We start from the raw sequence: 57143 nt of genomic DNA on the forward strand, positions 1-57143 counted from the left end.
CTATCAGTTTCAGGAAGAAAAAATGCACTTTGCCTAAACGGAACGAATGCTGCTCTAATAGAAGGAGGCAAGTCAACCAACCCCTCAAACCCCTTTGTCTCTTCATGTATTGTCAAAGTCGCCATGTTAAATCCAAATTTGGATGACGTTCAACTCAATAAAGATGAATACGAACGCTATTCTCGCCATCTCATCCTGCCGGAAGTTGGGTTAGATGGGCAGAAGAAGCTGAAAGCTGCCAGCGTTTTATGTGTGGGAACGGGGGGACTGGGTTCGCCCCTGTTGCTGTATCTGGCTGCCGCTGGAATTGGCCGGATTGGCATCGTGGATTTTGATATCGTTGATAGTTCCAACCTGCAACGGCAAGTGATCCACGGTACTTCCTGGGTAGGAAAGCCCAAAATTCACTCTGCCAAAGATCGGATTCTAGAAATCAACCCCCACTGTCAGGTGGATCTATATGAAACCCGCCTTTCCTCCGAGAATGCGCTGGAAATCTTTGAGCCGTATGACATTGTGGTGGACGGAACCGATAATTTTCCCACCCGCTATCTGGTCAATGATGCCTGTGTTCTGCTGAACAAACCGAATGTGTATGGTTCCATCTTCCGCTTTGAAGGACAGGCGACTGTCTTTAACTACGAAGGTGGCCCCAACTACCGCGATCTCTACCCTGAACCGCCCCCACCCGGACTGGTGCCCTCCTGTGCTGAAGGTGGCGTGTTAGGAATTTTGCCGGGTATCATTGGCGTGATCCAGGCGACGGAAACCGTCAAAATTATCCTGGGCACGGGGCAAACCTTGAGCGGTCGTCTGTTGCTTTACAACGCTCTCAATATGACCTTCCGCGAACTGAAACTGCGCCCGAATCCGGTTCGCCCGGTGATCGAAAAACTGGTTGATTACGAAGAATTCTGCGGAATTCCTCAAGCCAAAGCCGCCGAAGCTCAACAGCAAGCGAGTATGGAAGAAATCACAGTTCAACAACTCAAAGAACTCCTCGACAGTGGCGCAGATGACTATGTGCTGCTGGACGTTCGCAACCCTAACGAATACGCGATCGCCCAAATTCCCGGTTCTGTCCTGGTTCCCCTCCCCGACATCGAAAACGGAGACGGTGTATCCAGGGTGAAGGAATTGGCGAATGGGCACAAGCTGGTGGTTCACTGCAAAATGGGTGGGCGATCGGCAAAAGCCATCTCCATTTTGAAAGAGTCAGGAATTGACGGCATTAACGTTAAGGGCGGAATCAACGCTTGGAGTCAGGAGATCGATTCATCTGTGCCGCAGTATTAGGACTGAGGACTGAGGACTGAGGACTGAGGTAGGACTGAGGACTGAGGACTGAGGGCTGAGGACTGTTCGTGGAGCGTGGGCGGTAGCCCGGAAGATCAAGGACTGTTCGCGGAGCGTGGACGAAGCCCTTGGACTGAGGATTACCCTAAGGCTCTTGTGGGGTGGGCAGCGTTTCGACTGAGCTCAAGCCGAAGTCTTGCCCGCCCAGTCCTCTTGTTTCTGAACGCACCGCAGTTTCTGATTCACCAAACCCGATCGCCCTTTCTGATTCTGGAGAGGGCGATTTTGGCATACTGGTAAAAATCCTATGGCTGCTGGAAATCCTACGGAGATACGACCCGTCAAGCTCAACGATCGCGCTGAATGGTTTCGGTTACGCTGTTTGCTATGGCCGAAGGCGATTGAGGAGCATGAGGGAGAAATTGCTGCATTTTTTGATGAAAGTAACCCCAAAGCTGCGGTGTTTGTCCTGGATCGAGGAGAGGGTCGGTTGGGCGGTTTTGTGGAAGCCAGCGTCAGAACCTATGCCGAAGACTGTGCCAGCGATGAAATTGCCTATGTTGAAGGGTGGTACGTTGAATCGGATCTGCGTCAGCAAGGGTATGGACGACAGTTGGTGCAGCAGGTGGAAGCCTGGGGTCGATCGCTGGGACTGACGGAAATGGCCAGCGATTGCTTGCTTGATAATACGGTGAGCTATCAGGCCCATCTCGCGCTGGGATTTGAAGAAGTCGATCGAATTATTTGCTTCCGTAAGGATTTAATCTGAAGGGTCAGTCTCCCTGGGGGAGTTCCTGCCATAACGTCGTAGTCTGGCGCAGGCTGCGGAAGTCGCCATGACCCAGAATCAAATGATCCAGCAGAGGAATTCCCAGAATTTGTCCTCCCGTCAGCAATTGCCGCGTCAGGTGAATATCTTCAGGACTGGGTTCCACATTCCCCGATGGATGATTATGAGCCACGATCACACGAACGGCTCCCTGGCGAATCACTTCTCGAAACACATCACGTGGATGGGCCAGGGTTTCAGTGGCGGTTCCAACGCTGATCACCTGTGCGCCAATTAACCGATGCTTGACATCCAACAGCAAAACCGCAAATCGTTCCTGCGCCTGCCACATTAAGTCACCACTCAGAGCTGCCGCTGCCACCGCTGGATCATCAATCACCGTGCGATCGGGAGGACGAGAATACAACACCCGCTTCCCTAATTCGATCGCCGCCACGATCGTCGAAGCCTTCGCCATTCCCACTCCCGGAATTTGAGTCAATTCCTGCACCGAAACCTCCCGCAGCGCCGACAAAGAATCCCGCTGGTTTTCTCCCAACTTTTGTAGAATATGCTGTCCCAATCCAACGGCCGACAATTTTCCGGGCCCCTGCCCCGTTCCCAACAAAATCGCAATTAACTCTGCTGTAGACAAACTTTTCGCCCCATGAGACACCAATCGCTCACGCGGACGTTCAGCAGCAGGGAGATCGGCAACTCGTAGGTTGTAGGTCATTGAGGGAGTGAGGAGTGAGGAGTGAGGAGTGGAAAGTAGGGGCGCATTGCGATGCGTCCACGTCGGGAGTCGGGAGTCAGGAGTCAGGAGTCAGAAGATACTAGTAGAAGCGAGCGTGAATTGAGCAACCGTAGAGCGGGCATCTTGCCCGCGCAGGCTGGAAGCCTGCACTACGAAAGGTGGGCGTATTGCTGCCGAGGTCTACTAGTCTGGCTGATTCATTCCCACAGCAGTAGAGTGGGTACTGCCCGCCTGATGCAAGTCCTGTCTTATTTATTCCCACAGGGCAGCGAAAATTGACGATCGGTGGAGAGAACCGGCCAAGTTGGGTCTGGATTTGTTACCCGATCGCCCCTAGATCAATCGCGGGCTACCTAAAAACGTCTGATTAATCAACTGGAAGAGAGATTGAGTCCATTTGAGTGGACTTGATTTGACAGTCCACCATTCATTCGCGGGTGATGCAGCGGGTAAGCTGGCACAGGGAAGCCTACAGTTCCAAGCCCCACCCCCCATCACCTCAATACAACCCCCAACTCCCAACTCCCGACTCCCGACATGGACGCATTGCAATGCGCCCCTACTTTCCACTCCTCACTCCTCACTCCTCACTCCTCACTCCCCAACTCAATCCCCAACTGCTCCTGCAAAACCGATCGCACGATCTGCGAAAATTCCTCTCGTTGCTGAAATCGCTCTGTGCGGGAGGGCTTGCGATCGGCATCTAGCGTCCAGCCATAATCACTGCTGAGGCGGAGTTTGTTCTGCCAGTCGGAAATGGAGAGAATAAGTTGAGGGGCAGGGCTGTTATCGTAGTCCTGAACTCGAAAGACGTAATTAAAGGTATTTTGCTTGCCTGGGGCGATCGTCGAAGGCTGACCAAACTTTTCCTGTAGACGCGATCGAACCTGTTCTACCAGTGCTTCATCCTGATATTCTTCCAGCAACTTCACCGCCAGGGTCAGGGCAAAATAAAATTCTTCAACTGAAACAAATTCTAACTGCATACGCGCTGATTCTCTTGCACAGAAGAGTTTATCACTCATAGGGAGTGAGGAGTGAGGAGTGAGGAGTGAGGAGTCGGGAGTTGGGAGCGGGAGTTGGGAGTAGAGAGTGGGGAGTAGGGAGTCAGAATGAATTGAGGACTGTGAATTTAATTATCTAGAATTCTTGTGGGGTAGGCATCTTTCCCGCCCAGTCAGCAAAGTAAAAGGAAAATGGGAATACTTGGAACTAGAGCCGAACGGTATCAAAAATCGATCGCCCCATCTCATCTAACTCATCCAACGGGTCAAGCCAAATAGATTAAGATTAATGAAGAATAGAGAGTCGTAAATCATCATGGCTGCAAACGTCGAGATCTACACCTGGAGTATGTGTCCCTTCTGCATTCGAGCGAAGGCATTGCTAGACAAGAAAGGCGTTGAATACACTGAGTATTGCATTGACGGAGATGAAGCCGCGCGGGCAGAAATGGCCGATCGGGCCAATGGACGACGGAGCTTGCCTCAGATTTTTATCAACGACCAGCACATTGGTGGTTGCGATGATCTCCATGCCCTCAATAGCCGGGGTAAACTCGATCCACTGCTGCAAAACTAATTGCTTCATTCGTGAACCGCTGCAAATTGCTTCAAGGTGAGTAGAAGCCGATCGCCCCATCATTAATTACTGTTCGGGGAAAACCAGAGAACCGCTCCCTGCCCCCTGCCCCAGCCTCTTGATTTCCCTCAAACCATCAAGGAGATTTCGTGAAGTTTGCATTCATTATTGATCCGATCCAAAAGCTTGATCCGGGTCACGATACCAGTGTGGCTCTAATGGAAGCAGCCCAGGCATTAGGGCACGAAGTCTGGATCACAGAAGCTCATTCCTTGAGCGTGGCAGAAGGAAAGGCCTGGGCAGAGTTGCAGTCGGTACGGTTAAAAGCAGTTCAACTGGTGGATGGGCTATGGTCGGCGGAACTGGAATGGTTTCAGTTGAGCGATCGCCATCTTCGCTGTTTGGACGAAATGGATGCGGTGTTCATGCGAACCGATCCGCCCGTAACGATTCCCTATCTCTATGCCACCTATATACTGGACTATGTTGATCCAGCTAAAACGCTAGTCGTCAACTCACCTCATGGACTGCGAACAGCGAACGAAAAAATGTATGCTCTGCAATTCAGTGAGGTGATTCCTAAAACGATCGTCAGCCAGGATAAGCAGGTGATTCGCAAGTTTGTCGATCAGCAGGGATCGGCAGTAATTAAACCCCTGGGCGGTAAGGCTGGCGAGGGAATTTTGTTGATTGAACCGGGCGATCGCAACTTTAACTCCTTGATTGAAATCAGTACCTTTCAGGGCAAAGTTCCGGTGATGGTGCAGGAGTTTCTGCCAGCGGCGAAGGATGGCGATAAGCGGGTGATTTTGCTCAACGGAGAACCGATCGGCGCAGTCAACCGGATTCCGACGGGCAGCGAATTTCGGGGCAACATGGCCGTAGGTGGACGGATTGCCGCAGCGGAGGTTACTGAGCGCGATCGGCAAATTTGTGAAGTGCTGGCTCCCACCTTGCAGCGGGATGGCTTAGTGTTTGTGGGAATTGATGTAATTGGCGGCTACTTAACCGAAGTCAATGTCACCAGTCCCACTGGAATTCGAGAAATCGATCGCCTCAATCAGGTTCGCCTGGGTGAGCAGGTAATCGAATGGGTGGTCAAACATCGAAAATCGTGAAGGTCTTCTACCATGAACGTCTCAGAAGCCGTATCTGAAAATACAATTCAGTATATGAGGTTCTAGTAGCGTCAGTAAATGAAAGGCTGTAACTCGCAAAAAACCGGGGTAAACCAATTTCAGCGTGTCATAAGGAGCATTCCATGAGTTTATTACGCTATCCACCACAGGGAATTTACGGAGTCACTCGTCGTAAGTTGCTTCAGTATGGTGCGCTTGCAGCAGGGAGTGGTTTGGTTGCGGCCTGTGCCTCCAATCGCAACACGGCGACCACAACCAATTCGGCTACCTCTGGCGAACTCACCCCGATCACCTATGGCACCAACTGGTATGCTCAGGCGGAACATGGCGGCTTTTATCAGGCGGTTGCCACTGGGATTTATGAAGAATATGGATTAGATGTAACGATCGAAATGGGTGGTCCTCAGGTCAACGGCACTCAGCTTTTGATGGGGGGAGCGATCGATTTCTTCATGGGCTATGCGTCTGATGCGATTAAAGCAGTGGAAGAAGGCATTCCTAAAGTCACCGTTGCAGCAATTTTCCAAAAAGATCCCCAGGTTTTGCTCGCCCATCCTGGCCAGGCGGAAACCCTCGAAGATCTTATAGGCAAACCCATCTTCATCTCTTCAGCGGCTAATGTCACCTACTGGCCCTTCCTGGAGGCAAGGTTTGGTTTCACCGAAGATCAGAAGCGCACCTACAACTTTAACGCTGGCCCCTTCCTGGCAGACGAAAACTCGGCCCAGCAGGGCTATCTCAGCTCTGAGCCATTAACAATTCAAAAAGAAGGCGGCTTTGAACCCGTGGTCTTCCTGCTAGCTGACTTTGGCTACGATCCCTATTCGACGACGATCGAATGCCGTCGGCAACTGGTGGAGCAAGATCCGGATTTAGTCCAGCGGTTTGTTGATGCTTCCATTAAGGGCTGGTATAGCTATCTGGAGGGTGATCCGTCGCCTGGGAATGAATTGATCAAACAAGCCAATCCCGAAATGACCGATGAACAGATTGCCTATGGCATTGAAAAAATGCAGGAGTACGGCATTGTGGTGTCGGGCGAGGCTGAAACGCTGGGCATCGGAGCCATGACGGATGAACGCTGGCAGTCTTTCTTTGAAACGATGGCAGAACAAGGGGTGTTTAATTCGGAGACTGACTATACCCAGGCCTATACGCTGGACTTTGTGAATAAAGGGGTTGATGCGTATCAGGTCTAAGGCAAGAACGGGCGGTTGGGAGTGGGGAGTTCGCGCAGCATGGGCGAGAGCCTGTAGGATTGAGGAAGATTCTGAGGAAAATCTCTGTGGTGCAGCTTGGTTGTCTGCGATCGCCTCCTCCAATTGCCCATTCCCTAGTCCCCTCAACCCTTTTCTCAACCAGCCATTTCCCCCACATCCATGACCCCGTGGGTACTATTTGCCCACAGCTATAGAAAGAAATAGGACAAAATGATGACCCCTCCCGCGATTACGCTTAACAATGTCAGTAAGGTTTATTCCAATGGGACAGTTGCCCTCAAGGATTTAAACCTGACGATCGCGGAGGGGGAGTTTGTCAGTTTACTGGGTCCCTCTGGCTGTGGGAAAAGCACCGTTCTGCGGTTGATGGCGGGTTTGGGAAAGATGACTTCCGGGCATTTGTCCCTGGAAGGACATAGCGATCGAAAGCTGGCGTTTGTCTTCCAGGAAGCTGCCCTCATGCCCTGGGCGACTGTACAGGAAAATATTTACCTGCCCTTAAAGCTGTCGGGACTAACGAAACGAGCTGCTGCTGCCGCTGTGGCAGAGGCGATCGAACTGGTGGATCTCCAAGGATTTGAACAGTGCCATTCCCGCGAACTGTCAGGCGGAATGAAAATGCGAGTGTCGATCGCCCGGGCCCTGGTGACGCATCCTGAGATTTTATTGATGGATGAACCGTTTGGCGCGCTAGATGAAATGACGCGGAGTAAGCTCAACAGCGACTTGCTGGAGTTATGGAACCGGATGAAGTGGACGGTGGTGTTTGTCACCCATAACATCTACGAAGCGGTTTATTTATCGAATCGCGTCGTCGTTATGGCTGCCCGTCCGGGTCGAGTCGTATCAGAAGTGACGATCGATGAACCCTATCCCCGCACAAGTGACTTTCGCACCTCGCCCACCTTCAACCAATACTGTCGGCAAATCTCGGATGACCTGTCTCGTGCTGTCAGCAGTTCTGAGGATACAAAGCTTGATCGATCGCAATCCGAATTTTTTAATTCAGTGGCCTAGTTTCTTGGGAAGTAGCTGACAATCCACTCACGTATTGCCAAAGCGTGAACTTCTGTTGTTTGGAGCTGAGGCTTTTTGCTTGAATCAGGGAATCAAGACTGATCCCGTTGACAAGAGCCAGCAAAACATTGGCTTCCATTGCAGGATCTAAGTCCGATCGAAGGAATTGATCAGCTTGTAAGGCTTTTAACTCTTGAATAATCAGTTCACGCAGGCAGTTCGCGTACTTTTGGTGTTCAACCAACAGCGATTCTCGCCCGATCGCATAACCTAAAAATGCTAACCAAACTTTGAGGAGATCTTGTCGTTCTGCATCTAAAGGCAAAAAAGCAGACAGCATAGCCACGAGTCGATCAACACCCAAGGGTTGACTAGCTTCAGCCTGCATAATTGTGAGTAAACGTTGCGTCACCTGATTGAGCGCAAACAGAATCAACTCCTGCTTGTCTCGAAAATGGTGAGTCACAACTCCAGTGGTGCAGCCCAACTCCTGAGCGATCGCCCGTATACTAGTGTGATCTAACCCTTCGCGGACGATGACTCGCCAGGCAGCTTCGGCAACTTCAAAACGGCGGTCGGATTGGGACATAGGGACGCAATAGCAATGGCTGCAAAACTTAAAGCAAAAGCTTAAGGCAGAAGAGGAAAAACTCATTGACTGATTGACAGTTTATCATAACAGTTGTTATCTTATGCGTGACAACTGTTATGATGCGTACTGTGAGGTGTTGTCATGAATGCTAATGTCATGAACGCTAATTGGACTACTCCATCTCCTCGGACAGGTTTGAAGGGGTTGCTCGATCGCTTCACTGGACCAGGCGCAACCCCAGCGGAGTTAATCATCCAATTCGTACCACCGTTCATTGCGGCTCTGACTGCTCCACTCTATGCAATCATGGCTCATCTGCACTGGACCCCATCGCAACTTGTCGTTGCTGCGGTGTTGGCGTTGGATCTGGTCGGCGGCATCATCACCAATGCGACTGCCTCTGCGAAGCGGTGGTATCACCGTCCTGGGCAAGGATTTTGGCAACATATGAGTTTTATCTCCCTGCACGTACTCCACGTTTTATTGGTGGTACTGCTGTTTCGCAGCGAAGATAGACTATTTTTTGTTGTAGTATCTGCCTACCTGCTGAGTGCCGCATTCCTGATTTTGCAGGCTCCTCTCTATTTGCAGCGTCCGATCGCCCTGGGACTGTATACCCTCGCCTTACTGGGCGATCGTTATCTATTCGCTCCAACTTTGGGTCTGGAATGGTTCTTACCTTGCTTTTTCTTAAAGGTTTTGGTCAGTCACCTGCTCAAAGAACAGCCCTATCGTCCTTAGATCGCCCAGCAAATCAACACCATACCAGACCAAAGTGTAAAAGGTGATGTCGCTGCTGCTACTTCTATTCTCGCCGGATTAGTATTGGAAAAAGCAGTGATTCAGCAAATCTTACGGGAGGAAATTGTGAAAGAATCGGTCATTTATCAAGATATTCTCCAACAAGGTCTCCAACAAGGTCTCCAACGGGAGGCATCCTTCGTACTACGCCTCCTAAAGCGTCAATTGGGGGAGTTGGATTCAGCAGTAGAATTCCGCATTCGATCGCTCTCCGTTGATCAGCTAGAAGCCTTGGGAGAAGCATCGTTAGACTTTACGCAACCAGAAGAGTTGATGACCTGGTTAGAACGCAATTCGGAATGAAGGGGCGCATCTGGATTTAGGATTGTGAGTTAAACAATGCAGTTTGAAGCGATCGCCCAGATAGATTAATCCTTAAAATTTTCCCTAAAAAAGAGAAACATTAAGCGATCGTATCAATTGTGACTTGATTTGCCCGATCGATTAATGCTACGCTCTTCAGCTATAGCTATCTTTTGGGTTGCACAGACCTGGGGGTAGCTGGATCACCTAGAGACGAAATTCTCTAGCGGAGGTCAGGCGTGCCGTGACAAAGAACGCCCAACCTCCTCACCACAGACTAAACCAGCTAGTCCGGGCTAGGGTGCATGATAGCACTCTTAGTCCTTGGCTCGCACCGTCTGAGGCTGGGAGCCAGTCTCTAGGGTTTCCTCAAACCCTGGAACATAAGGAGATTCACCAATCATGTCCGACAAACGATTCGGTCTGCCTCCAGAGGGCGATCGGCTGATTTCCCCTGCCCGTCGTTCGGTGAAAATACTGATGATCGGTCAACCCGATGATGTGGAATTGACCATTGCCCGACTGTACCAATGTGAGTTCTGTCGAGTGGAAGATTGGTCACGCCCCCTTCCCTTCTCGCAAATTCAGCAGGCTACCACGAAAGAACCCGGTGAAATTATGCGGATCTATGTGCGATCGATGATCCTCTAAGTCAAGGCACGCAGTCAGGGCGCACAGCTGTGCGCCCTGACAAACCACCCTCTTGGGAAGTGGGCATCTTGCCCGCCCAGTCAACAAAGCAGAACGATCGCGCAGTGATTCGATCTACAATCCTGAAGTTATCCTGTTTGCATTCTCAAAGACGATCGGATTTAGGGAGAATGGACAATGAAGTTTAACCAGCCAAAGGACTGCGATCGCTCTTCCCGGCTCAGTTCAGAATACGGGTATCCATAATGGTTGTTATCCCATCTTTGTCACTCCGCAATTCTTGTACCATACGGCGCAACCTCACCCATTGCATAGGAGAAGTGCAAGCACTGTGGGAGAATAGGACTTTATACGAGATGAACTTATGCCTGCAGCTTACATTCAAAATGAAGCCGAATTTGATGCCCTGCTTGGGGCAGAGTCATTGTTTGTGGTGGATTGTACTGCATCCTGGTGTGGCCCCTGCAAACTCATCGCCCCATTGATCGATCAACTGGCTGATGAATACGGCGATCGGGTCAAAGTCTTAAAATTAGACCTGGATGCCAACAGGGAAGTAGCCAAGCGATATAGCATCCGCAGTATTCCTGCCGTCATGTTCTTTAATCAGGGTGAAGTTGCAGAAACCCTGGTTGGCGCGAAAAAATACGAAGAATACACCGCTGCCCTAGATAAGCATCTGGCTTGACGCAACTGGAATTGAACCAACAGCAGGCTGGCGACCTTCTGAACCCACTTTAACCTGGAAAATTACTGCCTTTATAGGGATTTGACAGCACCAAATCCCTACGCTTGATCAACCCCAAGCAACTTCACACAGTTTGAATCACCCCATCCTCTGGGTTTACCAATCGAAACAGCTTTTGCTTGATTTGAGCATCAAACACTTCCCACTTCAAGCGCGTGTACTCTGCATTTTCATTGGAGCCAGAGAGGAATCCTAGCGGAATCTCAAAGCCGCCTGCCATCGATCGCCCACCGCCAAAGAAACGGCCTTGTGGGTCTTGCCCGAAGGCTTCCTTGATAAACTCATCTGGGTCGAGGGTGATTTTGCTGGTACGGAGGGAACCAATCACCACCTCCAGATCTTCATCCTCGTCATGAACAATGCCATATACAACAGCAGTATGGACGTTCTCCTCGGACACCAGAAAATCGGCGGCCTGAGGAATCGCGTCCCGCGCGTCGTAGCGCAAGTACCCCACCCCTGCGATCGTGAAGCTGTTCTGCACCACCCGATTCCGCAGCGATCGTTCGATCACATCCATTACCCGCTTCGAGCGAGAGGCTTGCAGCACCGAATTCAGCAGTTGGGCATCATAGAAGCGACTGAGATATCCGGCGGCAATGAAGTCCTCTTCCTGAGCTTGCATCAACCGATTGGTGTCCGATCGCAGCCCATGCATCAGCGCAGTTGCACACTTCACATGCTCCCCATTACTATTGTCTAACTTCAACAGTCCCACCTGGAGATATTGAGTCAGAATCGTAGCTGTAGCACGGGTTTGAGGGCGCAAGTCGGTAAATTCAGCGTTGAGATCCCCCTGGCTGGTATGGTGGTCAATCACCGCAGCGATCGGCAGTTCGGCTTGCTGAATCAACGGCCAGAGTTGGGTCGTAGTTCCCTGGTTATCGATCAACACACAGCCTTGATAACTGTGCAAATCCTTATCCTTGGCAGCCTGAGCCGTCCATCGCTGGGCCGGTAAACTCGCCAACTTCACCAGAGCAATATTCTCCTGATGACTCAAAGTTCCACCGTAGACGATATCACACTGAATCTCAAACTGTTGAGCAATCAGCTTGTATGTCCAGGCACTCGACAGCGCATCAGGATCGGGGAAATCTTGTAGTAACACCAACTGCCGATCGCCCCGATGAAGTTCGAGCATGTGGCGCAGTTCATCAGCTTTCTGCTCCGCAGTGTTCAGGGCTTGGGGCGTAAACAGCTTTTCATAACTAACGTTCCGCTCATCGTTACGGTGCTCTGGAGCGGTGGGTCGGTTCGCCCGATCGGCCGAGCGATCGTTGTCTCGCTGACTGGAGCGATGGTTCGCCCGATCGATAGAACTAGGCATTAACGTGTCTAAACTGGAACCTGCCGGAGATTCTGCCATCAACAGTGAACTATTGCTAGGTGAACGGTTATTTTGAGGCTTTTGCGAGTTAGATTTCATATTACAGCTTTCAGGCTTTGGAGTGACTCCCCTTTGTCCTGATGGTTAAGATACAGGTTGACAATTGTCGAACGAAATCCCCTCACCCAACCCAGTTTGGTGAACCTGCCCCCCGCTCAACGAGCTTGTCAAGCACCGGGGATTCGGTATCTCAACCTGGATCTACTCCGATCTTCGCAAAAAACTCGCTAAACTGCACTGTCCCTGAGGGAGATTTTGCCTTGCGGCCGTTTTTGGCCAACCGTTTTATCGTTCAATCGACTGAACCGATCGCCCTTAAAAACCCCACCTAAAAACCCCCAGCCGCACAATGCCGCCAGGGGTCAACTTCCGATTACATATTTTTGCCATTCTTGATGCACACCGCTCTTTATATGCTTGGTCACTTCAAAGTAAAGTCCGCTGTACGGTCGGTGGGGTTTTTGCCGCAGCAGTAAATTCGCTTCCTTAGGCGTGCGGTTTCCCTTCTTGACGTTGCACCGGACGCAGGCTGTGACGATGTTTTCCCAACTGTCGCCGCCGCCCCGCGATCGGGGGATCACATGATCCAGCGTCAGGTCATCTCCCGAATAGCCGCAGTATTGACAAGAGTGCCCATCTCGGTGGAGGATATTTCGGCGCGTCAGAGGAATTTCCTTGTAGGGAACCCGCACATAGTGACGCAGCCGGATGACCGTCGGCAGGGGCATCTCCGCGTAAATGACTTTGCCGTTGTGTTCGATTTGTTCTGCCTTTCCCTTAATCAGCAAAACAACCGCCCGCCTCCAGCTTGTAATATTAAGCGGCTCGTAGGAGGCATTGAGTACCAGAACCTTGCCCATTGATGTTGCTGAGAAGTGGTTTTACAGATAGTAACATAGGTGGCACATAGATGAGGAGTGAAAAGGAGTGAACGATGCTGAGTTGGGATGTTTCTCCAAATTTGTCATCGATGCGGCAGGAGCGGGCCTGGGTGGAAATTAACCTGGCGGCTCTGGCTCAGAATGTCCAGCAGCTCAAGGGTTTGCTGAATCCCAAGACGGAACTGATGGCGGTGGTGAAGGCGGATGCCTATGGTCATGGGGCAGTGACAGTGGCGCAAACGGCTCTACAGCATGGAGCCACCTGGCTGGGGGTGGCCACTATCCCGGAGGGGATTGAACTGCGGGAGGCAGGGATTCAGGCTCCGATCCTGCTATTGGGCGCGACGAACACACCAGAGCAGGTCAGGGCGATCGTCCAGTGGCAACTCCAGCCCACCCTGGGAACCCCAAAGCAGGCACTCGTCTTTTCGGAAACGATTTCCACCCTGGGCCATCGGCGATCGCTGCCGGTTCACCTCAAGATTGATACGGGAATGTCCCGTCTGGGAATGCCCTACCCGGAAGCAGCGGAGTTTACTCGCTTGGTGGCTCGACTGCCCCACCTGAAGATTGCCAGCGTCTATTCCCACCTGGCCACGGCAGATAGCCCTGATCCGACGATCATGCGAACCCAGCACGATCGGTTTCAGCAGGCGATTCACTCAATCCGAGAAACTGGATTCACCCCTCCCCGGCTCCATTTTGCCAATTCAGCCGCCACCTTGGTGGATGCTTCGCTGCACTATGACCTGGTGCGGGTGGGACTGGCGACCTATGGACTCTATCCTGCGCCCCATCTGCGAGACATGATTTCCTTGAAACCCGTGCTTCAGGTTAAGGCGCGCGTGACCCAGGTGAAGCCGATCGCCGCAGGAACGGGGGTCAGCTATGGCCATCAATACATTGCCGATCGCCCCATTCTGATGGCGGTGGTGGGAATTGGTTACGCAGACGGGATTCCTCGCAATCTCTCGAACCAGATGTCGGTACTGATCCGGGGGCAGCGGGTGCCGCAAATTGGGGCAATCACAATGGATCAATTGATGCTGGATGTGAGTGCAATTCCAGATTTGCGGGAGGGGGAGGTAGTGACGATTTTGGGACAGGATGGCAACCAATCGATTTCGGCGGACGATTGGGCCAATACTCTGGGCACGATCTCCTGGGAAATTCTTTGCAGCTTCAAACATCGGCTTCCGCGAGTGGCGATCGGCCAGCCCTTAGAGACGCACCCACAGACGATCATGGGATGATTTAAACTTCCGCTGCATACTTCCGACGAATCTCTGCCAGGGCTTGTCTCAACTCCTCCGAGTGCAACCAGCCAACGAAACCAGCATACAAACATTGCCCCTGGGAAGAGGCAACAAAAACATGGTGAATGCCTAGAAAATTAACCCAGGTGCGGATAGAACCGCCATTCTGGAGGAACATGATCACCTGTGCCCGATCGAAGTCTCGCCAGTGGCCATCGGTCATGCCTGGCACCTGATGCAGTCGTCGAATCACCTCGTCATAGTTCACCGCTTCCCCGACGGGGGTTCCTAACCAGAACTCCCGAATCAGCGACGCGACCAGGGGATGATCCCGCAGGGCTGGATGGGAAAGCTGCGGCAACCGGACAAACTCAGCGTTGGGAACCTTGGTACATTCCACGGGAACCGTACCATCACTCCCCCGATCGATGTCTCCCGCAATCACCAGGGTCGGAATCTCGGCTGCAATGGCTTCAGCGATCGGCTTTCGGTTCACCCCCAGATCTGCCGCAATCCCCACGCCCAAATTAAACGGATCAATCAATCGCCCCAGATCTGCACCCCCCACCGGAGAAGCCACCAGCACCAGGGAATGAACTCTCGCCCACCAGCGGGGATGCCGATTCAATATTTCCAACCAGATCAACCCCCCCATTGAGTGTCCCACAATTCGCATTGGCACATTGGGATAATCTGCCATCGTAATGGCGGCAGCGGCTTCCACAGTTTGGATCAAAGGCGCAATCCGCATCCAGGTTTGGATGTAGTCCAGATGGGGAGCCACAACCACAACCTGATCATTGTCGTTGACCAAATCCTTCGCCAGACGAGTCATGGCTTGATTATCATCCGCCCATCCATGCTGGGCAAACAAGAGAAATTCAGGGTCGATCGGGGTCATAGGGGAAAATGTTGAGACAAATTGATTTTATCTTTTGATGAGGAGTGAGGAGTGAGGAGTGAGGAGTGAGGAGTGAGGAGTGAGGAGTGGGGAGTGAGGAGTGAGGAGTGAGGAGTGAGGAAAAGAATAATCCGTAGCGCAGGCATCTTGCCTGCGTGAATGAAACCTGTCAGGAGAATGAGCCGATCGCATAATTGTCATGATGAACTGAATTTTAGGAGCGTGAATCCAATAATTTGTGCAGTGTTCTGCTCTGTTGGCTGGGCGGGCAGGATGCCCACCCCACAAGAATTCTGGTTTGTTCAATTTACGTTCCTTTTTAATTCCTACTGAGCTGGATCAGGTTCGTAGGCTTGATAGAGTTTGCAAACTTCTTTTCGGAATCGATCGCGCACGGAATCTGGAGATACAATTACACAGTCTGCCCCATAGGGAAAGACTTCGCGGAAGAACCAAAAGGTACTGCTAATAGTCCGGATAATCCGCCGAGTTTGATGGCGATCGGGAATCCATTCGTTGACCATATCTAGATTCTTTTTGGTGCGATAGGCGAAGGCAAGTTGATTCAATACATGAAACTCAACCGGAATAAAATCTAACCCCGATCGCCATGATCCAGAGATCGGAGTGATGGCAGCATCGGGAATCCGATCGAGCCGTAAACTGCGATTGTGGATCAGTTCGGGTAAGTCCTGGCTGCCGTCTGTCTCTTCACACCAACAGTCGAGATACTGTCGCTCTTCCCGATTCGCCACTTTGGCATAGCGAATCGTGAAATTCCAGATCCGATCGGCGGCATCCTGGTAGGAAAGTTGGAAGGGTTGCTCGCGCCGAATCAGGCGATCGATTTCCTGTCGCCAGGGGATGACGGGAGCAGCAATAAACTGTTCAATTTCATTACGCAGGGGCAAACTCAACTCGTTGCGTTCTAATAATAAATGCGCCAGCACGATCGCACTTTGAATCTGTCCCATATCGATCAACACCCGTCGCGCTTGATCGAGGGCGTGCAGGCGATCGGCTGTCCAATCATGGTTGGCGGCAACCCGCAGCTTGTTATCGGCAATGTCTTTGACCAGTTTAGAAATATTGGCTTTCTCCCCCCAGGTGGCTCCCAACTCCAGGGCAAGCTGCTCGAGCTGGGCTTTCTGGCGATCGTTGATGGAAAGGGTAATGGCACGTCCTTTACGGGTCACAGGATCTCCTTCAAGTGTCCGTACATTTTATCAATATTTGCCCTTGACTATCTCCATTCTCGCTGTCAAGATGGAGCAAAGCAAGACGAAACGAAGCGATATGGGTACTTTACCAATAAATTTTGTTTCAAGTTGCCTGATGGAGATGCAGGAAACAGAATATGGCTTTCAGTTGGATGCATCTCTTTTGTAGCGACTGAGCAAGACGCATGACCAAATCTGATCTACTGTCTCGGACTGCGATCGATCCGGAGGTCTGTTTTGGGAAACCTTAACATTTGGGGGCATCGGATCTGGGTGTTGTTAGTTCTGGATCTGCTAGCGACTGGGGAAAGCATTGAAACGATTTTGAAGGCGTACCCCAGTATTGAACGAGAGGATATGTTGGATTGCATTGCTTATGGTGCTGAGTTGGTGAGGAGAGGATGGGAACAACCTTTTGATTTGAATGAGGAAACAGCAACAGCATGATTTTTCCGGGAGAAATGTAAAATGCTGAAACGTCGGCGGTTGTTAAACCGTGAGCTAGAAAGTCTAGATGAGCGATATTTCAAAGAGATTCGCCCAAAGCTTTACGAACTGCATGCAGCACATGGGCAGTATGGAACTCGTAAGGGACGATCGCTGGCTGAACACCTCGATTCTGCCTGTCAATTCGTTCTTACGGTTAGCAAAATTGCTGAAGTCCCTGAAGATAAACGTGCGCTGATTCTGGCTGCAACTGCTGTCCATGATTTGAACAAATTAGATCAAGAGCAACGTAAGGTCAAAACCTTGGCACGCGATCGCCCCTTTCTCAGGGAACAACTGAGCCATGCAGGAGTGAACGAGTTAGTCACAACAGATGAAGACCTGGAACTGGTTCGTCGCTTAATCGAGAGTCACTCTGGTCATAACAACACAGACGGCACTCGGTTTGTCGCAGAAGATCCTCAACGCCAAGGGCAAATTAAGCGTTGGGCAGCGATGCTGATTGGTGGTGATTTGTTTGATTTGGGTATTGACGAGAATAAACGGATTCGCAAAGTTGAAAATGAGTTAACCGTTGCTTTGGGTCGTCCCAGTCGGCTGTTCAAGGTAACACTGTCGGAGGATCGGGGCTATTTGACTTCTCTACTGTTGTCTGCCTGTGAAGTCATATTACATCAGCAAGGCTTGCATACCCTTGCAATTGCCCCCAACGGACAACTCTTTGAAGGCGCAGCATTTCCTGAAGAAGATTTAACCGTTGAGATTGCAAAGCAATGGCAAAAGCGGATCGATTGTGTCTTTAGCAGTAATGTTGAGCAACTGGTTAAAGCAACCAAAGATGGAATAAAAGTCGATCCTCAAGCTGTGCAACAAAATCCAGAGGCAGCCCTTGAGCAAGTTGAGATTGAGCTAACCAAGAAATTGAGCACCTATAAAGCTGACAAAGTTGCAAAGGATATTGAAAAGTACGGAAATGATGCTGGAGATGATGCTGTTGCGGCAGCTCAGTCTGTTGGATTAATTCCAGTGACAACTGCGGATGAGTTTGCTTTATCTGAAGGGATGAAAGCAGCGTACCTCAGCTATCGAGAAGCGGATCTGAGTCCAAAAGAGACTTGGGATCGCATTGCTAACCATCTTAAGCTTTCTCCTGAACAGCGGGATGCGCTAGAACCATTCAATGCTCAATATGGACGTGGTTTATTTACTGCAAAGGCTGTTTTAGGTGGAATGGACAGCATTCGAGCCGCGCTACAAGACTCGTTTCAACTCCGGCAAACCGAAGATGTCGGTGTATCTGAGGATTTAGTAACGGGTGTCCGTCGGTTGTTGAATTTTTCAAGTTCAACGGAATGGAAAGGATTCGCAGAGCTAACCGCTTACATTGAGGCTAATCCTCGGCAGCGCTGTTCCTTGGGCGCGATGTCTGCTCAGGTGGATGAGCTAATTTCTAGCAAAATGCCTCCAGAAACCAAAGTGCAAGCCTTTTCAAATCGCTTGCCAGGGGGAATGAGTGCAGAACCCAAACGTCGAGGAGATGCCTTAGCAGCTTTGTCCTATCAATTACTCACAGTAGGATCAAGCTTTCCAAAGGCAAGTAAGCAGGCCCCGCTTTATTTACACTTTGCTTTACCTCAAGGATCGAGTCCTGAGCTACAAAATATTTGGCGAAAATGGTTGCACGATACGGCAGCCACTAATGCAGAAGGTGGAACAGTCACCGTTGATGAATTGCAATTATATCGAGATAACTTAATTGCTTTTAAATCGAACAAAGTTGTTGGATTTGCGCTACCAAAGCGTCCAGAATTCACCTACTCAACTGTGACAATTCCAGTAATTTGGGGAGATGTGAATAATTCAGTCGCGTTGCTCAAATCGCTAAGGTTAGCGTTAGAGCTATCGTTAGCCCCAGATTTTGGATTTCCGTTTATTCTGAGTGCCAATTTAGAAGTGGAATCAACCTGGGATGTGTTCGGCAGGGTTGAGGGAATTCCTTCTGTATTACAGCCTCTATTGGGGACAGGACTTTATCAACGATATGGACATTTGACGGCTCAGGAACAACGGACTGCTACGACGGCTGAAGAAGTACTAGAGCGATTGCAGTGCATCGGACGACTGACCATTAGTGTTTCCAGTCTTCAAAAGAAAGATGACTGTCTTTATGATTTGGCGCGTACTGCTCAACGTCCTCTTGAGCTTTACCACGTCTTGCTGCGCTGGATTTTGCGAGAACAGGATGATCCAAATCTGGAAGCAGTTTGGATTCGGATTTGTGAACCTTTGAATCGTTTACTGAGGAGTCTGATGTCAGAAGAACACGATCGCATCTCTAGTTATCTCAAGCAAGCTGCCCACATCGCTGAAGTCGGCAAACTTCGAGGGAGTTCATTCCGACGTACTGCCCAAGCAGAACCATTTTCTGAGTTTATTAAAGCCATCCGTTCACGGAAGGCCCACATGGATTGGGAAACAATCTTTGCTGCTCTGGTGCAGGATTACCATACTCGGCTCGATCGTATTCGAGAATACGGGGTCGGCGCAACTAAGTATGAACAAGTGAAACAGTTTTATCAGGTGCTGCAAAAGCTATTTGAAGAGGTTTATCACTCTCGCCCAGAAAGGCTTCTGACCGACAGTAAAACCCTGGAAGCTGCCTACCTTTTCTTTCTACAACAAGCTCGTCAAGAACTAAAATCCCCAACTAAACAGGAAGTTGAAGCCAAATAGGAGAAATTAACAATGACAATTGAAAAACTACAGCCGTTTCTTGCCGCTAGTTACGAAAACTTTCCAAAAGGGCGGACGATCGGGATTGTTGTTTTACGCACAACACAATCAGAAACAATCTTTCGGACTGAAGGCACAGGAGAACCCATGTGCAGCGAGTATGTTCAAGCTGGGATAGAACATACTGAATCAATTCCTCGACTGGTAATGACCGAACGCAAACAGGTTGCCCCAGAACGGCGTAAGGGACGGGAATTTCTCCGATCGCATGAATTGCTCTACAAAGCTCCAAAGGGTGATTCGATTTGCGCTCTCAATACTAATGCTCCGTGCGAAATGTGTATTGACTGCTTTCTCTATGGATTTGCGGCTGGGGGTGAAGGTGCCCAGAAAAGTCGAGTTTGGACTGAAGATGCATTCAGTGTTTTGCCTTCAACTGAGCTAGTGGCCGATCGCACTATTAACGCCATCTTTGAGAATGGAACAATGCGAGATGAAAAGGGTAATGCTTCAACTGCGCTCAATACCAGTGAATACATCAAACCAGGAGTTCATTTTCTAGATATCGTCACTTTCAAGGATGTAACGGTTGATGAATTGCGTTATGCCCTTGGTAATACTTTGCTCACAACACGCTATGGAGCTGTTTCCAGCCGTATTGGGCGCATGGAAAATCAGATTCTTGGTGTTTTTGGGGGAATTGCAGAATTGCCCAGTTCTTTGGAATTAGTGCAGGGAATATACGACAAACTTATTGCCGACGGAAAGGAGCTTGAACATCCCTTTAACACTGAAGCTCTGGCTTCAGTTGCTCGATCTATTATCGCCAGTTGGACAAGTAAGCGAGGAATTTCTATGCAATTGTCTGAAGATGAACTCAATGAATTAATTGTGGATATCGATCGCCATTGGTCATTAGACGAGCAAGCTACCTTTCTCAAGCGTCTGAATCAGTCCTACGAACCTTTTCGCAAAATCAAGAGCGAAGGTAAGAAAAAAGGACGTGACAAGCAGTCGGAGGAATAAACTATGCCCCAGTTGAAGCTTTCACCACCTTCCTCTGTTGGTGCCTTACCGTTTCAATCCGCTCGACTTGTGGAGCTGTGGTGCGCTGAACCTATCTTCTTTGCATCACGGGAATTGTCAGATACTTACTACACTGAAGGGGCGATCGGTAATTATGCCCTTGCCTATGCATTGGGATGGGCGCGATCGCCCTACCGCTTAATCGGAAAAGATACCGGACGACCTAGATATATTGAAGACCTGTCTCCGTTGGCAGAGCAGTGCTATGTTCTTCCTGCTTTTCCGCTCACGGATAGTGTGTCCTTCCGGTTTGAGCGATTTAATGCTCTATCTGACTCTTACTGGTATGCCATGACCAACAATCGAGTGGCAACAGCACGGGAAAATTTACCGCTAAAACGAACTGGCAAGAAACCAAATACCTTCCGACCAAGCAATTTCCCTCAGACTGGTAGACTACGAGTGATTGAGCGGGGCAGTCGATTTCAGACTCTGGCATTCGGCGATCGGGAACTACCTGATTACATCCGTGTAGGTAAGTTTATGAGCAAAGTGAGAGTTGATGTTGCTCAAGAACTTGTAGTAACCGCACTTCCAGAAGGTGAATATCAATGTGATGCTTATCTTAGTGCTGCCGATTTGCCCAGCAACCTGCAACTACTCGCTTTTAACTTGATTTCTATGCCGCCTGTCTCGCTGTTGAAGAATTTACGATTTTATGGAGCAGCTTGGAGAGTTGGCGATTTCACTTTGCCCGCGAATCTAAAATTTTGTGGTGGACGCAATGATGAGTAATCTCAGAATTAACCTTGAACCTCGCAGCATTGAAACCTGTCCTGAGCCTTCACTACCCACTGATATCATCAAAGCCTTTCCTCAAGGGATGTTGAAGCATCAGGTTGAGGTCTATGAGGTTGCAAAAACACACGACATTATCCTTGATCTTGCTCCAACAGGCACGGGGAAAACTAAAGCCGGATTGAGTGTACTGAATCATAATCGCGATCGCAATGCGGCGGTTTACATTGCACCGACTAATGCGCTCATTGAGCAACAAGCTGAAGCCGCAGCAGAATTTGTGCGTGATGCAGGTTTGCCTCATGTGGTCAGGGCTGCCTCGGCAAGGCATATTAAAAGTTGGCGAGATGATCTGGTTGGCAAACGTTCAGGCGAAAAGCTTTATAACGTGCTGCGTGAACCTGCAACAATTTTTCCAGAATGTGGAGGTGGCAGACCACTCCTGCTTGTGACCAATCCAGATATTTTCTACTACGCTGCTTTTTTTCAATACGATCCAAAAGATCGGAGTAATCTTGCTTATGTCTTTTACAGCAGTTTCGCAACGATCATTTTTGATGAATTTCATTTGTATGATGCCAAACAGCTTGTCAGCTTATTCTTTTACCTGACACTTTCTCAAGTCTTTAATTACTTTCAGTACGATCGCAAAATAGTTCTATTGACCGCAACCCCTGATCCAGCCTGCGAAGCGGCTTTGGCTACACTGGCTCAAGCTGGGGTGAAAATTGCCAAGGTTGATGGAGAATCGCAATCTGAGTACCCTACTCCCTCGCAAACCGCAGTCACTCTGGAGATTCGGCAGCAACCAGATAGAAGTAAGCTAATTGGCGACATCACAGATGAAGTTGTTCAAAGACTGCAAAATAACCCCGCTCATTACGGTGCAGTTATTCTTGATTCCAAAGATATGCTCAACCGTGTGTCTGATGAATTGAGGATACGAGGGCTAGAAAAAAGCTATGGGCGGATCACAGGCAGTACACCAATAGAACAGCGTCAGCAAGCAGCACAGAAACAAGTCATCCTGGCTACCAGTACGGTAGATGTTGGATTTAACTTTGAGCGTAGGAATGCACCACCGCGCCAAAATTTAGACTGGCTGATCTTCTCGACCCGCGATCGCTTTGCTTTTTGGCAACGTATTGGGCGGGTGGGGCGAGTACTGGGAAAGTCACAAACAGATGTTCCGTCTGAAGCAATTGCATATCTACCGGAACAAGCCTGGGAGCAAGGAATTATGGAGCTAGATTGCTCAAGTGGTCGAGCTGCGCTCAAGCAAATGCTGGCGAGTCTGGATTGCATGAAACGTCCATTTCTGGAGATTTATTGGCGTTCGGAAGCCTTCTTGGAAATTGCAAAACCACTACTTGAGCTTGAATCTTCTCTAGAAAACCTACCTGAGGAGTCTCTGGTAACGCAGCTCTATCAAACCCTGCAAGCCGTCTTTAATGGCAAACGAGACTGGAGCTTTTACCGAAAACGCATGAACATATTGAACGGTGCAGAGAGTATTTCCAGAAAGTCGATTAAGGAGATTCAAAGGGAGTGGAAGTACATTAAAGGTGGGCAGAGTTGCGCTATGAGTTATTTGAGGGCGTGCTGTCCTGAAGACTACGAAGAGATAAAAACCGGAAGAGAGTCGTTTAGCAAAATTGAATCATTAATTGAGAAAAATCAGGACATCGCTGAAGATTTACAGACCTATGCCACCATCCTCAAGGAAAGCTATGCTCCTTTATTTCGCTTTCGAGATAGTCTTTTTGAAAATGTAAAGATCTACGATCCACGCAATCTTTTGCTAGACGAAGTAGGAGAAACTAACCTCGATCCGATTCATCTGTTACGCTTTTATGAGTTTGAATATGAGTTTGAAATTGATGGCGATCGAGTTGAAGTGATAGCAAGAGCTGAGGAACCGTATAGTTTAGCCTTCTCACTATACGTTGAAGATCTAGAAGAATTCAAAAATACACTTCTGTGCAAGCTATATGCCTTTGAGAATTGCAGCATTAAGCGAACCTATGGGGATGTTGTACGACCTACACCATCAATCATTGAGAAACAGATGATTCCAGGCGTAATTGTTTCTGAAACTGCTAAGAACCGTTGGGCGATCGTGCGGTTAAGGAAACAAGGGTTGGAGTCTTATCCGATTTACGTTTCTTCCTACACCTTTCCAACGCCTAAGCAATATACATTTTTCCCCAGCTTATCTGGAATTCTGGCGATCGCTTCTGCGGGTGTTGCATTAAAATGCCCCGATGAGGAAGAATTCTACATTGTTTAGCATAGTTGTGTAGATAGCTTGAATTTCACCATGTATGAAATCGATGCTCTTAAGTCTGCATCTGAGCGATTCAGCAGAGTTCATCCCTCCCTCAAGCTAATCGTCCTTTTTGGATCTAGAGCTAGAGGTGACGACGATCGTAGCAGTGATTGGGACTTTGCTTTCCTCTCTGAATCCACTCTGAATCACAAATCTAAATCGTTTTGGTTTTCTGGTGCAGCTCTAATGGATACATTGAGCCATTTGGCAGGAATTTCCTATGACGACATTGATTTGGTTGATCTATCTCGGTGTTCAGAGGTTTTAGCCCACTTCATCGCCCGTGATGGACTGCTCATCTACGAAAAAACGCCAGGTGAATTTGCCCAATTTCAGCGACGCGCCCTCAAAACTCAGGCTGAACTTGAAGAGTTTCGCCACTCGCAACGAGAACAGGTGCTTCAGGCGTTACAAAGGTGGGGAGTATGAGCAGGTTAGATCCAGAAGTCATCATCAGCAAGTTGAGCCGCATGGTCGATCGCATCGATCAGTTGAAGTCGCTGGAATTTTTAACTTTGGAAGAGTATCTTCAAGATGAACTCAGGCAGAGGGCGATCGAACGGTTACTGGAAGTCATCATTCAAGCTGCCCTGGAAATTAACAAAACCCTGTTAAAGCGAGTTGCTGGCATCACTCCCTCTACTCCCTCAGGAGCATTTGAGAACTTTGAGTCCTTTATCTTAATTGGTGAACACGGGTTCATCTCCCAAAATCTAGCAAAGCAACTTGCCCCCTCCGGAAGCCTGAGAAACATATTGGCCCATGAGTATGACAATCTTGACCCCACACGAGTCTATGAATCTTTTCAAGCAGCCCTGACCCAATACCCCCAGTACGTTCAAGCCATCCAAGCCTACCTCGATCGCCTAAACAACTACCCATAAAACCTCTACCCACGCCCAACCGTGCCCTACCACCACACCCACCCCAACGCCTTCCCGAGCGCCTACCTCAACGACCTGCGCGGTGAGATTCAGGCTTGTCCGTACTTTGCAGTGAATAACTTGAATCGAGATTTTGTTGGAACGAAGGGATTTTCTGTGGTGTTTCAGCGATCGGGGATTCCGGAAGTCGAACGTCAGTTTCCTTTCTTTAAGCCCTACCTCGATCGCGCGTTGGAGTCAGGCTGTAATGCATTTTATCTGAATCCGCTGATGTTGCAGGCGGGTTCTCGCGTTGATCCGCATATCGATCGTTCCCTGCGATCGTACTGTAAAACGATTGAGCCACCACTGGTGGTGAGTGTGCTGTACGTTGAAGTTCCAGAGCCATTGCGAGGGGGAGAGCTGGTGTTGCGGAATCATCGGCAGCAGGTGGGGCAGATTAAGCCGCAGGTGAATACGTTGCTGTATTTTCAGGGGGATTTGACCCATTCAGTGAATGCCGTGCAAACGCCAGGAACGCGGTTGAGTCTGGTATGTGAGCAGTATGGGTTGGGCGATCGAGAGTTGCGGGAGATTCCAGAATTTACGATCGAATCAAGGGCGAAGGCGGCAAAGCGTCGCAGGTGATCGGATAGGAAAATAGGATGAAGAGATTCGTTCAACTCGATATAGGAGTAAGGGATGGCAACATCAGATACTTTGAAGCAAAATAGTCCCGATGTGCAGCGGATCACGAGCTTATGCAAGCAACATTTGGCAGCACATTACGGAAAGCAATTTGCAGGACTCATTCTTTATGGTTCCTTTGCAGAAGGGAAAGCTGAACCAGATAGCGATATCGATCTGCTGCTGCTTTTGATTGAACCATTCAACTACTTTCAGGAACTACAAACTATTGTTGATTTGCTTCAACCCATTCAACTGGAGGCGAACCAACTCATTTCTGCTAAACCTGCATCGGTTGAGGAGTTTAAGGCAGGTTCTTTACAACTGTATCGAAATATTCAACGAAAAGGTATTCAGTTGTGACTTCGCCATATCGCAAAGAAATTCAAGCAAATCTTGATCGTTCTAATGAGTCGATCGAAGCTGCAAGACTATTATAGTCAGGTTTTCCAGATTTTGCTGCATCACGAGCCTATTATGCAATTTTCTATGCAGCGACTGCTCTTTTACTTCAAGAAGGGCAAGAATTTTCAAAACATAGCGGTGTCATTGCCGCAATTCATCGACAATTTATTCGATCGAATAAATTACCGAAAGAAATGGGAAAAACACTGAACTGGTTATTTGAATTGCGAAGTATTGCTGACTATGGCGAAACTCGGCGAGTCCCGACCGAGGATGCTGAACTTGCAATTCAGTCTGCCATTTCTTTTGTGCAAGCAGTTAGGAAATTAATAGAACCGTAATATGCCCCATAGTTTAATTCTCAATCTCCATCCCCGATCGCCGATTTCTCCGGGTTATTTGTCTGGCAAACATCTGCATGCGCTGTTTCTGACGTTGGTTAGTTCGGTAGATCAGGAGTTGGGCGATCGGTTGCATGGACAGCAGACGAATAAAGCGTTTACCCTGAGTCCGTTACAGCGGGATTCCCGAAAGCCTGTCTCAGGTTCCCAGATTTTGCAGTATGAACAGACTCAACCGATTCCGGCGGGAATGCCCTGCTGGTGGCGGGTGTCGTTGCTGGATGATGCCTTGTTTGGGCACTTGTCTCGATTGTGGCTGAATCTGAACCCGGCCCAGCCGTGGCATTTGGGATCGGCGGATTTACAGATTGCCAGCATTCTGGGGACTGCCCAATCGACTCAACCCTGGGCTGGTTTTGCGACCTATGCCCAACTGTATGAGCAAGCTTCGGAGCAGGAACGTCAGATGAATTTGCGGTTTTTTACGCCGACTGCGTTTCGGCAGGGTCAGTTTGATTCGGCTTTGCCGACGCGAGAGAGTGTGTTTGGTAGTCTGCTGCGTCGCTGGAATCAATACAGTGAGATTGAGTTTCTGGATTCGATTCTGGAGTGTGTTTTTCCCAGCTTTTTTGACATTCGGACGGAGATAGTCAGAGATGCTCGCAGTAAGTTTATTGGCTGTGTGGGAAGTATGTCGTTTCGGATTCTGGGGGATGTCTCGCCGTTGGTAATTCAGCAGGTGAATACGCTGGCGGATTTTGCCCTGTATGCGGGGGTGGGGCGGAAAACACCGATGGGCATGGGCATGGTCAGGCGAGTTTGAGGTGGGTTAAATGCTGGACTATATTCCGATCGCTGCTTTGAATCAGTATAGCTATTGCCCCCATCGCTGCTGGCGGATGTTTTGTGCGGGGGAGTTTGTGGAGAATCAGTACACGATCGAGGGGACGAGTTTACACGATCGGGTGCATACGGTGGGGGAGGGGCATCGGGAGGAGACGTGGCAGATTCGGGCGGTATGGCTGCGATCGGAGCAGTACGGGCTGATTGGCAAGGCGGATTTGCTGGAGGAGAGGGATGGACGGTGGTATCCGGTGGAGTATAAGCGTAGCCGTCGGGGGGAGTTTGATAATGATGAGTTGCAGGTGTGTGCCCAGGCACTCTGTCTGGAGGAGATGACGGGTCAGACGATCGCCCAGGGGTATGTGTATTATGCTCAATCCCATCAACGTCAGACGGTGGATCTGGATGAGGCTTTACGGCAGGAGACGATCGAAACGCTGAAGTCCGTGCGATCGCTATTGGAAACGGGGAAGATGCCACCCGCCATTTATACGCCTCGCTGTCGGGGCTGTAGTTTGTTTGAGGCTTGCTTACCGCAGGCAATGGTGAAGGTAAAGCGATACAAAGAGGAAGGCTGATGGGAACGATTTATATCACACAGGATGACAGCTTTATTGGTAAAACCGATGAACGAATTCAGGTACGATCGCAGAAGCAGACGCTGCTGGATGTGCCGATGATTAAGGTGGATGGGATTGTGGTGCTGGGACGGGCAACGGTTTCTCCAGCGGCGTTGATGGAGCTATTGGAGCGTAAGATTCCGTTGAGTTTTTTGACGGGGACGGGGCGGTATCTGGGTCGGTTGGAGCCACCGTTAACCAAGAATATTTTTGTGCGATCGGCGCAGTGGGCAGCTTCTGGGATAACTGCTGGAACGAATTCTGGAACTGATTCTGGAACGCCTTCTGAGAAGGCAGTGCATCTGGTGCGGGGTTTTGTGCGGGGAAAGCTGAAGAATTATCGGAATGCGTTGATGCGATCGCAACGGGAGTATGATTTGCCTCTGCAAACGGCGATTACGCGGATTGAGCAGGTGCTTGAACCGATTTCTAGAACAGCGGCGATCGATTCGTTGCGAGGCTTGGAGGGAGCGGGAAGTGCAGCGTATTTTGGTAGCTTTGGGCAGTTGATTCGGGCGGAGGGGTTTTCTTTTGAAGCACGTCGTCGTCGTCCCCCGACGGATCCGGTGAATGCGTTGCTGAGTTTTGGCTATGCGCTGTTGCTCCATGATGTCCAAAGTGCAATCAACATTGTGGGGTTTGATCCCTATTTGGGTTATCTGCATACGGCGCAGTATGGTCGTCCGTCGCTGGCGTTGGATTTGATGGAGGAGTTTCGGCCGCTGGTGGTGGATGCGATGGTGCTGGCGGCGTTGAATCGTCGGGTTTTAACTCCGGCGGATTTCGGGTTGGAGCCGTTGAGTGGAGCGGTTTCGTTGTCGGAGGAGGGAAGACGAACGTTTTTACGGTTGTATGAACAGAAGAAGCAGTCGAAGTTTAAGCATCCGGTGTTGCAGAAGCAGTGTACGTATCAGGAGGCGTTTGAGCTTCAGGCCCGGTTGATGGCGAAGTTTTTGCTAGCTGAGACGGAGCAGTATCCACCGTTAATCTTGAGGTAATTGATGTCAAGGTAATTGATCATGAGGTGAAGGATGTATGTGGTGATTAGTTATGATATTCCGGAGGATAAGCGGCGATCGAAGGTGCATAAGGTGCTAAAGTCGTACGGGCAGTGGATGCAGTTTAGTGTGTTTGAATGCCATTTGACAGATACGCAGTATGCGAAACTTCGATCGCGTCTCAGCCGTTTGATTAAGCCGGAATCTGATAGTATTCGCTTCTATTTTCTGTGTGCCTGTTGTCAGGGGAAGGTGGAGCGGATTGGGGGTGAGCCAGTGCGGGATGAGTCGATTTTTTTGGTTTAGGCTTAGAGGTTTGAGTTGCGCGAGGGGGTGGGTGTTTTTGGGAGGATGCTTACTGAATGAGGCTCGATCGCCTGCCTGGCAATGGTTTGAGGGTTTAGAACTGTTGATGGGGTTCGCGCAGGGGCTAGAAGTGTTGGTGAGTGGGAAGTTGGGGCGATCGATGGGAATAAATGCGGATGACGTTGAATTGAAGAATTGTTATGATGGGCTAGTTTCACGCGATCGAACCTTGAAAACTGCATATAACAAGGCTTCTGGGCGACCGCTGATCGAATGAACCTTAATCCCTCTCAGGGATTGAAACCACAACTTAGTCCCGATCGCCACCTTATTCAAAAGCGATCGAATGAACCTTAATCCCTCTCAGGGATTGAAACTGATGTTAGACTTCGCTCAATCTGCTATGTTTACTCCTGGATCGAATGAACCTTAATCCCTCTCAGGGATTGAAACAGCAAATCGAAGCGGAAACCACAATATTCCGATCGTGATCGAATGAACCTTAATCCCTCTCAGGGATTGAAACCCCGAACAGGGCTTCGCAAGCCTGTTTTGGGGAACGATCGAATGAACCTTAATCCCTCTCAGGGATTGAAACCTGGTAATGCACAACCTCCTGCCGCTGAACGACGGAAGCCGATCGAATGAACCTTAATCCCTCTCAGGGATTGAAACCTATTTGTGCCCCTGAATCCTTGGGCAACCAGATGATCGAATGAACCTTAATCCCTCTCAGGGATTGAAACCAGATTCTTGCCTAGCCAACTTAATTCCTCTGCCGATCGAATGAACCTTAATCCCTCTCAGGGATTGAAACATTTTTCGGTATATCGAACTATACGAAAAGTGGCGGATCGAATGAACCTTAATCCCTCTCAGGGATTGAAACCAGGTTGATCAGTCTGCCGCAACACTGGATATTATGATCGAATGAACCTTAATCCCTCTCAGGGATTGAAACAGCAAATCGAAGCGGAAACCACAATATTCCGATCGATCGAATGAACCTTAATCCCTCTCAGGGATTGAAACGAAGTGGCGTTGATGCCTACCGACCTTCAAGAGCGATCGAATGAACCTTAATCCCTCTCAGGGATTGAAACTTCTGTCTCAGGCAAGGATGGTGGCAGGCATTGCCCCGATCGAATGAACCTTAATCCCTCTCAGGGATTGAAACGACCAATCAGGTTTCTATTACTGGTGCGGGGTCTGATCGAATGAACCTTAATCCCTCTCAGGGATTGAAACAGCATTTCATCGAATGCCGGGGGTATACAAAGGAATGATCGAATGAACCTTAATCCCTCTCAGGGATTGAAACCGACCCTTGAGGAGTTAGATTTGCTTATCGATGATTGATCGAATGAACCTTAATCCCTCTCAGGGATTGAAACGGTTTCATGAATTCAAGCCATCAAAGTATCATCGCGATCGAATGAACCTTAATCCCTCTCAGGGATTGAAACATTGTTTGTGCCCCGCTCTACCATATCGCCGTTTTCGATCGAATGAACCTTAATCCCTCTCAGGGATTGAAACCGATGCGGAGCGATAGGAGCTTTACCGTGTCGCTCGATCGAATGAACCTTAATCCCTCTCAGGGATTGAAACACCCCATTTTGCAACTCAGCAACATCTGCCCGTGCGATCGAATGAACCTTAATCCCTCTCAGGGATTGAAACTAGCACTCCTCACAAGTTCTCCGTCAGGCAATCTCGATCGAATGAACCTTAATCCCTCTCAGGGATTGAAACCTTCCTGAATTTGATTGATTTCTTTGTAACAGTAGGATCGAATGAACCTTAATCCCTCTCAGGGATTGAAACAGCAAATCAATAATCGTCGTCTCGCTGCTGCACATCGATCGAATGAACCTTAATCCCTCTCAGGGATTGAAACTCAAGAATGATGCTGGCGAACAAATTTCAGGCTGTGATCGAATGAACCTTAATCCCTCTCAGGGATTGAAACGAAAAATCAGTATCCGCTTACCTTTCAAAGTATCTGATCGAATGAACCTTAATCCCTCTCAGGGATTGAAACTAGTTCCTCCTGATGGCAAGTATTTTGTATGATTCGATCGAATGAACCTTAATCCCTCTCAGGGATTGAAACAGTAGAAGAAGGCTCCTTAACCGGAAGAGGAATTGATCGAATGAACCTTAATCCCTCTCAGGGATTGAAACCAACTGGTCTTGAGTCTAGCCATACTTTAGGTCGTGATCGAATGAACCTTAATCCCTCTCAGGGATTGAAACCCAAAGTGTTGGCAAGTGTGCTGAATCGCTTCTAAGGATCGAATGAACCTTAATCCCTCTCAGGGATTGAAACATGAAAGAATGCTGCATCTTCGTTCTTCTTCTGCTCGATCGAATGAACCTTAATCCCTCTCAGGGATTGAAACGATTTTAGCACATAGCGCAAGCCGCTACGGGATTCCGATCGAATGAACCTTAATCCCTCTCAGGGATTGAAACTTTGCAGCCATACCAGGAGTCGATCGATGATATTTATGATCGAATGAACCTTAATCCCTCTCAGGGATTGAAACGTATGGACGATCGTTCCTCGATAGAGCGGATGCAGCGATCGAATGAACCTTAATCCCTCTCAGGGATTGAAACAAGATGATCCACTTTGGACACAGTGGCTATGGGCGATCGAATGAACCTTAATCCCTCTCAGGGATTGAAACATCTCTTTCACGCCCCTCCAGGACACGATGAGTTAGATCGAATGAACCTTAATCCCTCTCAGGGATTGAAACATGTGCCCGACAGGTCTACCATCTCTAATGATGAGGATCGAATGAACCTTAATCCCTCTCAGGGATTGAAACCTGGCTCTCGACCGCTCGATTTAGCTGAGACAGGAGATCGAATGAACCTTAATCCCTCTCAGGGATTGAAACTACGCGCATTCCCTTGTGCCCATTCGATCGCCTGCTGATCGAATGAACCTTAATCCCTCTCAGGGATTGAAACGATATAAAGAATTTGCGGAGCAGGTAGAGAGATAAGATCGAATGAACCTTAATCCCTCTCAGGGATTGAAACCCACCTTTACCCAAAGGAACGCGAATCAGTCCAGGATCGAATGAACCTTAATCCCTCTCAGGGATTGAAACTGGAGCGATTCAACCCAACGCTTTTTCCACAGCCAGGATCGAATGAACCTTAATCCCTCTCAGGGATTGAAACGAATTTAAACGGAAGGATCTTGTATACCATAAGAGATCGAATGAACCTTAATCCCTACCAAGAATTGAAATCTTACAAATAGCATTTGGTAATCCTATGATATTGGCAATCACACCTGAACGCGCCCCTTTGCAAGTGACTGACGAAGGTGCCGTACGCATCGGCAATACACGAGTCACCCTGGATACCATTGTGGCAGTCTTTCAGCAGGGGGCAACAGCCGAAGAAATTGCATATCGCTATCCATCTCTAGCCCTTGCAGATATCTACGCAACCATTGCTTTTTACCTTAATCATCAAACTGAAGTTGAACACTACTTACACGATCGCCAACAGCAGGCCCAGGAGATCCGTAATTTGAATGAGACACGGTTTGATCCTCAAGGACTGCGCGACAAACTGCTCGCTCGGAAAGCACAAAAAGAAGTATGTTAAAGCTTCTAGCAGACGAAAACCTTGATAACACAATTGTTAGAGGGCTGTTGCGGCGCAACCCAAACATAGATATTGTGCGAGTGCAAGACATTGGATTGTCGGGCAAAGATGATCCTACCATTCTGGAATGGGCAGCAGCAGAAAAGCGGATACTGCTTACCCACGATGTTGCCACGATCACTCGGTTTGCCTATGAGCGGGTCGCACAGGGTTTGTCAATGCCCGGTGTGATTGAGGTGAGAACAGATACTCCGATCGGGCGCGTCATAGAAGATATTTGCCTAATTCTAGACTGTGCTTTAGATGACGAACTGGATGGTCAAATTCATTACCTACCGTTCTAATTTCGCCATTCTTAGCGATCTCGTTTAACTTCATTTGTATTCGATCGAATGAACCTTAATCCCTCTCAGGGATTGAAACTATACGATCGGCTTCCAGTTCAGCAAACCAACACAAAAATTTTTTGCCAAAGAGATTGACGGAACCCAAAGAATTCACTACTCTGTTCTCTTATGGCGATGCCCTTACCTGGTGTGAGATCAGCCATCGTCATGCTCCTCAGGAGTTTTAGCGTGACCGAGTGATGTGAGCAACACCACTCAGCCACTAACCCGACAGACAAGTTAGCAGCGAGTCTGTACAGGCTAGGGTCTATTTTACTAAGGTTCGTCCAAGGCTAGAGTAGATTCCGGCTTGTTGGGGACAACTAAGCTCCTGAGTTTCTTCCCCTAAACCACAAAGGAATTCTTTCAAATGACAGGCGAAAACTTCATATTCAGTCCCGGCAGCGAATTTGGCTCGTTGCCCCATCGGGAATCGATCAAACTGATTGCGATCGGTTCCCCCGCAGGCGTGAACGAAATCATTCATCAACTCCACGTCCTCAACGTCCGCGATGCCACCACCTGGAGCCGCTTTCTACCCACTCCAAACTCCACCGAAGTCATGAAAATCAACACCCACTACCGAATCATCGATCGCCCATAAATCGCCCATAAACAGAAACCTGCTGTCAGGGATCTAGCAGAGCACCCCTGCTAAATCCCTGATTTTTCCCATCCCCCTGCGCCAGGGCAAACGTTTAGATTGGGTGTGATACGATCGAGCCTTGCCGTGCTTTCCACCCTTTTGGGCTTCACCTTAAAGTCTCATCAGGAAAGTCTCATCCAGGCTCACGCCTTGGCAACCCCAAAATCCTCACCCCACCCTCCCAACCATGCCCTACCACGCCCTCGCCACCGACTACGACGGAACCCTCGCCACCGATGGTCAAGTCGATCGCGCCACCCTGGACGCTTTGGAAAAGTGGAAAGACGCTGGGCGCAAATCAATCCTGATCACCGGACGACGGCTGGATGACTTTCAGACCGTCTTTTCTCGATTTGATCTATTTGATCTTGTAGTCGCTGAAAATGGGGGCTTACTCTATCGTCCAGCCGATCAGACCGAACAACTATTAGGGGAGCCTCCCCCCCAGAACTTTGTCCAACGACTGCGGCAGCGCATTTTAGAAGACGAGCGACCCCAGGCCGTTCCCGGAGAATTTGACAAAATCGTGAGCGATCAGGGTTTGCAGTGGTTAGCCTTCGGACGAGTCATCGTCGCCACCTGGACTCCCCACGATGTCACCGTTCAGGAAGTAATCCAGGAGTTGGGACTACGAGACTTGCAGGTAATCATGAACAAAGGCGCAGTCATGATTCTGCCAGTAGGAGTGGATAAAGCCCTGGGACTTCGGGCCGCAGCTCAGGAATTGCAGCTTTCTTTACAATCTGTTGCAGGGGTGGGAGATGCAGAGAACGACACGGCATTCTTAAGGTTATGCGGCTATTCCGTCGCCGTCGCCAACGCCTTGCCAGAGCTGAAAGAACAAGTAGATTGGGTATCTGAAGGCCACCGGGGAGCTGGAGTAACAGAGTTGATCGATCGACTTCTGGCAGCGGAATAAAGGGAACGACAAGTTTCCTGTTCCGGTTGGGCAAGATAGCGTTAGTATTAGGCAGCGATCGCCCCAATCGGGCAGTCTGTCGTTCATTCACCGCAAAACCTGTCGCTTAATTCGTAGCGTAATTAGTCTGAAACCCTATTTCTCAGAGATTCAGTCGTGACTTCCGAAACATCTCAAATCCAAACCCTGATTCATCAGATAGATGAGGTTCTCAACAAGACGAGTCCTCGCTTGCCCTGGGTCATGTCCAGTGATGCCGCCCAGCAGCGTCAAGTGTTAGAACAAACCCGTCACTATCTCCTATCCCTACAGAGCGAGAAGGCAAACTCCACGGATGTCCGAGCCAATGCGGGTAGTTCTCAGGATCAGGAAAACCGAGGCACGACGGCAACTCACCCGGAGGCATCCGCCGAAGCATCCGCCCAGCAAGTCCTGCAATCTGTCCTCCAGGAAATGACCTACCTGCGGACTAATATGCTGCAACCGATGCGATCGGATGTCGAAGTATTACAACATCAGCGAGAGGCTCTGCTTCAAGAAGTGCGTCGCCTGGAAATGCAGCGTCAGCAGTATGTCATGGCCCAACAACCGCCAGCCTATTTTCAAGAATATATGCAGGCAGCCATGAAGCAGATTCAGGAAAATCTCTCAGGGCAAGTGGCTCAAATGATGGCAGCCATGACAGCTCAAAATGCGCAGTTGCAGGGGTCTGAGTCAATCAGTGGCGATCTGGCGGCCCTCAGTCCCGTCGAGCGGTTAGAGCGACTACGGGCGATTCAATCCCAGTCCGATCAACTCCTGCTGCGGTTGGATACCACCCTGCGAGTCGTGTTTGAATCCCTTCAGCGGAACCTGCAAAGCTATCAGGACTCCCTGGGGGAAGGCTTGGGGCGTATGCACGATATGGGGCAGCAAGGGGAAGCCGTATTTGCCGCCTTTGTGGCCCGGCTGGCCCAGATTTTGGGACGGGAAGCCTCCTCCTTTTTGCAAAATCCCCAGTCTGGATGGGGCGAAGAACGACTTTCCTATGAAGATACAGCCCGAACCCTACCCGGACAGGAGACAGAACCCGATCGCCTCAAGGTAGAGAATGACCCCGATCAACAAATCTCTCGTTTATTAGAAGAACTCAACGCCCTAGATCAGTCAGGTGCGAACCAAACTGCATCGGGGGAACCTGTTCCGTTTGCCATTGATGATCCCAATTCGCCCCTTTCACCTGAAGCAGAACGAGAACGCCTGGAAGAACTCGATCGAGAATTGAGCCAACTGGATCTGTCTGCGCTGTCAGATCTGCCAACGGGTATTGAAGTTAGCCCCCTGGCAGAGGAGGAAGATCCCTTTTTTCCCTTTCCCCCCTTCTCGGAAGACGAACAATCGCTAGATCATTCTCCAACGCATCAGCAGCCGACTCCCCCCCCAGAACCAGCCCCCCTCGCCCTGGATGATGATCTGGACTCTGCCCTGGATCTACTCAGCCAAATTTCTGCTGCCGTACCAGAAGCTGGGACAGAACCGGGAAGCAATCTCGAATCTGAGCCAGAACTGAGGATTAACCCTTCATCACCGGAAGCAGGTTCTACGCCTGTCCCGCAAACTGAATTTGCATCAACCCCAGACGATCTCTATCAAGATGAATTCTATCAAGATTTTTTTGGCTCTGTTGATGAACCCAAAACATCCCAGGTGGAGAACCCAGTAGAGCATGCAGCAGAGAACCCGGTAGAGCATACAGTAGAGCATACAGCAGACGATCGAGCATCTGAAACATTTGGCATGATGGGCGATCGATTGCCCGAAGAATCGATCGCCCTGGAAGTGGAAGAAAGCGATGTCAACCACGATTTGTTTGCCGGACTGGCAGATCCATCCCAATCCGATCCCTTTCCCGCCGCAGGGGAGGATTTGCCCCATCTCGAACCGTTCTCAGAATTTCCGCAATCCGTAGAAAATCTGCTGGTGCAGCCAGCAGCACCGCAACCTCCGATCGAGGATCTCACCCTCGACACCTTCTTGAGCGAAGACCTTCCCGATCCCTTAGCAGGAATTGAACCAGAGCCAGCGGCAGAATCTGTGGAAACCATCGCCTCCTTAGCCGATCTCATCCCCGATATTGAGCCAGAGTCCTCGGTAGGGGGCGATCGCTCCTCTGCCCGTCCTGATGATGAAGCCTACGAAACAGCCCATCCAGGGGAAGACTTGTTGATTACAGAATCCGCTTCCCCGGAGCCAGCTTCAAACCTGCGATTGCCCGCCGACACCCTTCAGCAGTTGACCCACGACCTATTTAACCTGGAGGACACCCCCCCTGCGGTCGAGGTGACTGAATCAAGCTGGACATTAGCCGACTGGACAGAAGCAGTCGATGCTTCACCGCCCCCCGGAACGGGTGCGGCAGGAACAAATGCGGCGGGAACGGCTCCAGAGCCGGATGCCATTCAACCCTTTCAGGCTTCTGACTGGACAGACGGTCGTTTAGACCATCCACCCACCCGGCTTTCCAATCTGGCGATCGAGCAACTATTATTTACCGATCGTTTTGCAGGCGATTCATCAAGTCATCCACCGATCGATTCAGCCCGTGAGCTGAAGCGCGATCCAGCTACCGATCCAGCTAACAATCCGGCCCCATCTTCCCCCAGCCAACCGGGAACCCAGGAATCCACGCTTGCCAGTGATGCGGATCTGGGCACCACGATCGAAGATTGGTTTGCCAACGTGGATGCCGATCCAGTCGTTACACCAGAATCTTCCCAGCAGGAGCCAACCGCCCAGAATAGCGAAACCAACACCTTTACCCTGGACGGACTGGATAGTTTGTTTGAAGGGGTGCCCACCGCTCCTCCTCCCCGACAGCCCTCCGAAACGGATACCCAGCGAATTACGATCGACGATGTCTTTGGTGGAGCCTTCGCCCAGTCCCCACCAACGGATGCACCACCCCAGGACAACCCCTCTGAACTGAACCCGCCTTCCCGAACAGCCGATCGGGAAGTTGAAAAAAAAAAGCACCGATGGAACGGTAGCCGATCTGATTCTTGATTTGCTGGGGGAAGAGTCTCCAGTCCCATCCCCTGGATTGAGCCAGGATTCAACCGACCCGGAGCAAGCCACATCTTCTGGAACCGAGCCGCCATCCCAACCCACCCGCGATCGCGTCAATCTTCTGACTCCTCCCCTCAAGCCGGTTCCTGATGAGCAAACCAAAGGCTGGTTTGTGGGCATTGACCTGGGCACGACGGGACTCTCTGTGGTGTTGATGAATCCTGCCACCGAACAGTTCTACCCCCTCTATTGGACGATCGCATCGGATGCCAGCCCCTCCCCTTCCGAGGGAGAATCTCCCATACGACGCTTCCGATTGCCTACGGTGGCCGCATTTCCATCCCAGTCGGGCGATCGAGCCGCCGCAACCGCCTCTCCCCAACCCCGGTTCAGCCTACCCATTGCCCTTGCTGACCCTTTCCATCGCCCAGGCTCTAACTATCCTGTCCCTAACTATCCAGGCTCTAACCATCCTGACGCGCCTGCCCCCGTCTTCGTCCAGCCTATCAAACCCTACCTGCGGCTGGGCATTCCCTACCGCTCCCCCCAAACCCAGCAGTGGGAACCAGTACTGCAATGGTCTGATCACCAGCAGTTGCCCTTAGCCTGGCTGCAATCCGCGTTTCAAACCCTGTTACTCACCCTGAAACATCCCACCCGCACGACGATCGGTACGTTAAGGTGTAGTGCCCTGGGCTTGTCCGATCAGTCCTTGCAAAATGCCCTGCATCAACTGGCGGGAGTGGTAATGGGCTATCCAGCCAACTGGTCAGACACCTACAGCTTCAACCTGCGGGAAGGAATTCTGCAAGCGGGCTTAGTCGCTCAACCGGATCAGATTTTCTTTCTGGAAGATACGATCGCTACTCTGCTATCGGTGTTACAGCGGCAGAGGGAGCCTGAACCAACCGGACAAGCCGGACAAACCGGACAAGCTGGACAAGCTGGACAAAACCCTTCCTCACCTGATCCAGGGATTGTTTTACAAAATGCAGATTGGCAGGGGCGAACCCTGGTGTTGAACGCTGGAGCCACCGTGACGGAACTAACGCTGGTCAATCTACCTGCCCAACTCGCTACCCTGACCCATGCAGACTTTCTCCACCGCAGCCTGCCCTTTGCCGGAAACGCGATCGATCAAGACATCATCTGCCAGTGGCTCTATCCCTTATTACAACAGCCTCTAGCTCCCCGAACCCGGCACCTCGATCGCATTGATCTGACCCTGCCCGCAGTAGATCTGGCGGCGTTGGACTTGCAGACCTTAACCCTACCGACGGTGGGCGAGCCAGATTTACCCAACCGTTACCGTTTGCATCAACGGTTAGAAGCAGACCCGGCAGGTCAGATTCTCCTGGAAGCAGCGCGGCACCTCAAAATCGCCTTCCAACAGCAAAGCTACTTCACCTTACAACTGGGCGATCGAACCTGGACATTGCTGCGACAAGATCTGGGCAGTCGAGTCCTGTTACCCTACGTGCAACGGCTGAATCGAGAGTTAAACACATTGCTCAAACAGGCGGAAGTGACGGCTCCTGAAATCAGGCAGGTGATCTGTACGGGGGGAACGGCTTCCATGGGAGCGATCGCCCGGTGGCTCCGACAAAAGTTGCCCAATGCGGTGATCATTCAAGACACCTACACCCGCCCCACTGTGCCGCAGGATAACTGTATTTTTAGTTGCAGTCGGGTGGCCTACGGATTAGCCGTTTTGCCCCTCTGTGCCAACCTGCTCAACGTAGCTCGCCATCAGTGTAATGATTACTTCTTACTGCTGGAATTGTTGCGCCACTTCCCCAAACAGCCGACCTCAGCCCGCCGCATCCTGCAAACGTTGGAGCAAAATGGCGTGGATGCAGCCGTCTGTCAGTCCCATCTTCTCGCCCTGCTGGAAGGCCGTCTTCCCCCAGGTCTGATGCCAGCGGAGCGCGATCGGGTCTTGTTTGCCCCAGACTCTCTGCAAAACCCCTATTTACAGGCCATCCAGTCTGCACCTCTACTCCAAAAGCGGGGCAGCCATTACCATCCCAATCCCCAACAGCAGCAGCAGTTACAGCAATTTCTGGACATAATTCTGGCTCAATCTCGCCAAACCCTTACCCATCCCTACGCTGCATTGCCCCACACGCGGATCTCCCCCTCCTGATGGTTTCAGCCCAATTCTCAGCCCAATTCTCAGCCCAATTGCCAGCCCAATTCTCAGCCCAATCAATTGATGTCTCAGTCTTCTCTGGTTCCCTGAGACTATTTTTCTGAGACTATATCTCGCTAGAATCAGAAACGTACCCCTTGATCGATCGCGCCGTGCCAGAAGAAACCCCTCCAAAACCCAATATTGAACCCATGAGTCGCATTCAAATCCTGACCGCAATGGGTGTTACAGCAATTATTCTGCTCATCGTGTCGCGGCTGTGGCTGGCGTTAGATTCATCAGCGAATATGCTTCCCCTGGAATGGTCAAGTTCGGCATTGCTATGGGGATTGGGCGTTGGGCTGGGAATTACCGTAGCCAGTTCGATCGTCTACCGACTGTGGGCCGATTATCGCCAAAGTGCGGATTTCTATCTGGAACTGGTGCTAAAACCCCTGGCATTGCCGGATTTGATCTGGTTAGGGTTACTGCCTGGCATGAGTGAAGAGTTGTTGTTTCGCGGCGTAATGCTGCCAGCGATCGGGTTGACCTGGTTTGGGTTGGCAATTTCTAGCCTCTGTTTTGGCGTGTTGCACTTTAGCGGCAGCAAGCATTGGTCGTACGTCATTTGGGCGACGACGATCGGGGCTGTATTAGGATTCAGTGCGATCGCAACGGGAAATTTGCTGGTGCCGATCATTGCCCATGTCACAACAAATTTGTTATCCAGCGCTATCTGGAAAACAACGAATTAAACATTTAATTTTGTTGCGATCCTCTTGCATTTCACTACATTTCCCCCACTTGCACTGTTTGGTGCAGTGCTTTTTTAGGCATGATTTTTTTGCCGTTGAAGTAACAAAAATCAACCGAGTGGAGGAACCAATCTGAATCAGTTTTGCCTTAGACTCAGGGAAATCCGCTTAATACCACAAAACTTTAAGGTCAAGTCTTTGTTTAATCGAGCTTTCTATAATGGAAGCAATGAACTGAATCTAACAACACAATTTTTTACGAATTGAATTTTGTTCTGAATCAACCTTTTTCTGGCTCCTGAGGGGCCGCTGAACTCAAAGCATATCACTGTTTTTAGGGGGTCAAACCGATCGAATTGCCCCTCAGTTCTGCACTGAAATTAGCATTAAGCATCTTCAAAGTTAATTCTGTCTCAACGATGATTTTGGGGCTTGGATTCAACTCAAGACGCAATTCAGGATTCAATCTATTCGATCAATCACTCTCACCTTCAGTCGATCGCAAACCATGTATAGATCTCCCCTAGCCCCCCTTAAAAAGGGGAATCGAGCTAAAAAAGGTTTGAAGTCTCCCTTTTCAAGGGGGATTCAGGAGGAGCGAACGTAGGTGTTGCTATCAATGCAAATTCATTTTCGAGCGACTGACCTTATCTTTGAACCGAATCTTTGAACCGGCTCATTTCCATCAGAGTCCCTAAGGAGTAGCTATGCACACTGTGAACCAGTCTGAACACCCGCTGAATCAAACCGATCGAGAAACAGCATTCATCCTCTGGTACGAAGAAGTTGGCATTCATGATATTTCCCTGGTCGGCGGCAAAAACGCTTCATTAGGAGAACTGATTCGCCAACTGTCGGGGCAAGGCGTGAATGTCCCCTCTGGATTTGCCACCACCGCCCATGCCTTTCGTTACTTTATGCAACGGGCAGGATTGGACGATCGCCTGCGGGAATTATTTTCAGACCTGGATGTGGAAAACCTCAGCAACCTTCAGGAACGAGGACGACAAGCTCGTGCGATGGTTTTGCACACGCCTTTTCCCCCTGAGTTAGAGAATGCCATTGTTGCCGCCTATACTCAGATGTGCGAACGGTATGGAGCCAGTGATGACGACATTTGCGATCGGCTAGAGGGAACTGAACTGCAAGCCTATCGGGATTATAACTGTGGCATTGATGTGGCGGTTAGATCCAGTGCAACGGCGGAAGATTTACCAGATGCCAGCTTTGCCGGACAGCAAGAAACATACCTGAATGTTTACGGCATTAAGCCGGTCTTGGAAGCCTGCCATCGTTGTTTTGCTTCGCTGTTTACCGATCGAGCCATTTCCTACCGGGCGATTAAAAACTTTGATCATTTCGATGTGGCCCTTTCTGTCGGTGTGCAGAAGATGGTGCGATCGGACTTGGCCACCTCTGGGGTCATGTTCTCGATCGACACAGAAACCGGATTTAAGAACGCTGCCTTGATTACGGCCGCCTACGGATTAGGGGAAAATGTGGTGCAGGGAGCCGTCACCCCCGATGAATACCTGGTGTTTAAACCCACCCTGAAGCAGGGATTTAACCCCATTCTCGATAAGCGATTAGGCAGTAAAGAGATCAAAATGATCTACGACGAGGGGGGCGGCAAGCTGACCAAAAATGTGCCTGTGCCGAACCGCGATCGGCACAGGTTTGCCCTGGAGGATGACGAAATTCTCACCCTGGCACGATGGGCTTGCATCATTGAAGACCACTATTCTGAGGTTCACGGCTCCTACAGCCCGATGGATATTGAATGGGCCAGGGATGGAGTCACGGGGGAACTGTTTATTGTACAGGCTCGCCCAGAAACGGTACAGTCCCGCCGCTCCAGCAATACGCTGCGCCATTACCGATTAAAGGAACGAAGCAACCTTCTGGCGACGGGTCGGGCCGTAGGAGACTTGATCGGTCAGGGCCAGGTACGGGTGATTAATGATGTGGAGGATCTGGATCAGTTCCATAAAGGGGAAGTGCTGATCACCGATAAGACCGATCCAGACTGGGAACCGATCATGAAAAAAGCCAGCGCAGTGGTGACGAAACATGGGGGACGCACCTGCCATGCGGCCATCATTGCCCGTGAGCTGGGAATTCCGGCGATCGTCGGCTGTGGTCATGTCCTGGAAGACTTGCGGGACGGACAGGAAGTCACCGTATCCTGCGCCGAAGGGGAAGAGGGTCAGGTCTATGCAGGACTGCTCCCCTTTGAGATTGATGAAGTCGAGCTAGACAGCTTACCGCAAACCCGTACCAAGATTTTGATGAATGTGGGCAATCCCCAGGAGGCGTTCAAACTTTCCTATATTCCCAGTGAAGGCGTGGGTTTGGCCCGATCGGAGTTCATCATCGCCAATCATATTCAGGTTCATCCCCTGGCTCTGCTGCACTTTGATCAGCTCAAAGATAAAGCGGCGAAGTGGGATATTCACAACCTGACGGAGCAGTATGACCACAAACCCGATTACTTTGTCGATAAACTGGCTCGCGGTATTGCCACGATCGCGGCTGCTTTCTATCCCAACCCCGTGATTGTGCGGATGTCTGACCTCAAGAGTAATGAATACGCCAACTTACTGGGCGGCAGGCAGTTTGAGCCAGATGAAGAAAACCCGATGCTGGGCTGGCGGGGAGCTTCCCGGTACTATGACCCGAAGTATGCTGAAGCCTTTGGGCTGGAATGTGAGGCCCATCGTCGCGTTCGAGATGAGATGGGCTTAACCAACCTGATTCCCATGATTCCCTTCTGCCGTACCCCCGAAGAAGGACGAAGAGTGCTGGCAGAGATGGAAAAATATGGGCTGAAGCAAGGGGAAAACGGTTTGCAGGTTTACGTCATGTGCGAACTGCCGAGCAATGTGGAACTGGTGGATGAATTCGCGCAGGTATTTGACGGATTTTCGATCGGCTCGAATGACCTGACGCAATTGACCCTGGGAATCGATCGAGATTCGGCCCTAGTGGCTCATTTGTTTGATGAACGGAACGAGGCGGTGAAGCGGAAAATCCGCAGGGTGATTGAAACCGCCAAGCAGTTTAACCGCAAGGTGGGAATCTGTGGCCAGGCTCCCAGCGACTACCCTGACTTTGCCGCCTTCCTGGTGGAGTTGGGCATTGATTCAATCAGCCTGAATCCCGATTCCGTCCTGAAGATGTTACTGCAAGTGGCAGAAACCGAGTCGGAAGTGGCTGCTAGTGCAACTTCAGGAGACCTTTTTTGCAAGGGGTTCTAGCAAGGGACATTCAAACCAGCCACACACTCTGGTCTTTAATTCCTGTACACTCAATTTCTGTTGCGGTTCTACAATTGCTCGTTTTGCATGTATCCACTTCGGTTCAATCGCATTCAACCAGGGACTCTTTACTGGTAACTGACACACGATCAATCGCACTCCCTTTCCAGTTTGTTTGACTTGTGCATTATGTTGTTTAATCCATTGCTGGACTTGTTTAGAGACATGCCAGCTCGCATTGTCCCAGACCAACGGCATGACTCGTTTTCCCATCTCGCTCACTTGAGCCGTGACCCACTCTAAAAATTGACAGGTGATCTCACTGACCGGGCGCTGCTCGACAAAACGCAATAACATTTGTGCCTCTGCTCTCAAGTAAATGCCATAACAAGCAATTGCCTTCGGCTCAGTTTCAGCTTTGTCAGCTGTCTTCTCCACCAACTGCAATGGCTGACCCTCCTCACTCCAACTGTGCATCATTGGATCACGCAGCCGACTCCACCACACCTCGTCGAGAAATCCTACCACCCAATCTGGGTTTTGCTCACTCATCTGGATCAAGCGGTCGCGTTGCCGCTTTTTTAGCTCATACTGCTCATCGGGAGAAACAATCCAGGCTTTAGCTCGACGCCAGCTAATCCCCATTGCTTTGAGTGCTTCCTCAATCGTGGTACGGCTCACCTGATGCTCGGTGAGACCTTGCTCATGAGCCACCTCTGCTAGCAAGTCCAACGTCCAGGTGGAACGAGATTTGCCATAGTGCCGAGGATTGGCATGCAGCAACTGATGTAACTGAGCACGCTTGTCCTGATCAAAGATGGGTTTGACCGTTTTAGGGCGACTCGATTGGGCTTGCAAACAAGCTAATCCCTGCTGATGGAAGGCACGTATGGTATTGCGAACAGTCTGAACACTGCAACCGACCGCAGCAGCAATTTCTCTGGCTTGAGTTCCTCGGGCACTGGCAAGCAGAATTTGGCAACGGCGTAGGGTAAAGGCATTTTTAGATCGCAATCCCTGTTCGAGGGCTGTTTGCTCAGTCTCACTCAAGGGACGCACGTATAGGGGGGGAAGCATCAGGACAATCAGCAAATTAAAAGTTGTTAATCCTAGCGTAACTTCTGCTCTCACCAATTGCACAATAGCTTCGGTGAAGTCACACTAGGGATTCTTAAAGGAATGATGCTCTCGGGAGTATCCCAATTTGAACGTGATCAATTTCCGTAGCGCAGGCATCTTGCCTGCCAGTGGATGATTTCTAATGCAAATGCAAAATTGGGATACACCCGATGCTCTCATAACTTTCGTGGAATAAGCACGATCGCTGCTCTTCGCCTATTCTACGGAATCTTAGGCTAGGTTTTCGTTTCCTGTAGGGAAGCTCCTTTTTGTTGTAAGCAAGTCATGCTTCAACGGCATTCAATGTGATTTTGGTAACTGAAACAATCGGTTGGAGGAGAGGTAGCTCTCGTGGTGGCCCACCACCAAATAAATAGCAACCCCATAACAAAAAACAAACTTCGTAGCCAAACAAATCGAGGAGGTACAATTTTCCAAAAAGGATCAGTTTCGATTTTGATGCTTTTGTAGAAATCACACAAGGTACGATCAAAACTTAAGTTGGTGTTGATACGCTCCAGGGCAACCAACCTACAGAAGAACCTGGATCCATTTGAACAAAGGTAGGCCGCACTCTCCATCCTCGCGTTAGCAGGGTGGGGTTCGGGCGAGGCAAAGGAGCGAAGCGGAGTTGCCAGTCCAGGTTAATCCTCATAACCCTGATTTTCAATGTACCGTTTCAGTACATCCAGACTTGCCCCACCACTAGAAACGAATCCATATCCACGCTTCCAGAACACGGGCTTCCAGTAATAAGGTTTCAGAAACTCCCGATACTCTTTGCGGATTTCCCGACTGGTAATTGTTTTAAGGATGTTGACCAATCTGGACAGCGCAATATCAGGAGCCATCTCTACCAACAGATGAATGTGGTCGTTACTTCCCAGGTCTGCCTTGCATTCAAGTAATGTGCATTTCTGCGTTTGGCAAAGCTTAGACATCATTGATTGGAGTCGAGCCTCCACCTCGGTTGTAATGACAGGATGACGATATTTTGTCACGAACACGATATGCACAATAAGAGAGCCAAGGCAGTGACCATAGGGTTTTAGCCGCATAGACAAAACTAACACTATAGTAGTACAATTGCTTCATGATAAAACGAAAGCCCATCATTAGAACAGACAAATGGAGCCTGAAGCCGACTGGTGAGCAGCGGTTGTTGTTTGCCGAAACGGTTAAGGTTTATCGCCGTTTGTGTCGTCATTTGGTGGGCATCGTTTTCACCCATTGGGCGCAATTAGGAGGACTGTCGAACCAGCAAGTTGTACCTGCTGTAGAACGGCTAATCCATGCGACAAGTCAAAACCCAAATGTAAAATATCCTTGCATTGACAAGGTGTTTCACAAGTTCCCCAGTTATTACCGCAGAGCCGCAATTCTTTTTGCTGTTGGGCAAGTTAGTAGCTTTGTCACCCGTTATCAGGAATGGCAATCAGGAACTCGCAAGCGACGAGATGCTAAACCTCCTGCCCTGAATGCAAATACTGGATGCTACCCGGTGTTGTACAAAGGGCAGTGCTACAAGCTACACGGACTGGAGCAGGTAGAAATCAAGGTATTTACTGGAACAGACTGGGTTTGGACAACGGTTCAAATATCAGGACTGAGAGAGCGGCACACAGTAAATAGCAATAAGTTGCTGTCTCCATCGTTGATTTTCAATCAACAGGCGTGTCATCTCTCTGTTCCGTTTGAGTGTCACCCCGAAAAGCGGCAACCCGACCAAAATGTGGTTGCTGTAGATTTGGGGATTAACACGACAGCAACGGTTTCAGTCGTGACGGTTTGCGGTACTGTAATCCATCGTGAATTCATTCACCCTGGAAGAGACATAGACCGCAGAGATCAACGCCTGAAGTCGGTTTCAGTCAGAGCAAGTCAGACGATGGGCAAAGGGGGCAAGCTGCAAAAAGGGTTTTGCTCCAACACCTATCGCAAGTGCCGTCACATCAACCAGCAAATTGCCCACCTCGTCTCGAAGCGGATTGTGCAAATTGCCAAAGCGTTCAACACTCAAGCGATTGTGTTTGAGAACCTGAAAGGGTGGAAGGCAACGGGGGGACGGAAACGTTCTACCTTGCGACAACGCTTTCATGGTTGGCTCAAGGCAATGATTCGCCAACACAGCGAAATGAAGTGGCAAGAGGTGGGTGGCAAGACAATAGATGTGATTGCTGCTTATACCTCGAAGTTGGCGTATGACGGGTCTGGTGTTGTGCGGCGCGACTCTAAAAACTATGCTCTGGCTAAATTCTCTTCTGGCAAGCGATATTCAGCAGACCTGAACGGCTCTCACAATATCGCTGCCAGAGGGATTCTTAAGCTCACTTGCCGAAAGGACAGTGAGGGGTGTTCAGGCAAAAGTTCCCGACACTCGCCTAGAAGCTGGGCTTGTTTGTGTGACCTGTGGACTAATCAGATAGTTACAGGTTAGCACCGACACCACCACCTCGCGTTAGTAGGTGGTGTGAGCTTCATCTTTAACATTTACCCTGGAAAAATCTATGGATTTACAAAAGTTCATCAATCATTGGATTTTTTTAACGTTTAGTTAAGTAACCTTGATATTTCAGGGGATTTCTCTCGATCCTAGTAGGAAGGTTGTTTATGGTTGTCGATCTATGCATTCTTTGTTTCCCTTATCACCGCGCTACCGTTTGGATGATGAACTTCCCTGGCTGGTAGGGGTTGACCCAGTGCGGCGATATTGGATCAACGTCAATGGTGATGAAAGTCAGGTGGTTACCATTCCAGGACTTCTGACTTCTGTAACGGAATTTAAGCGGACGGTTTTGGCGTTTCGGGCACTCCTTCCAGGGGAAACGCTGACCCTGAGTACCTACTCCACTCCAACCCAAATCTATTGCATTGCCGAGAATTGCTATGCGATCGCAGGGGAAGTGAATGGCGCAGCAATCTGGCACCTATTTGATCAGGAAACCATCGAAAGTTTTCTGATGACCGCTCATCCCGATTGGCAGTGCAGCCCTGAGGATGTGGAACTAGGGCGGAATCATCTGCTGCGATCGTTTGAACAGGCAGCGGTGGCCTAGTTATATGGACTGGTTATCCTGAGGAAGGCGAATTGAATAATCTGAAATTCTGATGGGGTGGGCAGCGTTTCGACGGCTCGACTGAGCGTTCGACTGAGCGTTCGACCGAGCTCACGCCGAGATCCGAAGGGCTCACGCCGAAGTCTTCGCCGAACTCCTGAGCTTTCGAGCTGAGCTTAAGCCGAAGTCTTGCCCGTCAACTGCTTTGAAAAACGCATAAGTAATTCACATACCGTTTAACAGCTTTGTATATCTTATTAACCTCCCCAGAGGGAACCTTTTGCGCGACAATTTTCAAGCAGGGGGAACGTTGTCAGACAGAGGGGCCTAACTGATCATGCGGAAACTGGTTAAAGGATTGAAGCAATTTCGAGCAGAGTATGTCTCAACTCACATCGAACTGCTCGAACAGCTTGCCCATATGCAGCATCCCAGAGTGCTGTTCATTACCTGCTCTGACTCTCGTGTTGCTCCCAACCTGATGACCAATGCCGACCTGGGCGATTTGTTCGTGATTCGCAATGCGGGCAATATTATTCCTCCCTACGGCGCGGCGAATGGAGGAGAAGGGGCGGCGGTTGAGTATGCCGTTCAAGCTCTGGACATTCAGCAAATTGTCGTCTGCGGCCACTCCCACTGTGGGGCGATGAAAGGGCTGCTGCAACTGGGCGAACTGGAAATGACCATGCCCCTAGTGTACGACTGGCTGAAACATGCTGAAGCGACCCGGCGGTTGGTGATGGAAAACTATGCCACCACGGGTCACACCAAGGAGGAATTGTTAGAAATTGCGGTTGCTGAGAACGTTCTAACCCAGATTGAGAACTTGAAGACCTACCCGGTGATCCATTCCCGGCTGTTCCGGGGCAAGCTGAAGCTTTACGCCTGGATTTATCTGATTGAAACGGGTGAGGTGCTGGCCTACGATCCAGAAACCCATGCCTATATGTCCCCTCAGATGCAGATTCAGGATCATGATCTGGGTGGAGATGATCTACCGGGACGGTATACCGCAACGCAGTATTCAGGGAAGCAAAATTCACCGATCGCCTGTGAGTTACCCCTTTACCAGTTGGATGATATGCCGGGTTGGGAGCAAGAGCAAGAGGAGACTGCTCAATCCAGCCAATCCAAGGTCACCCTGCATCGCAGCAATGGTTCAGGTCAGAACTCCTCCCAGGCTTCCCCATCGGAGAACAGTTCATCGGATCGCGCTGATTATGCTGCTTCGGATGGCTCGTCTGACCTGTCAAACCTGTGGCTCTCTCCTGAACAGGCCAATCGGATTTATCGAGGCGCGAGATAATCGGTTCACCGGGCGATCGGTTCATTTGAGCACCTTTTCCATGAAAAAATTGCGGAAGGTGACTCCCTGACGTTCAACCAGTTGGGACTGCATGACCCGGAAGCCATGACGCAGGAAAAGGGACGGGCCGTAATACTGACTTCTGAGGACAAGCGTTCGATGCCCAGCGATCGGGCTAACTGTTCCACATGGTTAAGTAACTGGGTGCCAACTCCCTTTCTTTGATGCTCGCAATGACAGAACAGGGCGGCAATGTAACCATCCTCTTTAAAGCTAATGAAGCCGATCGCCTGTCCTTCCGCTTCTGCGACGTAGATGCACCCGGTTTGCAGCCGCGTGTGCCAGGTCTGTTCATCCTTTGCGGCCGAAGACCAGACTTCAATTTGCCTGGGTGAATAGTCCCGTCGGTTCACCTGACGCACCGTGTTGTAAAACAATGTCCTCAGCTCATCGGCATCCGCAGGTTGAAATTCTCTAATTTGCATAGGGGATTTGCATGAAGTGAAAGGTTTGAAAAAAGAACGAGAATACTGCTTGTTGAGAAGGTTATGGAACTTATTTCAAGCACTCAACCGATCGTTCCGTAATTTCTTCAAATAAATTTGCTTGAGCATCGTACTGTAGCGCGGGCAGCGTTCGACTGAACTCACGTCGAAGTCTTGCCTGCCAGAAAAACCTTAGGAATGCGAATTAAATAGACTGAAATTCTTGTGGGGTGGGCATCTTGCCCGCCCAGTCAACAAAGTAAAACGCTTTACAGGTTATTTAATCCATGATCCTTAGCGATGCCAGGGCAAAGGGATATACCTGATGGTCATTCCTGACAAACCCTTCTTTTGTCTAAACAATCCCTCTGGAGACAGTGGAGTATTCTTACCTGACCCCTTAGCCTAAAAGGGGTTTTCGTTCAGCAAGATTACGTCTTGTTTTAAGGTTGTTTTACGGGAAAAACTAATTCATTTATGCATTACACCTATGATCTTCTGGTAATCGGTGGTGGCTCTGGCGGACTGGCAGCGGCGAAACGAGCAGCTCAACACGGCGTTCGAGTGGCGATCGTGGAACAGAAGCACTGGGGCGGAACGTGCGTTAACCGGGGCTGTATTCCTAAAAAGTTGATGGTGTATGCATCGGATGTTGCCCACCAAGTTAAGCTGGCGCGGAGCTACGGCTGGCAGATTCAGGCTGAGTTCAATTGGTCGGACTTTGTGCAGGCGAGAGATCGGGAGTTGGAACGGCTGCGGCAAGTACACGAAACGTCCCTCTCTAAGGCAGGGGTCGATCGAATTCAGGGTCATGCCTGCTTTGTGGATGCCCATACGGTGCAGGTGGAAGATCAAACGATTCAGGCGGACAAAATCCTGATTGCAGTGGGCGGAAAGCCGATTCTGCCAGACATTGAGGGTATCGAGCATACCATTACATCACGGGATATTTTCCATCTACCCAGGTTGCCTGAACGGTTGGTGATTGTTGGGGGCGGATATATTGGCGTTGAATTTGCCAGCATGATGCGTGGGTTTGGCTGTGAAGTTGCAATCCTGAATCGGGAGTCCTGTATTCTTCCTGGATTTGATGGCGATCTGACTCAAACCTTGCGGGATGCACTGCGCCAACGCGGGATTAACAGTCTGTGCGATACAACGGCTACAGCAATCCAAAAGGGAGCCAATGGTTTAGAGCTAACTCTGTCAGGAGAAGAGTCTGGTTCGCTGGTCGCCGATGTGGTTCTTTGTGCTGTGGGTCGATCGCCCAATCTGGAAGGACTGAGGCTGGAGCAAGCAGAGGTGGAATTCAGCCAAAAAGCGATCGAGGTGGATGACTATTACTGTACGAATCAACCCAATATCTATGCGATCGGGGACTGTAGCAGTCGTTTGCCGCTGACTCCCGTAGCGATTGCCGAAGGCCATGCAGTTGCCGATACGTTGTTTGGCGGCCAGCGTCGCCAGATTGAGTATGATTCCATTCCCTCAGCGGTCTTTGCGCGACCGGAAGCGGCCGCAGTGGGAATGACGGAATCCAAAGCAAAGGAACAGTTTGGAGATGAACAAATCATCTGCGATCGAACAGAATTTCGTCCTCTAGTTTACAGCTTAAGCGAATCCCCTGAGATGACAATGATGAAGTTCGTCATCCACAAGAAAACCGATCGCGTGTTGGGGCTACACATCGTAGGTGAACATGCTGCGGAGATGATTCAAGGAGCCGCTCTAGCAATGCAGAATGGCATGACCAAACAAGCTTTTTCTAACCTGATTGGCATTCATCCTACCTCTGCTGAAGAACTGTTTTCCTGAATCATCTGGCTGGCGATCGGCAATGGTTACAGCAAATCCAAGGCTTGATCCAATCCCTTGCGCACCACATCCGCCGATGCATACAGGGCAGCCTGTTCCTCTTCCGTCAGGGGAAGCTCCACGATCTCCTCCACCCCACCACAGCCCAACCGGGTCGGCACCCCAATAAATAAGTCGTTCAAACCATACTTTCCTTCCAGGTAAGCGGCGATCGGCAAAATCCGGGGTTGGTTCAGCAAAATCGTTTCCACCATCACGTAGGCGGAAGAGGCTGGCGCATAGTACGCTCCCCCCGTTTTCAGCAGTTCTACAATTTCTGCTCCCCCGTTCCGAGTTCGATCGACTAACCGCTCGATCGTGGCACTGTCCATCAATTCAGTAATGGGAATGCCGCTCACAGTGGAATAGCGGGGCAGGGGAACCATCAAATCTCCATGACTGCCCAGAACCATTGCCCGTACATCGATCGCGGAAACCCCTAATTCCATGGCAATGAAGGTCTGAAATCGGGCTGAGTCCAAAATGCCTGCCATTCCCATGACGCGATGGGACGGAAGACCGCTGACCTTCCAGGCGATGTAGGTCATGACATCCAGAGGGTTTGTGACGATGATAAAAATGGCGTTGGGCGAATGGGTGATTGCCTGCTTAGTGGCTTCAATCACAATATGGGCATTGGTGCGGGTGAGATCATCCCGGCTCATCCCCGCGGCGAGGCAATCCGGCGGTAATTACAACGATGTCGGAGTCATGGGTTGCGGCGTAGTCCTTTGCACCAATAACTTTGCGATCGTGACGTTCGATCGCACTTGCCTCAACTAAATCCAGGGCAATTCCCTCTGGACGACCCGGCACAATGTCAAGCAGTACGACATCGGCCAAATTCTTTTCGGCAATGCGTTGGGCTAACGTACTCCCCACATTGCCTGCACCAACGATAGAAACGCGGGTAGGACGACAGGTTAAAGGTGAAGCGGTCATAGGGGCGATCGACTCTTACTAAGGGTTCTGGTTCGATCTTGCCCTTTCTTCCCTGCTCCTTAGCCAGAAATTAACCAACCTTTTCCAATTGGTCTGCCCGCAACCAAAAGCCAGGCGTGGGGACGTAACCAAACTTCACAAAAACATAATCTCCCTTAGTTTCCACCACTTCCCCTTTGGTTTTGAACAGGTACTCTGGGAAGCGGGCATCACTGGACTGGGCTTCAATACTGTTTTCCAATTTTTCCCGTACTGCGCGGACGATGTCGCCTCTTTTTACTGCCATTGCTCTTCCCTCAAATCCAGCTTATGCAATATTCTAGCCCCAAATTGTAACGGTTTTTTGCGCCCTGCGGCAGGGGAGAGGTGGAGAAGTAGACCCGGAACCCAATCGCCTTCGAGTCCTCTCGCGGAGCGTGGGCGTGAGCCTGTAGGGTTAAGGGCTGAGAACTGATTCATTCCCAGGGGTTGAGCAGGCTCAGTTCCCTGTGGGTGAAATCTGATACATTGCGGGTCACAAGTACCATCTTGTGGTGCAGGGCTACGGCTGCAATGAGAGAGTCCATTACGCTCATGGGCGTTCCCTGCTGTCGCTGTTGGGCCGTTGTCTGTCCCCACGTTAAAAACACGTTGGTATCCAGGGACAGAATTCGGTTGGCAAATTGATGGAAGAGGGATTCGTTGAGCCAGATCTCTAGCTCGGTGCGCCGATTGGATGGGGGGCGGTTGCTAATGCCGAATTGAATTTCGCCAATGGTAACGGCACTGAGAAAGACTTGCTCCGGATCAACGGCATTGAGCCAATCAATGACTTTGGGTGCGGGATTAGGCTTGACGAATTCAGAAATAACGCAGGTATCGAGCAAATAGCGTAGGGTCATCGCTGATGGGGTCATAGCTCAAGTTGGCGGAGCTGGGTGCTGGAATTCCGTTCCAGGTTCAGTTCGCTGTGGCGCAGCGGTGAGGCGAGGAAGAAGTCTCCCAAAGGCTGCGGGGGGGCAGTGAGTTTTTTGTATTGGGCAAAGGGCATGACTACAGCGACTTCAACACCGTGGCGGGTGATGATTTGGGGGCCTTCGGATAGGGTTCGATCGATTAGCTCGGAGAGTTTGTTTTTGGCTTCTTGGAGTTGCCAGGAGGTCATGGTGTTCAGGGATTTCTAGCTAGACTGTCTAGATTTTAGCCTGAGATGGAACAATTACGTCGGGGGTAATTGTGATGCATGGAATGATATTGAGCGAATTGGCGAGTGAACTGTGCTTATGACGTTGCACAAATTGGTATTTTAGTGACTGCATTGACGGCTGAGAATTAGAATCAGCTATTCTACGCCTGAATTTTTCGATCGATTCTTGAAGCTGAGTGATGGGGATGCGATCGGTGGTAGAGAATTTTGGTATGGGAATGAAACCAGTAGTTGAGCTACGATTATCGAAAAATCTATGGCATCGTAATGACCAACCTACCCAAACGTACTAAGTCCCAAAAGATTGGTGTCAGTGCTGCTGACCTCCTAAGTTCTGTTCTTGCCAAATTTTGTAACGTTATTCCCGTCCCTCAAGATAGAGATCTAGGCATTGACTTCATATGTGAAATCATGGAGGGGGAGCACCCAACCGGAAAGCTATTTAATATTCAATGCAAAGGAAAAGAAGAATCGAAAGTAGAAAGCAACTCAATCACATTTCCCGTTAAAGTAACAACTCTCAATTATTGGTTACTTCAATCAAATCCAACGTTTCTAGTTATCGTTGACTGCCAAAACAGCGTTTTTTATTGGTCATTCCCTCAAGATTTTCTTAGCTTACTCGGTAAAAGCTGGCAAAACCAACAGACAGTTTCAATCTCAGTTCCTATTAAAAACCGCTTTGAGCAAAATATAATTACTCTACCAAGCCAACTAGTTTCAATTGTCAATTCCCAAGCATCTGCTACTCCTAAAAATGGTGATTATCTCGGCACGTTAACGCTTGCAAATGCAGTAAATAGAGCCACCGACTATGGATTGTATGTTTTGAGCGCACCTTTCCACCGACCTTTTCAGTATATTGGAATGCCTATTGCAGATGCCGCAAGAGCAGTTAGTAGTACTCCTAATGAAGTGGGCAATATCATTGTTGACTCCGAAGAAGCTCACATGCTGTTGGAAGCAGAAGGAAACTTTATTAACTATGTGGATGTTGAACTTAAAAGAACTGCACCTTGGAGTCAAAATCGCCCGTTCGACTCTGAAGCAATTTTAGGTGTATTAAGTATTAATCCATCCGAGTTAGAATTAGCCCGCAAACAGACACACTTTCACACCTACTACGACCATAAGAGAAGGTTAAAGATTGGTGTATCTTGTCATTATGAGGGCGCACCGCTATCTGTGGGATTTAGCAGCAAGTATTACAGAGCGTAAAGCTCTTTGAGATTTTTGGTTGGGTTACAGTTAGGGTTTAGTCCGATCGCCCGACAAAACATCCTAGTTCGTTTTGCTTCCTGCGAACACAAGTACTTTGAGGGCTAGTGCCTGCGATCGGCTGTAGAAAAAGCAACCCTGACAAAGGCTGAAGAATACAATGGACTTGGTAGTGTTTCAGAACTTGTATGAGCCAAATTCTAACGCTTGAGATCAGTGAGCAGGTGTTTGCAGCAATTCAGAAGCAGGCAGCAAAAGCTGGTGTTGCTCCAGAGCATTTAGCCGCTCTACTGATAGAGCAACAGTTTACTCCAATCTCCGAGTTGCCTGCTGATGAAGCCAACAGGGAAACCGCACGAACTAGATTCGAGCGTCACTTTGGAACGCTTAATTTAGGCAATACAACGAGTTCCGACAACGAAAGTATTGATGCAGATTTAGCCAAAGAGTATGCGAATACTGATGAGGATGAGTAATGCTCATCGATACTTCTGGATTACTATGTCTGCATTATCAAGCTGAACCTCTTCATACACAAGCTCTGGCTGCATATCGGAAAGCGGATAGTCGCCTCACTCATAGCTATGTCATGGCTGAGTATGTTGCATTAGCAAATGCAAGGCGTTTTTCTCGTTCCCTCGTTCTTGCCTTTGTGGTTGATCTACTGGATAGCCCAGATATACAAACGGTTTGGGTTGACGAATCTTTGCATCGAGCAGCAGTTCAGTTGTTGATGGCAAGACAGGATAAAACCTATTCTCTATGTGATGCAGTTAGCTTCGTTTTGATGCGCCAACACAGAATTACTGAGGGACTAACCACCGATCGCCACTTTGAGCAAGAGGGCTTTGTGCGCTTACTACAGCCAACCAGCTAGTTTCTTGTTATACTGCCTCAAACTTTGTGGAGTAGCGAAGTGCAGATTACCACACGCAATATTGGGTTAACGGTGGATGACAGCCTGATGCGGGTTTACGTTGCGGCTCCCAAACCAGAGGGACAGTATCCGGGCATTTTGTTTTACTCTGACATTTATCAGTTAGGCAGACCGATCACTCACCTCGCCGATCGCCTGGCTGGATATGGGTATGTGGTTGCCGCGCCAGAGATTTTTCATCGCATCGAGCCGATCGGAACCGTAATTGAGCCGAATGATTTAGGGCGACTGCGGGGAAATGATGCAGCAAGGCGGACAGCGATCGAGGACTACGATGCGGATGCGGTGGCAGTATTGGATTGGTTGACTGCCGAAAGCAATGTCTCTGAATTGGGCACGATCGGCTTTTGCATTGGCGGACATTTGGCGTTTCGGGCAGCCCTGAATCCGATGGTCAAAGCGGCAGCCTGTTGCTATCCCACCGGAATCCACAACGGGAAGTTAGGACGAGGCGTTGCTGATACCCTTCAGCGGGTGAATGAACTCAAAGGACAAGTCTTGACCATCTTTGGCACGGTTGACCCCCACGTGCCCCCCGAGGGTCGCCAGATTATTCTCGCAGCGTTAGATGAGGCGAAAGTCTCCCACAAAACCTTCCTCTACGAGGCAGACCACACCTTCATGCGCGACGATGGGCATCGCTATGATCCAGCCACCACCGATGCCGCCTGGGCAGAAATTATCGCGTTCTTCAGTCAGGTCTTTGCCCCTGTTACAGAATAAGTCGCAGAATAAATGGCTCGCGCCTGTGCCAAATCAGATTTTTTTCAGTAGAGTTAAGGCGGTTCATTGCGTTTCGGGCAAGTTTTGGCTAAAACTGGTATTTTCCCTGGAAATGCATTAGTATACTTGTACTTAAATCGGACTGGCGGGCAGAGGTTGCGTGTACATCAAGCGCGTTGAGTTGACCCACTTCAAATCCTTTGGCGGCACAACGGATGTTCCGTTACTGCCGGGGTTTACCGTGATTTCGGGCCCCAACGGGTCAGGTAAGTCCAATATCCTGGATGCCCTGCTGTTTGCCCTGGGCTTATCTAGCTCCAAAGGTATGCGCGCCGAACGTCTCCCCGATCTGGTCAATCAGACCCAGGCAGGCAGAGGGCGATCGGTCGTTGAAGCCAGCGTCACCGTCACCTTTTCCCTGGATGAAGGCGATGGAATCGAAGAAGACCTGGATCTACTTCTAGACAATCAACCGCCCACCGATCAACCCACCGAGCCACCAGACCCCTCCGAACCAAACGGACACAACGGCAACGGCAACACTCCTCACTCCTCACCCCTCACTCCTCACTCCCTCACCGACTGGACTGTCACCCGCAAACTCCGCGTCACCCAACAAGGCAC

The 57143-nt window shown here is 49.9% G+C and carries 56 protein-coding genes, 3 pseudogenes and 1 CRISPR repeat array (2 of these 60 cut by a window edge); of the genes and pseudogenes, 43 read left to right on the plus strand and 16 right to left on the minus strand.

Features of this window, described 5'->3' with window-relative positions; genetic code table 11:
• On the plus strand, positions 1-37 hold the 3' portion of the coding sequence (locus ACM1PF_RS27040) for a M67 family metallopeptidase (protein ID WP_416669107.1). Its footprint begins 452 nt before the window's first position; the window shows 37 of its 489 coding nt (coding positions 453-489); its start codon lies off the left edge, out of view; the stop codon is at positions 35-37.
• Positions 38-123: 86 nt separating this feature from the next.
• On the plus strand, positions 124-1296 hold the full coding sequence (gene moeB / locus ACM1PF_RS27045; protein ID WP_416669109.1) for a molybdopterin-synthase adenylyltransferase MoeB: 1173 nt from the start codon (positions 124-126) through the stop codon (positions 1294-1296).
• Between the two features lie 145 nt (positions 1297-1441).
• Here the strand turns inward: moeB and ACM1PF_RS27050 are convergent, their stop codons facing one another.
• A complete protein-coding gene (locus ACM1PF_RS27050) occupies positions 1442-1588 on the minus strand; it encodes a hypothetical protein (RefSeq protein ID WP_416669111.1) in 147 nt (48 codons plus the stop codon).
• A gap of 15 nt (positions 1589-1603) precedes the next feature.
• On the opposite strand from ACM1PF_RS27050, the gene aac(6') reads away from it, so the two are divergent.
• Positions 1604-2065: an aminoglycoside 6'-N-acetyltransferase gene (gene aac(6') / locus ACM1PF_RS27055; protein WP_416669112.1), complete on the plus strand. Its 462-nt coding sequence runs from the start codon at positions 1604-1606 to the stop codon at positions 2063-2065.
• A gap of 4 nt (positions 2066-2069) precedes the next feature.
• Here the strand turns inward: aac(6') and radC are convergent, their stop codons facing one another.
• Both radC and ACM1PF_RS27065 read right to left on the minus strand, forming a co-directional pair.
• Positions 2070-2801 carry a RadC family protein gene (gene radC, locus ACM1PF_RS27060; protein ID WP_416669113.1) on the minus strand — a complete coding sequence of 244 codons (732 nt, stop codon included), beginning with the start codon at positions 2799-2801 and terminating at the stop codon, positions 2070-2072.
• A 608-nt stretch (positions 2802-3409) separates the two neighbouring features.
• Complete coding sequence (locus ACM1PF_RS27065) at positions 3410-3808, minus strand: hypothetical protein (protein ID WP_416676811.1); 399 nt, start codon at positions 3806-3808, stop codon at positions 3410-3412.
• Positions 3809-4142: 334 nt separating this feature from the next.
• On the opposite strand from ACM1PF_RS27065, the gene grxC reads away from it, so the two are divergent.
• The 4 genes from grxC to ACM1PF_RS27085 all read left to right on the plus strand — a co-directional run bounded on the left by grxC (position 4143) and on the right by ACM1PF_RS27085 (position 7779).
• Entirely contained in the window at positions 4143-4403 is a 261-nt protein-coding gene (grxC, locus tag ACM1PF_RS27070; RefSeq protein ID WP_416669114.1) for a glutaredoxin 3, read from the plus strand.
• A gap of 149 nt (positions 4404-4552) precedes the next feature.
• Entirely contained in the window at positions 4553-5521 is a 969-nt protein-coding gene (gene gshB, locus ACM1PF_RS27075; RefSeq protein WP_416669116.1) for a glutathione synthase, read from the plus strand.
• Positions 5522-5664: 143 nt separating this feature from the next.
• On the plus strand, positions 5665-6741 hold the full coding sequence (locus tag ACM1PF_RS27080) for an ABC transporter substrate-binding protein (RefSeq protein ID WP_416669118.1): 1077 nt from the start codon (positions 5665-5667) through the stop codon (positions 6739-6741).
• 231 nt (positions 6742-6972) lie between these two features.
• Positions 6973-7779 (plus strand): ABC transporter ATP-binding protein, encoded by an 807-nt coding sequence (locus ACM1PF_RS27085; protein ID WP_416669120.1) that lies wholly within the window; start codon positions 6973-6975, stop codon positions 7777-7779.
• Here the strand turns inward: ACM1PF_RS27085 and ACM1PF_RS27090 are convergent.
• Complete coding sequence (locus ACM1PF_RS27090; protein WP_416669122.1) at positions 7763-8368, minus strand: TetR/AcrR family transcriptional regulator; 606 nt, start codon at positions 8366-8368, stop codon at positions 7763-7765. The two genes, ACM1PF_RS27085 and ACM1PF_RS27090, sit on opposite strands and share 17 nt — an antisense overlap.
• A gap of 144 nt (positions 8369-8512) precedes the next feature.
• Between ACM1PF_RS27090 and ACM1PF_RS27095 the strand changes: the two genes are divergently transcribed.
• The 4 genes from ACM1PF_RS27095 to trxA all read left to right on the plus strand — a co-directional run bounded on the left by ACM1PF_RS27095 (position 8513) and on the right by trxA (position 10814).
• Positions 8513-9112: a hypothetical protein gene (locus tag ACM1PF_RS27095; protein WP_416669124.1), complete on the plus strand. Its 600-nt coding sequence runs from the start codon at positions 8513-8515 to the stop codon at positions 9110-9112.
• A gap of 96 nt (positions 9113-9208) precedes the next feature.
• Entirely contained in the window at positions 9209-9475 is a 267-nt protein-coding gene (locus ACM1PF_RS27100; RefSeq protein WP_416669126.1) for a DUF4351 domain-containing protein, read from the plus strand.
• Positions 9476-9877: 402 nt separating this feature from the next.
• Positions 9878-10126: a hypothetical protein gene (locus tag ACM1PF_RS27105; protein ID WP_416669128.1), complete on the plus strand. Its 249-nt coding sequence runs from the start codon at positions 9878-9880 to the stop codon at positions 10124-10126.
• 364 nt (positions 10127-10490) lie between these two features.
• The gene (gene trxA, locus ACM1PF_RS27110; RefSeq protein WP_416669130.1) at positions 10491-10814 is read left to right on the plus strand and encodes a thioredoxin; all 324 of its coding nucleotides are present in this window, start codon (positions 10491-10493) and stop codon (positions 10812-10814) included.
• A 124-nt stretch (positions 10815-10938) separates the two neighbouring features.
• Here the strand turns inward: trxA and ACM1PF_RS27115 are convergent, their stop codons facing one another.
• Together ACM1PF_RS27115 and ACM1PF_RS27120 are read right to left on the minus strand one after the other, a co-directional pair.
• Entirely contained in the window at positions 10939-12204 is a 1266-nt protein-coding gene (locus ACM1PF_RS27115) for a DHH family phosphoesterase (protein WP_416669131.1), read from the minus strand.
• A gap of 422 nt (positions 12205-12626) precedes the next feature.
• Entirely contained in the window at positions 12627-13124 is a 498-nt protein-coding gene (locus ACM1PF_RS27120) for an HNH endonuclease (RefSeq protein WP_416669133.1), read from the minus strand.
• 74 nt (positions 13125-13198) lie between these two features.
• Between ACM1PF_RS27120 and alr the strand changes: the two genes are divergently transcribed.
• Positions 13199-14398 carry an alanine racemase gene (gene alr, locus ACM1PF_RS27125; RefSeq protein ID WP_416669135.1) on the plus strand — a complete coding sequence of 400 codons (1200 nt, stop codon included), beginning with the start codon at positions 13199-13201 and terminating at the stop codon, positions 14396-14398.
• Between the two features lies 1 nt (position 14399).
• Here alr and ACM1PF_RS27130 read toward each other — a convergent pair whose 3' ends face one another.
• From ACM1PF_RS27130 to ACM1PF_RS27140, 3 genes are all read right to left on the minus strand, one after another.
• Entirely contained in the window at positions 14400-15302 is a 903-nt protein-coding gene (locus ACM1PF_RS27130) for a serine aminopeptidase domain-containing protein (protein WP_416669137.1), read from the minus strand.
• Positions 15299-15448, minus strand: a complete 150-nt coding sequence (locus ACM1PF_RS27135; RefSeq protein ID WP_416669138.1) for a hypothetical protein — start codon at positions 15446-15448, stop codon at positions 15299-15301. Before ACM1PF_RS27135 ends, ACM1PF_RS27130 begins: the two co-directional genes overlap by 4 nt.
• A 180-nt stretch (positions 15449-15628) precedes the next feature.
• Positions 15629-16498, minus strand: a complete 870-nt coding sequence (locus ACM1PF_RS27140) for a WYL domain-containing protein (RefSeq protein ID WP_416669140.1) — start codon at positions 16496-16498, stop codon at positions 15629-15631.
• A 209-nt stretch (positions 16499-16707) separates the two neighbouring features.
• Here ACM1PF_RS27140 and ACM1PF_RS27145 point away from each other — a divergent pair.
• The 22 genes and pseudogenes from ACM1PF_RS27145 to ppsA all read left to right on the plus strand — a co-directional run bounded on the left by ACM1PF_RS27145 (position 16708) and on the right by ppsA (position 43693).
• A pseudogene (locus tag ACM1PF_RS27145) lies at positions 16708-16969 on the plus strand (DUF433 domain-containing protein).
• A 21-nt stretch (positions 16970-16990) separates the two neighbouring features.
• Entirely contained in the window at positions 16991-19702 is a 2712-nt protein-coding gene (locus tag ACM1PF_RS27150) for a CRISPR-associated protein Csc3 (RefSeq protein ID WP_416669142.1), read from the plus strand.
• Between the two features lie 12 nt (positions 19703-19714).
• Positions 19715-20728, plus strand: coding sequence for a type I-D CRISPR-associated protein Cas7/Csc2 (cas7d, locus tag ACM1PF_RS27155; protein ID WP_416669144.1), 1014 nt, complete (start codon positions 19715-19717; stop codon positions 20726-20728).
• A gap of 3 nt (positions 20729-20731) precedes the next feature.
• Positions 20732-21523 carry a type I-D CRISPR-associated protein Cas5/Csc1 gene (gene cas5d, locus ACM1PF_RS27160; protein WP_416669146.1) on the plus strand — a complete coding sequence of 264 codons (792 nt, stop codon included), beginning with the start codon at positions 20732-20734 and terminating at the stop codon, positions 21521-21523.
• The gene (gene cas3 / locus ACM1PF_RS27165) at positions 21516-23816 is read left to right on the plus strand and encodes a type I-D CRISPR-associated helicase Cas3' (protein ID WP_416676812.1); all 2301 of its coding nucleotides are present in this window, start codon (positions 21516-21518) and stop codon (positions 23814-23816) included. The genes cas5d and cas3 overlap by 8 nt, the downstream gene beginning before the upstream one ends.
• A 30-nt stretch (positions 23817-23846) precedes the next feature.
• Entirely contained in the window at positions 23847-24284 is a 438-nt protein-coding gene (gene mntA, locus ACM1PF_RS27170) for a type VII toxin-antitoxin system MntA family adenylyltransferase antitoxin (RefSeq protein WP_416669148.1), read from the plus strand.
• Positions 24281-24739 (plus strand): type VII toxin-antitoxin system HepT family RNase toxin, encoded by a 459-nt coding sequence (gene hepT / locus ACM1PF_RS27175; RefSeq protein WP_416669150.1) that lies wholly within the window; start codon positions 24281-24283, stop codon positions 24737-24739. Before mntA ends, hepT begins: the two co-directional genes overlap by 4 nt.
• A gap of 21 nt (positions 24740-24760) precedes the next feature.
• Positions 24761-25366, plus strand: coding sequence for a 2OG-Fe(II) oxygenase (locus ACM1PF_RS27180; protein ID WP_416669152.1), 606 nt, complete (start codon positions 24761-24763; stop codon positions 25364-25366).
• Positions 25367-25420: 54 nt separating this feature from the next.
• On the plus strand, positions 25421-25768 hold the full coding sequence (locus ACM1PF_RS27185; RefSeq protein WP_416669154.1) for a nucleotidyltransferase domain-containing protein: 348 nt from the start codon (positions 25421-25423) through the stop codon (positions 25766-25768).
• A 92-nt stretch (positions 25769-25860) separates the two neighbouring features.
• Positions 25861-26151, plus strand: a pseudogene (locus ACM1PF_RS27190) (HEPN domain-containing protein); the annotation flags it as partial.
• A gap of 1 nt (position 26152) precedes the next feature.
• Positions 26153-26974 carry a CRISPR-associated endoribonuclease Cas6 gene (gene cas6, locus ACM1PF_RS27195; protein WP_416669156.1) on the plus strand — a complete coding sequence of 274 codons (822 nt, stop codon included), beginning with the start codon at positions 26153-26155 and terminating at the stop codon, positions 26972-26974.
• A 10-nt stretch (positions 26975-26984) separates the two neighbouring features.
• On the plus strand, positions 26985-27572 hold the full coding sequence (gene cas4 / locus ACM1PF_RS27200; RefSeq protein ID WP_416669158.1) for a CRISPR-associated protein Cas4: 588 nt from the start codon (positions 26985-26987) through the stop codon (positions 27570-27572).
• Positions 27572-28612: a type I-D CRISPR-associated endonuclease Cas1d gene (gene cas1d / locus ACM1PF_RS27205; protein ID WP_416669159.1), complete on the plus strand. Its 1041-nt coding sequence runs from the start codon at positions 27572-27574 to the stop codon at positions 28610-28612. Before cas4 ends, cas1d begins: the two co-directional genes overlap by 1 nt.
• A gap of 33 nt (positions 28613-28645) precedes the next feature.
• Positions 28646-28918 carry a CRISPR-associated endonuclease Cas2 gene (cas2, locus tag ACM1PF_RS27210; protein ID WP_416669160.1) on the plus strand — a complete coding sequence of 91 codons (273 nt, stop codon included), beginning with the start codon at positions 28646-28648 and terminating at the stop codon, positions 28916-28918.
• A 267-nt stretch (positions 28919-29185) separates the two neighbouring features.
• Positions 29186-32190: direct repeats of the CRISPR family, unit length 37 nt; unit sequence GATCGAATGAACCTTAATCCCTCTCAGGGATTGAAAC.
• 25 nt (positions 32191-32215) lie between these two features.
• Positions 32216-32554 (plus strand): DUF433 domain-containing protein, encoded by a 339-nt coding sequence (locus tag ACM1PF_RS27215; protein ID WP_416669162.1) that lies wholly within the window; start codon positions 32216-32218, stop codon positions 32552-32554.
• A complete protein-coding gene (locus ACM1PF_RS27220; RefSeq protein ID WP_416669164.1) occupies positions 32548-32898 on the plus strand; it encodes a DUF5615 family PIN-like protein in 351 nt (116 codons plus the stop codon). Before ACM1PF_RS27215 ends, ACM1PF_RS27220 begins: the two co-directional genes overlap by 7 nt.
• Positions 32899-33310: 412 nt before the next feature.
• A complete protein-coding gene (locus ACM1PF_RS27225) occupies positions 33311-33544 on the plus strand; it encodes a hypothetical protein (RefSeq protein WP_416669166.1) in 234 nt (77 codons plus the stop codon).
• Between the two features lie 229 nt (positions 33545-33773).
• Positions 33774-34505, plus strand: a complete 732-nt coding sequence (locus tag ACM1PF_RS27230; protein ID WP_416669168.1) for an HAD family hydrolase — start codon at positions 33774-33776, stop codon at positions 34503-34505.
• Positions 34506-34661: 156 nt separating this feature from the next.
• On the plus strand, positions 34662-37547 hold the full coding sequence (locus tag ACM1PF_RS27235; RefSeq protein WP_416669169.1) for a hypothetical protein: 2886 nt from the start codon (positions 34662-34664) through the stop codon (positions 37545-37547).
• On the plus strand, positions 37501-39696 hold the full coding sequence (locus ACM1PF_RS27240; protein WP_416669171.1) for a hypothetical protein: 2196 nt from the start codon (positions 37501-37503) through the stop codon (positions 39694-39696). Before ACM1PF_RS27235 ends, ACM1PF_RS27240 begins: the two co-directional genes overlap by 47 nt.
• Before the next feature lie 197 nt (positions 39697-39893).
• Entirely contained in the window at positions 39894-40436 is a 543-nt protein-coding gene (locus ACM1PF_RS27245; protein ID WP_416676813.1) for a CPBP family intramembrane glutamic endopeptidase, read from the plus strand.
• 707 nt (positions 40437-41143) lie between these two features.
• Positions 41144-43693, plus strand: a complete 2550-nt coding sequence (gene ppsA, locus ACM1PF_RS27250) for a phosphoenolpyruvate synthase (RefSeq protein WP_416669173.1) — start codon at positions 41144-41146, stop codon at positions 43691-43693.
• Here the strand turns inward: ppsA and ACM1PF_RS27255 are convergent.
• On the minus strand, positions 43664-44833 hold the full coding sequence (locus ACM1PF_RS27255; protein ID WP_416666321.1) for an IS630 family transposase: 1170 nt from the start codon (positions 44831-44833) through the stop codon (positions 43664-43666). The two genes, ppsA and ACM1PF_RS27255, sit on opposite strands and share 30 nt — an antisense overlap.
• 623 nt (positions 44834-45456) lie before the next feature.
• A complete protein-coding gene (gene tnpA, locus ACM1PF_RS27260; RefSeq protein WP_416669175.1) occupies positions 45457-45870 on the minus strand; it encodes an IS200/IS605 family transposase in 414 nt (137 codons plus the stop codon).
• 35 nt (positions 45871-45905) lie between these two features.
• On the opposite strand from tnpA, the gene ACM1PF_RS27265 reads away from it, so the two are divergent.
• The 3 genes from ACM1PF_RS27265 to ACM1PF_RS27275 all read left to right on the plus strand — a co-directional run bounded on the left by ACM1PF_RS27265 (position 45906) and on the right by ACM1PF_RS27275 (position 49174).
• Positions 45906-47249, plus strand: a complete 1344-nt coding sequence (locus tag ACM1PF_RS27265) for an IS200/IS605 family accessory protein TnpB-related protein (RefSeq protein ID WP_416669176.1) — start codon at positions 45906-45908, stop codon at positions 47247-47249.
• A gap of 187 nt (positions 47250-47436) precedes the next feature.
• Positions 47437-47868, plus strand: a complete 432-nt coding sequence (locus ACM1PF_RS27270; RefSeq protein WP_416669178.1) for a hypothetical protein — start codon at positions 47437-47439, stop codon at positions 47866-47868.
• 337 nt (positions 47869-48205) lie between these two features.
• Entirely contained in the window at positions 48206-49174 is a 969-nt protein-coding gene (locus tag ACM1PF_RS27275; protein ID WP_416669180.1) for a carbonic anhydrase, read from the plus strand.
• Between the two features lie 5 nt (positions 49175-49179).
• Here ACM1PF_RS27275 and ACM1PF_RS27280 read toward each other — a convergent pair whose 3' ends face one another.
• Positions 49180-49659, minus strand: coding sequence for a GNAT family N-acetyltransferase (locus tag ACM1PF_RS27280; RefSeq protein ID WP_416669182.1), 480 nt, complete (start codon positions 49657-49659; stop codon positions 49180-49182).
• Positions 49660-50136: 477 nt separating this feature from the next.
• Here ACM1PF_RS27280 and gorA point away from each other — a divergent pair, with 477 nt between their 5' ends.
• Positions 50137-51474 (plus strand): glutathione-disulfide reductase, encoded by a 1338-nt coding sequence (gorA, locus tag ACM1PF_RS27285; RefSeq protein ID WP_416669184.1) that lies wholly within the window; start codon positions 50137-50139, stop codon positions 51472-51474.
• Positions 51475-51500: 26 nt separating this feature from the next.
• Here the strand turns inward: gorA and mdh are convergent.
• The 4 genes and pseudogenes from mdh to ACM1PF_RS27305 all read right to left on the minus strand — a co-directional run bounded on the left by mdh (position 51501) and on the right by ACM1PF_RS27305 (position 53599).
• A pseudogene (gene mdh / locus ACM1PF_RS27290) lies at positions 51501-52455 on the minus strand (malate dehydrogenase).
• Positions 52456-52525: 70 nt separating this feature from the next.
• Positions 52526-52741 (minus strand): NAD(P)H-quinone oxidoreductase subunit O, encoded by a 216-nt coding sequence (gene ndhO, locus ACM1PF_RS27295; RefSeq protein ID WP_416669185.1) that lies wholly within the window; start codon positions 52739-52741, stop codon positions 52526-52528.
• A 169-nt stretch (positions 52742-52910) separates the two neighbouring features.
• On the minus strand, positions 52911-53351 hold the full coding sequence (locus ACM1PF_RS27300) for a type II toxin-antitoxin system VapC family toxin (protein ID WP_416669187.1): 441 nt from the start codon (positions 53349-53351) through the stop codon (positions 52911-52913).
• Positions 53348-53599, minus strand: a complete 252-nt coding sequence (locus ACM1PF_RS27305) for a type II toxin-antitoxin system Phd/YefM family antitoxin (protein ID WP_416669189.1) — start codon at positions 53597-53599, stop codon at positions 53348-53350. The genes ACM1PF_RS27300 and ACM1PF_RS27305 overlap by 4 nt, the downstream gene beginning before the upstream one ends.
• Before the next feature lie 273 nt (positions 53600-53872).
• Between ACM1PF_RS27305 and ACM1PF_RS27310 the strand changes: the two genes are divergently transcribed.
• The 5 genes from ACM1PF_RS27310 to smc form a co-directional block, all read left to right on the plus strand.
• Positions 53873-54859, plus strand: a complete 987-nt coding sequence (locus ACM1PF_RS27310) for a DUF4365 domain-containing protein (RefSeq protein ID WP_416669191.1) — start codon at positions 53873-53875, stop codon at positions 54857-54859.
• Between the two features lie 188 nt (positions 54860-55047).
• Positions 55048-55335 (plus strand): hypothetical protein, encoded by a 288-nt coding sequence (locus tag ACM1PF_RS27315; RefSeq protein WP_416669193.1) that lies wholly within the window; start codon positions 55048-55050, stop codon positions 55333-55335.
• A complete protein-coding gene (locus ACM1PF_RS27320; RefSeq protein ID WP_416669195.1) occupies positions 55335-55736 on the plus strand; it encodes a type II toxin-antitoxin system VapC family toxin in 402 nt (133 codons plus the stop codon). The genes ACM1PF_RS27315 and ACM1PF_RS27320 overlap by 1 nt, the downstream gene beginning before the upstream one ends.
• Positions 55737-55775: 39 nt before the next feature.
• Complete coding sequence (locus ACM1PF_RS27325; protein ID WP_416669197.1) at positions 55776-56519, plus strand: dienelactone hydrolase family protein; 744 nt, start codon at positions 55776-55778, stop codon at positions 56517-56519.
• Positions 56520-56679: 160 nt separating this feature from the next.
• Positions 56680-57143, plus strand: the beginning of a protein-coding gene (gene smc / locus ACM1PF_RS27330; RefSeq protein WP_416669199.1) for a chromosome segregation protein SMC. Its footprint extends 3223 nt past the window's final position; the window shows 464 of its 3687 coding nt (coding positions 1-464); it begins with the start codon at positions 56680-56682; its stop codon lies off the right edge, out of view.

Source organism: Egbenema bharatensis FJBBOT/2019, from assembly GCF_048077055.1.
In the GTDB taxonomy this organism is placed as follows: Bacteria; Cyanobacteriota; Cyanobacteriia; order Elainellales; family Elainellaceae; genus Egbenema; species Egbenema bharatensis.

Excerpts from the sequence above, each read along its gene's own strand:
- moeB (WP_416669109.1), top strand. The coding sequence starts at position 124 with ATGTTAAATCCAAATTTGGATGACGTTCAACTCAATAAAGATGAATAC.
- ACM1PF_RS27050 (WP_416669111.1), bottom strand. The coding sequence starts at position 1,588 with ATGCCAAAATCGCCCTCTCCAGAATCAGAAAGGGCGATCGGGTTTGGT.
- radC (WP_416669113.1), bottom strand. The coding sequence starts at position 2,801 with ATGACCTACAACCTACGAGTTGCCGATCTCCCTGCTGCTGAACGTCCG.
- ACM1PF_RS27065 (WP_416676811.1), bottom strand. The coding sequence starts at position 3,808 with ATGCAGTTAGAATTTGTTTCAGTTGAAGAATTTTATTTTGCCCTGACC.
- grxC (WP_416669114.1), top strand. The coding sequence starts at position 4,143 with ATGGCTGCAAACGTCGAGATCTACACCTGGAGTATGTGTCCCTTCTGC.
- ACM1PF_RS27080 (WP_416669118.1), top strand. The coding sequence starts at position 5,665 with ATGAGTTTATTACGCTATCCACCACAGGGAATTTACGGAGTCACTCGT.
- ACM1PF_RS27085 (WP_416669120.1), top strand. The coding sequence starts at position 6,973 with ATGATGACCCCTCCCGCGATTACGCTTAACAATGTCAGTAAGGTTTAT.
- ACM1PF_RS27090 (WP_416669122.1), bottom strand. The coding sequence starts at position 8,368 with ATGTCCCAATCCGACCGCCGTTTTGAAGTTGCCGAAGCTGCCTGGCGA.
- ACM1PF_RS27095 (WP_416669124.1), top strand. The coding sequence starts at position 8,513 with ATGAATGCTAATGTCATGAACGCTAATTGGACTACTCCATCTCCTCGG.
- ACM1PF_RS27105 (WP_416669128.1), top strand. The coding sequence starts at position 9,878 with ATGTCCGACAAACGATTCGGTCTGCCTCCAGAGGGCGATCGGCTGATT.
- trxA (WP_416669130.1), top strand. The coding sequence starts at position 10,491 with ATGCCTGCAGCTTACATTCAAAATGAAGCCGAATTTGATGCCCTGCTT.
- ACM1PF_RS27115 (WP_416669131.1), bottom strand. The coding sequence starts at position 12,204 with ATGCCTAGTTCTATCGATCGGGCGAACCATCGCTCCAGTCAGCGAGAC.
- ACM1PF_RS27120 (WP_416669133.1), bottom strand. The coding sequence starts at position 13,124 with ATGGGCAAGGTTCTGGTACTCAATGCCTCCTACGAGCCGCTTAATATT.
- alr (WP_416669135.1), top strand. The coding sequence starts at position 13,199 with ATGCTGAGTTGGGATGTTTCTCCAAATTTGTCATCGATGCGGCAGGAG.
- ACM1PF_RS27130 (WP_416669137.1), bottom strand. The coding sequence starts at position 15,302 with ATGACCCCGATCGACCCTGAATTTCTCTTGTTTGCCCAGCATGGATGG.
- ACM1PF_RS27135 (WP_416669138.1), bottom strand. The coding sequence starts at position 15,448 with ATGCCTGCGCTACGGATTATTCTTTTCCTCACTCCTCACTCCTCACTC.
- ACM1PF_RS27150 (WP_416669142.1), top strand. The coding sequence starts at position 16,991 with ATGCTGAAACGTCGGCGGTTGTTAAACCGTGAGCTAGAAAGTCTAGAT.
- cas7d (WP_416669144.1), top strand. The coding sequence starts at position 19,715 with ATGACAATTGAAAAACTACAGCCGTTTCTTGCCGCTAGTTACGAAAAC.
- cas5d (WP_416669146.1), top strand. The coding sequence starts at position 20,732 with ATGCCCCAGTTGAAGCTTTCACCACCTTCCTCTGTTGGTGCCTTACCG.
- cas3 (WP_416676812.1), top strand. The coding sequence starts at position 21,516 with ATGAGTAATCTCAGAATTAACCTTGAACCTCGCAGCATTGAAACCTGT.
- mntA (WP_416669148.1), top strand. The coding sequence starts at position 23,847 with ATGTATGAAATCGATGCTCTTAAGTCTGCATCTGAGCGATTCAGCAGA.
- hepT (WP_416669150.1), top strand. The coding sequence starts at position 24,281 with ATGAGCAGGTTAGATCCAGAAGTCATCATCAGCAAGTTGAGCCGCATG.
- ACM1PF_RS27185 (WP_416669154.1), top strand. The coding sequence starts at position 25,421 with ATGGCAACATCAGATACTTTGAAGCAAAATAGTCCCGATGTGCAGCGG.
- cas6 (WP_416669156.1), top strand. The coding sequence starts at position 26,153 with ATGCCCCATAGTTTAATTCTCAATCTCCATCCCCGATCGCCGATTTCT.
- cas4 (WP_416669158.1), top strand. The coding sequence starts at position 26,985 with ATGCTGGACTATATTCCGATCGCTGCTTTGAATCAGTATAGCTATTGC.
- cas1d (WP_416669159.1), top strand. The coding sequence starts at position 27,572 with ATGGGAACGATTTATATCACACAGGATGACAGCTTTATTGGTAAAACC.
- cas2 (WP_416669160.1), top strand. The coding sequence starts at position 28,646 with ATGTATGTGGTGATTAGTTATGATATTCCGGAGGATAAGCGGCGATCG.
- ACM1PF_RS27215 (WP_416669162.1), top strand. The coding sequence starts at position 32,216 with ATGATATTGGCAATCACACCTGAACGCGCCCCTTTGCAAGTGACTGAC.
- ACM1PF_RS27220 (WP_416669164.1), top strand. The coding sequence starts at position 32,548 with ATGTTAAAGCTTCTAGCAGACGAAAACCTTGATAACACAATTGTTAGA.
- ACM1PF_RS27225 (WP_416669166.1), top strand. The coding sequence starts at position 33,311 with ATGACAGGCGAAAACTTCATATTCAGTCCCGGCAGCGAATTTGGCTCG.
- ACM1PF_RS27230 (WP_416669168.1), top strand. The coding sequence starts at position 33,774 with ATGCCCTACCACGCCCTCGCCACCGACTACGACGGAACCCTCGCCACC.
- ACM1PF_RS27245 (WP_416676813.1), top strand. The coding sequence starts at position 39,894 with ATGAGTCGCATTCAAATCCTGACCGCAATGGGTGTTACAGCAATTATT.
- ppsA (WP_416669173.1), top strand. The coding sequence starts at position 41,144 with ATGCACACTGTGAACCAGTCTGAACACCCGCTGAATCAAACCGATCGA.
- tnpA (WP_416669175.1), bottom strand. The coding sequence starts at position 45,870 with ATGCGGCTAAAACCCTATGGTCACTGCCTTGGCTCTCTTATTGTGCAT.
- ACM1PF_RS27265 (WP_416669176.1), top strand. The coding sequence starts at position 45,906 with ATGATAAAACGAAAGCCCATCATTAGAACAGACAAATGGAGCCTGAAG.
- ACM1PF_RS27270 (WP_416669178.1), top strand. The coding sequence starts at position 47,437 with ATGCATTCTTTGTTTCCCTTATCACCGCGCTACCGTTTGGATGATGAA.
- ACM1PF_RS27275 (WP_416669180.1), top strand. The coding sequence starts at position 48,206 with ATGCGGAAACTGGTTAAAGGATTGAAGCAATTTCGAGCAGAGTATGTC.
- ACM1PF_RS27280 (WP_416669182.1), bottom strand. The coding sequence starts at position 49,659 with ATGCAAATTAGAGAATTTCAACCTGCGGATGCCGATGAGCTGAGGACA.
- gorA (WP_416669184.1), top strand. The coding sequence starts at position 50,137 with ATGCATTACACCTATGATCTTCTGGTAATCGGTGGTGGCTCTGGCGGA.
- ndhO (WP_416669185.1), bottom strand. The coding sequence starts at position 52,741 with ATGGCAGTAAAAAGAGGCGACATCGTCCGCGCAGTACGGGAAAAATTG.
- ACM1PF_RS27300 (WP_416669187.1), bottom strand. The coding sequence starts at position 53,351 with ATGACCCCATCAGCGATGACCCTACGCTATTTGCTCGATACCTGCGTT.
- ACM1PF_RS27305 (WP_416669189.1), bottom strand. The coding sequence starts at position 53,599 with ATGACCTCCTGGCAACTCCAAGAAGCCAAAAACAAACTCTCCGAGCTA.
- ACM1PF_RS27315 (WP_416669193.1), top strand. The coding sequence starts at position 55,048 with ATGAGCCAAATTCTAACGCTTGAGATCAGTGAGCAGGTGTTTGCAGCA.
- ACM1PF_RS27320 (WP_416669195.1), top strand. The coding sequence starts at position 55,335 with ATGCTCATCGATACTTCTGGATTACTATGTCTGCATTATCAAGCTGAA.